At 73.6% G+C, this 55,800-nt stretch carries 56 protein-coding genes and 2 pseudogenes (1 of these 58 only partly in view); 21 read left to right on the forward strand and 37 right to left on the reverse strand.

Translation table 11 applies throughout. The features are described 5' to 3' along the window. Positions 1-50: 50 nt before the first annotated feature. From PH189_RS26405 to PH189_RS26415, 3 genes are read right to left on the reverse strand one after another with little or no spacing between them, the layout of a single operon-like run. A complete protein-coding gene (locus PH189_RS26405; RefSeq protein ID WP_274191838.1) occupies positions 51-1,535 on the reverse strand; it encodes an FGGY-family carbohydrate kinase in 1,485 nt (494 codons plus the stop codon). Continuing rightward, the gene (locus tag PH189_RS26410; RefSeq protein ID WP_274191839.1) at positions 1,532-2,617 is read right to left on the reverse strand and encodes a 2-hydroxyacid dehydrogenase; all 1,086 of its coding nucleotides are present in this window, start codon (positions 2,615-2,617) and stop codon (positions 1,532-1,534) included. The genes PH189_RS26405 and PH189_RS26410 overlap by 4 nt, the downstream gene beginning before the upstream one ends. Next, positions 2,614-3,294, reverse strand: coding sequence for an HAD family hydrolase (locus tag PH189_RS26415; RefSeq protein ID WP_274191901.1), 681 nt, complete (start codon positions 3,292-3,294; stop codon positions 2,614-2,616). Before PH189_RS26415 ends, PH189_RS26410 begins: the two co-directional genes overlap by 4 nt. A gap of 134 nt (positions 3,295-3,428) precedes the next feature. Here PH189_RS26415 and PH189_RS26420 point away from each other — a divergent pair, with 134 nt between their 5' ends. From PH189_RS26420 to PH189_RS26455, 8 genes are all read left to right on the forward strand, one after another. Continuing rightward, a complete protein-coding gene (locus PH189_RS26420; RefSeq protein WP_378014897.1) occupies positions 3,429-4,235 on the forward strand; it encodes a DeoR/GlpR family DNA-binding transcription regulator in 807 nt (268 codons plus the stop codon). A gap of 75 nt (positions 4,236-4,310) precedes the next feature. Further along, positions 4,311-5,813 carry an FGGY-family carbohydrate kinase gene (locus PH189_RS26425; RefSeq protein ID WP_274191841.1) on the forward strand — a complete coding sequence of 501 codons (1,503 nt, stop codon included), beginning with the start codon at positions 4,311-4,313 and terminating at the stop codon, positions 5,811-5,813. After that, positions 5,810-6,418, forward strand: coding sequence for a histidine phosphatase family protein (locus PH189_RS26430; RefSeq protein ID WP_274191842.1), 609 nt, complete (start codon positions 5,810-5,812; stop codon positions 6,416-6,418). Before PH189_RS26425 ends, PH189_RS26430 begins: the two co-directional genes overlap by 4 nt. Before the next feature lie 114 nt (positions 6,419-6,532). Next, positions 6,533-7,858, forward strand: a complete 1,326-nt coding sequence (locus PH189_RS26435) for an MFS transporter (protein WP_274191843.1) — start codon at positions 6,533-6,535, stop codon at positions 7,856-7,858. Positions 7,859-7,889: 31 nt separating this feature from the next. Further along, on the forward strand, positions 7,890-8,609 hold the full coding sequence (locus tag PH189_RS26440; protein WP_274191844.1) for a YoaK family protein: 720 nt from the start codon (positions 7,890-7,892) through the stop codon (positions 8,607-8,609). Between the two features lie 132 nt (positions 8,610-8,741). Next, positions 8,742-9,884 carry an MFS transporter gene (locus PH189_RS26445; protein WP_274191845.1) on the forward strand — a complete coding sequence of 381 codons (1,143 nt, stop codon included), beginning with the start codon at positions 8,742-8,744 and terminating at the stop codon, positions 9,882-9,884. Positions 9,885-9,985: 101 nt separating this feature from the next. Continuing rightward, positions 9,986-10,702, forward strand: coding sequence for a helix-turn-helix domain-containing protein (locus PH189_RS26450; protein WP_274191846.1), 717 nt, complete (start codon positions 9,986-9,988; stop codon positions 10,700-10,702). Between the two features lie 94 nt (positions 10,703-10,796). Next, a complete protein-coding gene (locus tag PH189_RS26455) occupies positions 10,797-11,441 on the forward strand; it encodes a hypothetical protein (RefSeq protein WP_274191847.1) in 645 nt (214 codons plus the stop codon). Positions 11,442-11,468: 27 nt separating this feature from the next. Here PH189_RS26455 and arr read toward each other — a convergent pair whose 3' ends face one another. From arr to PH189_RS26470, 3 genes are all read right to left on the reverse strand, one after another. Continuing rightward, entirely contained in the window at positions 11,469-11,915 is a 447-nt protein-coding gene (gene arr / locus PH189_RS26460) for an NAD(+)--rifampin ADP-ribosyltransferase (protein WP_274191848.1), read from the reverse strand. 110 nt (positions 11,916-12,025) lie between these two features. Then, entirely contained in the window at positions 12,026-13,015 is a 990-nt protein-coding gene (locus tag PH189_RS26465; protein WP_274191849.1) for a PDR/VanB family oxidoreductase, read from the reverse strand. After that, positions 13,012-14,223, reverse strand: a complete 1,212-nt coding sequence (locus PH189_RS26470; RefSeq protein ID WP_274191850.1) for an aromatic ring-hydroxylating dioxygenase subunit alpha — start codon at positions 14,221-14,223, stop codon at positions 13,012-13,014. Before PH189_RS26470 ends, PH189_RS26465 begins: the two co-directional genes overlap by 4 nt. 124 nt (positions 14,224-14,347) lie before the next feature. On the opposite strand from PH189_RS26470, the gene PH189_RS26475 reads away from it, so the two are divergent. The 3 genes from PH189_RS26475 (at position 14,348) to PH189_RS26485 (ending at position 17,816) form a co-directional block, all read left to right on the forward strand. After that, the gene (locus PH189_RS26475; RefSeq protein ID WP_274191851.1) at positions 14,348-15,526 is read left to right on the forward strand and encodes a cytochrome P450; all 1,179 of its coding nucleotides are present in this window, start codon (positions 14,348-14,350) and stop codon (positions 15,524-15,526) included. A 97-nt stretch (positions 15,527-15,623) separates the two neighbouring features. Continuing rightward, positions 15,624-16,463 carry an IclR family transcriptional regulator gene (locus PH189_RS26480; protein WP_378014896.1) on the forward strand — a complete coding sequence of 280 codons (840 nt, stop codon included), beginning with the start codon at positions 15,624-15,626 and terminating at the stop codon, positions 16,461-16,463. Positions 16,464-16,499: 36 nt separating this feature from the next. Further along, positions 16,500-17,816: an MFS transporter gene (locus PH189_RS26485; protein WP_274191852.1), complete on the forward strand. Its 1,317-nt coding sequence runs from the start codon at positions 16,500-16,502 to the stop codon at positions 17,814-17,816. Between the two features lies 1 nt (position 17,817). Here the strand turns inward: PH189_RS26485 and couO are convergent, their stop codons facing one another. Both couO and PH189_RS26495 read right to left on the reverse strand, forming a co-directional pair. Beyond that, positions 17,818-18,681 carry a 4-hydroxyphenyl-beta-ketoacyl-CoA hydrolase gene (gene couO, locus PH189_RS26490; protein ID WP_274191853.1) on the reverse strand — a complete coding sequence of 288 codons (864 nt, stop codon included), beginning with the start codon at positions 18,679-18,681 and terminating at the stop codon, positions 17,818-17,820. Between the two features lie 51 nt (positions 18,682-18,732). Next, the gene (locus PH189_RS26495) at positions 18,733-19,212 is read right to left on the reverse strand and encodes a MarR family winged helix-turn-helix transcriptional regulator (protein WP_274191854.1); all 480 of its coding nucleotides are present in this window, start codon (positions 19,210-19,212) and stop codon (positions 18,733-18,735) included. A 107-nt stretch (positions 19,213-19,319) separates the two neighbouring features. Here PH189_RS26495 and PH189_RS26500 point away from each other — a divergent pair, with 107 nt between their 5' ends. Continuing rightward, complete coding sequence (locus tag PH189_RS26500; RefSeq protein ID WP_274191855.1) at positions 19,320-20,636, forward strand: MFS transporter; 1,317 nt, start codon at positions 19,320-19,322, stop codon at positions 20,634-20,636. Between the two features lie 183 nt (positions 20,637-20,819). Here PH189_RS26500 and PH189_RS26505 read toward each other — a convergent pair whose 3' ends face one another. The 14 genes from PH189_RS26505 to PH189_RS26570 form a co-directional block, all read right to left on the reverse strand. Next, positions 20,820-21,662, reverse strand: coding sequence for an ABC transporter permease (locus PH189_RS26505; RefSeq protein ID WP_274191856.1), 843 nt, complete (start codon positions 21,660-21,662; stop codon positions 20,820-20,822). A gap of 3 nt (positions 21,663-21,665) precedes the next feature. Further along, positions 21,666-22,511 (reverse strand): ABC transporter ATP-binding protein, encoded by an 846-nt coding sequence (locus PH189_RS26510; RefSeq protein ID WP_274191857.1) that lies wholly within the window; start codon positions 22,509-22,511, stop codon positions 21,666-21,668. Between the two features lie 38 nt (positions 22,512-22,549). Then, positions 22,550-23,596: an ABC transporter substrate-binding protein gene (locus PH189_RS26515; protein WP_274191858.1), complete on the reverse strand. Its 1,047-nt coding sequence runs from the start codon at positions 23,594-23,596 to the stop codon at positions 22,550-22,552. Then, the gene (locus PH189_RS26520; RefSeq protein WP_274191859.1) at positions 23,593-24,705 is read right to left on the reverse strand and encodes an amidohydrolase family protein; all 1,113 of its coding nucleotides are present in this window, start codon (positions 24,703-24,705) and stop codon (positions 23,593-23,595) included. Before PH189_RS26520 ends, PH189_RS26515 begins: the two co-directional genes overlap by 4 nt. Continuing rightward, on the reverse strand, positions 24,702-25,835 hold the full coding sequence (locus tag PH189_RS26525) for an amidohydrolase family protein (RefSeq protein WP_274191860.1): 1,134 nt from the start codon (positions 25,833-25,835) through the stop codon (positions 24,702-24,704). The genes PH189_RS26520 and PH189_RS26525 overlap by 4 nt, the downstream gene beginning before the upstream one ends. Continuing rightward, complete coding sequence (locus PH189_RS26530) at positions 25,832-26,287, reverse strand: Rieske (2Fe-2S) protein (RefSeq protein WP_274191861.1); 456 nt, start codon at positions 26,285-26,287, stop codon at positions 25,832-25,834. Before PH189_RS26530 ends, PH189_RS26525 begins: the two co-directional genes overlap by 4 nt. Then, the gene (locus tag PH189_RS26535) at positions 26,284-26,730 is read right to left on the reverse strand and encodes an aconitase X swivel domain-containing protein (protein ID WP_274191862.1); all 447 of its coding nucleotides are present in this window, start codon (positions 26,728-26,730) and stop codon (positions 26,284-26,286) included. The genes PH189_RS26530 and PH189_RS26535 overlap by 4 nt, the downstream gene beginning before the upstream one ends. Beyond that, on the reverse strand, positions 26,727-28,007 hold the full coding sequence (locus tag PH189_RS26540; RefSeq protein ID WP_274191863.1) for an aconitase X catalytic domain-containing protein: 1,281 nt from the start codon (positions 28,005-28,007) through the stop codon (positions 26,727-26,729). Before PH189_RS26540 ends, PH189_RS26535 begins: the two co-directional genes overlap by 4 nt. 12 nt (positions 28,008-28,019) lie before the next feature. Then, a complete protein-coding gene (locus tag PH189_RS26545; protein ID WP_274191864.1) occupies positions 28,020-29,336 on the reverse strand; it encodes an FAD-dependent oxidoreductase in 1,317 nt (438 codons plus the stop codon). 92 nt (positions 29,337-29,428) lie between these two features. Continuing rightward, on the reverse strand, positions 29,429-30,382 hold the full coding sequence (locus PH189_RS26550; protein ID WP_274191865.1) for a LysR family transcriptional regulator: 954 nt from the start codon (positions 30,380-30,382) through the stop codon (positions 29,429-29,431). A gap of 209 nt (positions 30,383-30,591) precedes the next feature. Further along, on the reverse strand, positions 30,592-30,831 hold the full coding sequence (locus PH189_RS26555; RefSeq protein ID WP_274191866.1) for a hypothetical protein: 240 nt from the start codon (positions 30,829-30,831) through the stop codon (positions 30,592-30,594). Positions 30,832-31,022: 191 nt separating this feature from the next. Then, positions 31,023-31,376 (reverse strand): DoxX family protein, encoded by a 354-nt coding sequence (locus PH189_RS26560; RefSeq protein ID WP_274191867.1) that lies wholly within the window; start codon positions 31,374-31,376, stop codon positions 31,023-31,025. After that, entirely contained in the window at positions 31,373-32,257 is an 885-nt protein-coding gene (locus PH189_RS26565) for an alpha/beta hydrolase (RefSeq protein ID WP_274191868.1), read from the reverse strand. Before PH189_RS26565 ends, PH189_RS26560 begins: the two co-directional genes overlap by 4 nt. Then, positions 32,257-32,841 carry a TetR/AcrR family transcriptional regulator gene (locus PH189_RS26570; RefSeq protein ID WP_274191869.1) on the reverse strand — a complete coding sequence of 195 codons (585 nt, stop codon included), beginning with the start codon at positions 32,839-32,841 and terminating at the stop codon, positions 32,257-32,259. The genes PH189_RS26565 and PH189_RS26570 overlap by 1 nt, the downstream gene beginning before the upstream one ends. A gap of 92 nt (positions 32,842-32,933) precedes the next feature. On the opposite strand from PH189_RS26570, the pseudogene PH189_RS26575 reads away from it, so the two are divergent. Continuing rightward, positions 32,934-33,275, forward strand: a pseudogene (locus PH189_RS26575) (winged helix-turn-helix transcriptional regulator); the annotation flags it as partial. Positions 33,276-33,359: 84 nt separating this feature from the next. Here the strand turns inward: PH189_RS26575 and PH189_RS26580 are convergent. The 3 genes from PH189_RS26580 to PH189_RS26590 form a co-directional block, all read right to left on the reverse strand. After that, positions 33,360-34,301 (reverse strand): NADP-dependent oxidoreductase, encoded by a 942-nt coding sequence (locus PH189_RS26580; protein WP_274191870.1) that lies wholly within the window; start codon positions 34,299-34,301, stop codon positions 33,360-33,362. Between the two features lie 161 nt (positions 34,302-34,462). After that, the gene (locus PH189_RS26585; RefSeq protein WP_274191871.1) at positions 34,463-35,230 is read right to left on the reverse strand and encodes a dienelactone hydrolase family protein; all 768 of its coding nucleotides are present in this window, start codon (positions 35,228-35,230) and stop codon (positions 34,463-34,465) included. Between the two features lie 1,219 nt (positions 35,231-36,449). Beyond that, positions 36,450-36,959 carry a hypothetical protein gene (locus tag PH189_RS26590; RefSeq protein WP_274191872.1) on the reverse strand — a complete coding sequence of 170 codons (510 nt, stop codon included), beginning with the start codon at positions 36,957-36,959 and terminating at the stop codon, positions 36,450-36,452. A gap of 179 nt (positions 36,960-37,138) precedes the next feature. On the opposite strand from PH189_RS26590, the gene PH189_RS26595 reads away from it, so the two are divergent. Then, the gene (locus PH189_RS26595; RefSeq protein WP_274191873.1) at positions 37,139-38,959 is read left to right on the forward strand and encodes an alkyl/aryl-sulfatase; all 1,821 of its coding nucleotides are present in this window, start codon (positions 37,139-37,141) and stop codon (positions 38,957-38,959) included. Between the two features lie 35 nt (positions 38,960-38,994). Here the strand turns inward: PH189_RS26595 and PH189_RS26600 are convergent, their stop codons facing one another. The 5 genes from PH189_RS26600 to PH189_RS26620 are packed head-to-tail and all read right to left on the reverse strand — an operon-like array spanning position 38,995 to position 44,990. Then, entirely contained in the window at positions 38,995-40,332 is a 1,338-nt protein-coding gene (locus PH189_RS26600) for an NAD(P)/FAD-dependent oxidoreductase (RefSeq protein WP_274191874.1), read from the reverse strand. Between the two features lie 31 nt (positions 40,333-40,363). Then, the gene (locus PH189_RS26605; protein ID WP_274191875.1) at positions 40,364-41,467 is read right to left on the reverse strand and encodes a mandelate racemase/muconate lactonizing enzyme family protein; all 1,104 of its coding nucleotides are present in this window, start codon (positions 41,465-41,467) and stop codon (positions 40,364-40,366) included. Positions 41,468-41,470: 3 nt separating this feature from the next. Beyond that, a complete protein-coding gene (locus PH189_RS26610; RefSeq protein WP_274191876.1) occupies positions 41,471-42,406 on the reverse strand; it encodes a PDR/VanB family oxidoreductase in 936 nt (311 codons plus the stop codon). Positions 42,407-42,421: 15 nt separating this feature from the next. Further along, positions 42,422-43,612: an NAD(P)/FAD-dependent oxidoreductase gene (locus tag PH189_RS26615; protein ID WP_274191877.1), complete on the reverse strand. Its 1,191-nt coding sequence runs from the start codon at positions 43,610-43,612 to the stop codon at positions 42,422-42,424. A gap of 43 nt (positions 43,613-43,655) precedes the next feature. Next, complete coding sequence (locus tag PH189_RS26620; protein ID WP_274191878.1) at positions 43,656-44,990, reverse strand: aromatic ring-hydroxylating oxygenase subunit alpha; 1,335 nt, start codon at positions 44,988-44,990, stop codon at positions 43,656-43,658. 145 nt (positions 44,991-45,135) lie between these two features. Here PH189_RS26620 and PH189_RS26625 point away from each other — a divergent pair, with 145 nt between their 5' ends. Beyond that, entirely contained in the window at positions 45,136-46,065 is a 930-nt protein-coding gene (locus tag PH189_RS26625) for a LysR family transcriptional regulator (protein ID WP_274191879.1), read from the forward strand. Between the two features lie 78 nt (positions 46,066-46,143). After that, on the forward strand, positions 46,144-46,386 hold the full coding sequence (locus PH189_RS26630; RefSeq protein ID WP_274191880.1) for a VOC family protein: 243 nt from the start codon (positions 46,144-46,146) through the stop codon (positions 46,384-46,386). Positions 46,387-46,544: 158 nt separating this feature from the next. On the opposite strand, the gene PH189_RS26635 is transcribed toward PH189_RS26630, so the two are convergent. Then, the gene (locus PH189_RS26635) at positions 46,545-47,627 is read right to left on the reverse strand and encodes a hypothetical protein (RefSeq protein WP_274191881.1); all 1,083 of its coding nucleotides are present in this window, start codon (positions 47,625-47,627) and stop codon (positions 46,545-46,547) included. Between the two features lie 441 nt (positions 47,628-48,068). Here PH189_RS26635 and PH189_RS26640 point away from each other — a divergent pair, with 441 nt between their 5' ends. The 5 genes and pseudogenes from PH189_RS26640 to PH189_RS26655 all read left to right on the forward strand — a co-directional run bounded on the left by PH189_RS26640 (position 48,069) and on the right by PH189_RS26655 (position 51,979). Further along, the gene (locus tag PH189_RS26640; protein ID WP_274191882.1) at positions 48,069-48,302 is read left to right on the forward strand and encodes a hypothetical protein; all 234 of its coding nucleotides are present in this window, start codon (positions 48,069-48,071) and stop codon (positions 48,300-48,302) included. A gap of 381 nt (positions 48,303-48,683) precedes the next feature. Then, complete coding sequence (locus PH189_RS26645) at positions 48,684-49,322, forward strand: hypothetical protein (protein ID WP_274191883.1); 639 nt, start codon at positions 48,684-48,686, stop codon at positions 49,320-49,322. A gap of 4 nt (positions 49,323-49,326) precedes the next feature. Then, a pseudogene (locus PH189_RS30565) lies at positions 49,327-50,040 on the forward strand (TIM-barrel domain-containing protein); the annotation flags it as partial. Between the two features lie 67 nt (positions 50,041-50,107). Then, entirely contained in the window at positions 50,108-50,431 is a 324-nt protein-coding gene (locus tag PH189_RS26650; RefSeq protein WP_274191884.1) for a TIM-barrel domain-containing protein, read from the forward strand. Between the two features lie 63 nt (positions 50,432-50,494). Further along, positions 50,495-51,979: a serine hydrolase domain-containing protein gene (locus PH189_RS26655; RefSeq protein WP_274191885.1), complete on the forward strand. Its 1,485-nt coding sequence runs from the start codon at positions 50,495-50,497 to the stop codon at positions 51,977-51,979. A gap of 79 nt (positions 51,980-52,058) precedes the next feature. On the opposite strand, the gene PH189_RS26660 is transcribed toward PH189_RS26655, so the two are convergent. The 6 genes from PH189_RS26660 to PH189_RS26685 all read right to left on the reverse strand — a co-directional run. Then, positions 52,059-52,538: a universal stress protein gene (locus PH189_RS26660; RefSeq protein WP_274191886.1), complete on the reverse strand. Its 480-nt coding sequence runs from the start codon at positions 52,536-52,538 to the stop codon at positions 52,059-52,061. A gap of 474 nt (positions 52,539-53,012) precedes the next feature. After that, positions 53,013-53,393 (reverse strand): MerR family transcriptional regulator, encoded by a 381-nt coding sequence (locus PH189_RS26665; RefSeq protein ID WP_274191887.1) that lies wholly within the window; start codon positions 53,391-53,393, stop codon positions 53,013-53,015. Positions 53,394-53,432: 39 nt separating this feature from the next. Beyond that, on the reverse strand, positions 53,433-54,371 hold the full coding sequence (locus tag PH189_RS26670; RefSeq protein WP_274191888.1) for an NADP-dependent oxidoreductase: 939 nt from the start codon (positions 54,369-54,371) through the stop codon (positions 53,433-53,435). Between the two features lie 110 nt (positions 54,372-54,481). Further along, entirely contained in the window at positions 54,482-54,622 is a 141-nt protein-coding gene (locus tag PH189_RS26675; RefSeq protein ID WP_274191889.1) for a hypothetical protein, read from the reverse strand. Positions 54,623-54,791: 169 nt separating this feature from the next. Next, complete coding sequence (locus PH189_RS26680; protein ID WP_274191890.1) at positions 54,792-55,262, reverse strand: DUF7144 family membrane protein; 471 nt, start codon at positions 55,260-55,262, stop codon at positions 54,792-54,794. 191 nt (positions 55,263-55,453) lie between these two features. Further along, positions 55,454-55,800: the end of an AI-2E family transporter gene (locus PH189_RS26685; protein ID WP_274191891.1), read on the reverse strand. 751 nt of this gene lie beyond the right edge of the window; the window shows 347 of its 1,098 coding nt (coding positions 752-1,098); its start codon lies off the right edge, out of view; the stop codon is at positions 55,454-55,456.

The raw sequence follows: 55,800 nt of genomic DNA on the forward strand, positions 1-55,800 counted from the left end.
TCACCTTCCGCGCCACCCTGGCCTGGATCTCATGAACCACCAGACAGGCTCTAGGGACGGGCGAAGCCCTGCGCCTGGCGGGCCCAGAAGTCGCGGGCCGTGTCGACGTGCGCGCGGTAGCGCAGGTAGCCGTCCGCGTAGCAGCCCCGGGCGTCCCGCGAGGGCTCGACGGTGCGCGACGGCGCGGCCCACGCGGCGGGATCGAGGTCGTCGCCGAGGGCCCGCGCGGCGGTCACGGCCGCTCCCCGCGTCCCGAGACCGGGGTCGTCGGGCACCTCCAGAGGGCGGTCGAGGACGTCGGCGAAGATCTGCGCCCACGGCCCCGACTGCGACCCGCCGCCGCAGGCCACGAGCCGTCCCTGCGCGTCGGCCGACGAGGACGCGCGCTCGAAGCAGTGCTTCGCGGTGTACGCGATGCCCTCGCACACGGCGCGGACGACGTCGCCGCGCCCCGTCCCCAGCGTCACGCCCTCGATCTGCCCCCGGGCCCGGGTGTCGACGAACGGCGCCCGCTCCCCGGAGGCGGCCAGGAACGGCAGCGCCGAGACGCCCCCTGCGCCCGGCCCCGTGCCCGCGAGCAGGTCCTCGAGGGCGTCGATGCCGACGCCGAGGAAGTCGAGCAGCCAGTCGAGCCCCGCGGTGCCGACCATCGCCGGCATGGCCCGCAGCCAGAGCCCGTCCTGCGGGGTGCAGAGCCACATCCCGGCGGGGTCGGGGACCTCGTCCGGGTCGACGCGGTCGGTGAACACCTCGCAGGCCAGCGTCGTGCCGATGATCAGCAGACCGTCGCCCGGTGTAGAGAGCCCGGCCCCTACCGCTCCGGCGGGCAGGTCGAACGGGCCCCCGGTCACCGGGGTGCCCTCGGGCAGGCCGAGGAGCTCCGCGCCGCGACGGTCCAGGGTGAAGACGGTGCCCGAGGGCGCGGGTTCGGCGAGGAGCCCGCGCCGTTCGGTGAGCCCGCAGGCCGCGAGCGCGCCCTCGTCGTAGGTCCGGGAGACGACGTCGAGGAAGGGCAGCGACGCGTCCGACGCGTCGACGGTGATCTCCCCGGTGAGGCGCTGGACCAGGGCGTCGACGCAGTAGCCGGCGACAGCGGCCCGCTCCAGCGACTCCGGCTCGTCGCGTCCGAGGGCGGTGAGCAGCGGCGCGTGGCAGCCGGGGAACAGACCCACGCCGGTGCGGCGGTAGACCTCGGCGACGGTGCCGTCGTCCTGCCAGCCGCGGACCACGTCGGCCGCCCGGTCGTCCAGCCAGGAGATCGGCGGGCGCGTCGCGGCGCCGTCGGCGTCGCGCAGCCACAGCCCGTCGCCCTGCCCGGTGAGGGCCAGGGCCCGCACGGGCTCGCCGGCGTCGGCCACCACGCGGCGCACGACGTCGACGACCGAGGAGACGACGTCCTCGAGGTCCTGCTCGACACGGCCGTCGGCGAACTGCTCGAGCCGCGACGCCTGCTCGGCCGAGGCCAGCTTGCGGCCGGCGTCGTCGTACGCGTCGGCCTTCGTCATCGACGTCCCGACGTCCACTCCGACGATCACGACGCCACCCCCTCGGTGTGTGCGCGGGCGACCTCGTTCGCCGGGTGCCACAGCGGCTCCCCGCGCAGGAACCGTGCGACCTCGCCGGCGGCGATGGACGCCGCGCGATGGGCGGTCTGCTTCGTCGCCCCGGCGAGGTGCGGGGTGGCGACGACGTTCGGCGCGTGGTGCAGGGGCCAGTCGTCGGGCGGGGGTTCGACGTCGTAGACGTCGAGCGCGAGCCCGCCGAGGCGCCCGGAGCGCAGGGCCTCGGGGAGACGACCGGAATCCATGACACCGGAGTCCAGCAGGCCGCCGCGGGCGCTGTTGACCAGGACCGCGCCCTCGGGCAGCAGGTCGAGCTCGCGGGCGCCGATCATGCCGCGGGTCTCGTCGGAGAGCCGCGCGTGCAGGCTGACCACCGACGAGGAGCGCAACAGCTCGTCGAGTTCGGCGAGACGGACGCCGTCGGTACTGGCCGTGGCCTCGTCGGTGTAGGGGTCGGCGACGAGGACGGTCGCGCCGAAGGCGCGGAGCACCCGGGCGACGAGCCGGCCGATGGCGCCGTACCCGACGAGGCCCACGGTGGCGCCGTCGAGCTCGAGGCCGGCCTCGTCGTAGGCGTAGAGGTCGCCGCGCCAGGTCCCGTCCCGCAGCTCCCGGTCGGCCAGCGGGATGCGGCGCAGCGCCGCGAGCGTCATGCCCACCGCGTACTCGGCCGCAGCCGCCGCGTTGCGCCCGGGCGCCTGGGCGACGGCGACGCCGGCCCGGTCGGCCGCGGCGAGGTCGACGTTGACCGGCCCGCCGCGGGACACCGCGACCATCTGGAGATCCGGGGCCGCGTCGAACACCCGGGACGTGAACGGCGCCATCTGCGTCAGGCACACGCGCGCGCCGTCGAGGGCGGCGACGAGGTCGTCCTCGGTCCCCGACGCCTCCTCCACCCGGGCGCCCTCGGGCCCGACCGGGCCGAAGGGCTCGGTGGGCCAGCCGGCCGTGAGGTGGGCGATGTCGAGGTCACCGACGTCGGGTTCGCCCCGCAGGGCCTCGTCGAACAGGGCGGGGAGGACGAACCCGTCCCCCGCGGCGAGGACGCGCGTCATCGGGCGGCTCCGGTGGGGACGCCGTCGAGCAGGACGAGGATCTCGCGGTGGGCCGCGGGGACGCCGTCGGCGACCCGGGTGGCGAGCTCCATGGCGTCCGGCTTCGGCGGGTAGGTGGGGTTCGGGATCGCGATGACGGTCATGCCGGCGGCGTGGGCGGCACGGATGCCGTTGCTGGAGTCCTCGACGCCGACGCAGGCGGCCGGGTCGACACCGAGCCGTCCGGCGGCCTCGAGGTAGACGTCGGGGCTCGGCTTGCCGCGCGGGACCTCGGCGCTCGAGACGGTGGCCGTGAACGTGGTGTCGAGCCGGTGGCGCGCGAGGACGGCGTCGAGCAGGCGGCGGGCGGCCGAGGTGGCCAGGGCGATCGGCACGCGCCCGGCGACCTCGCGCACCATGACCACCGCGCCGTCGTAGGGCTCCATCCGCCCCTGCTCGAGCGCCTCGAGCATGTCGTCGACGACGGCCCGCTCGGCCGCGGCGGCGTCACCGGTACCGGCACGGCGGGCGAGGTGGTCCGCCCACTCCGGGGCGCTCATGCCCTGGACGTGGCCGGTGTCCTCGGCGGTCCAGGTGACCCCGGACCGGGCCGCGTAGCGGGTCCACATCTCCTCCCAGAGGTGCTCGCTCTCGAGGAGCACCCCGTCGAGGTCGAAGACCACGGCGGCCGGAGCGATCCCGTCCGCGGGGCCGGGCGCATGACCGGTCATCGTCTCTCCCCACATCGGCTCTGGGAAATTAACATCGGCGATGTGATCGAAGAAAGGGAAGACCGGGGACCGGGCGGACCGCTCCCGACGTGGGCTGCGGGATGCTGGGCCTCGTGAGCGGCCGACCGCCCGCGCCTCGCGCGGTGCACGCGAGGACCAGCCGCCAGCAGCGGATCGTCGATCACGTGCTGGCGGCGGGGTCGGCGAGCGCGGCCGAGCTGGTCGACCTCACCGGGGTCAGCCTCATGACCGTGCACCGCGACGTCGACGACCTCGCCCGCCGCGGGCTCGTGCGGAAGTACCGGGGCGGCGTGTCGGCCCAGCCGACCTCGGTGTTCGAGGCGCACTCGGAGTACCGGCGGACCGTGCACCGTGCCGAGAAGGCGAGGATCGCCGACGCCGCGCTCGCCCTGGTGGAGCCCGGTTCCTCGATCATGGTCGACGACTCGACGACGGCGTTGGCCCTGGTCGAGCGCCTGGAGGACGTCGGTCCCCTGACCGTGGTGACGAACTACCTGCCCGCCCTGGAGATCCTCAAGGCGCTCCCCGAGGTGCGCCTGATCGCCCTCGGGGGTGACTACTCACGCACCCACGACTCGTTCGGCGGGATCGCCGCCATGGAGTCGGTCACCCGGATGTCGGTGGACGCGGCGTTCGTGTCCACGTCGTCGATGACCGGGTCGATGACCTACCACCAGGAGCAGGACATCGTGCTGGTCAAGCGCGCGATGCTCGACGCCGCGGCACGCTCGGTGCTGCTCATGGACTCGAGCAAGATTCGGCGCCGTGCCCTGCACCAGCTCCGGCCGCTCGACGCGTTCGACGCCCTCGTGGTGGACGACGGGGTCAGCGAGGAGCTGGTGGTGGAGATGCGCGAGCACGTGGAGGTGACGGTCGCAGCACGCTGAACGGCCCATCCTCCTTGTGAAGTTCACACCGAACTTGGTACATCTGACCGTGGCCGTCGAGCGTGGAGGTCCCTGATGGTCCGCTGCGATCGCACGTGGCTCGGGATCGACCTCGGCACCCAGAGCGTCCGGGCCGTGGCCGTCGACGACGCCGGTGCGCTGCGGGCGGGGGCCTCGCGCCCGCTCGAGAGCCGACGCACCGTCGGGGCCGACGGGTCCGCCCGCCACGAGCAGGACCCGGGCGCCTGGTGCCGGGCCGTCGACGACGTGCTCGCCGAGGTGGTCGCGGCGGTCGATCCCGGTTCCGTGGGCGGGCTCGCCGTGGACGGCACGTCGGGGACAGTGGTGCTCGTCGACGACGACGGCACCCCGCGCTCGGCCGGCGTGATGTACGACGACGCCCGCGGGAGCGCCCACGTCGAGCGGGTCCGCGAGGCGGGCGCCGCGGTCTGGGAGCGGCTGGGCTACCGCGTCGGCGCCACGTGGGCGCTGCCCACCGTGCTCGCGCTGCGCGACGAGCAGCCCGGCGGCAGGGTGCGCCACCAGACCGATGTGATCACCGCCCACCTCGTCGGCCGCGACGTCCCCACCGACACGAGCACCGCGCTCAAGACCGGCTACGACGTGCTCGACGGACGGTGGCCGGCCGCGGTGCTCGCCGACCTGGGGCTCGACGTCGACGCGCTGCCCGACGTGGTCCGGCCCGGGCAGGCCCTCGGCGGCGTCGGCGCGGACGTCGCGGCGGCCACCGGGCTGCGCCCCGGCACGCCCGTGCTCGCCGGCATGACCGACGGCTGCGCCGCCCAGCTCGGGGCCGGCGCCGTGCGTCCCGGCGACTGGAACGCGGTCCTGGGCACCACGCTGGTCCTCAAGGGCGTCACCGAGCACCTGCTGCACGACCCCACCGGCACCGTCTACTGCCACCGCGGACCCCAGGCGGGCCGGTGGCTGCCCGGCGGGGCGTCGAGCACCGGCGCCGCGATCCTGGCCGAGCTCGTCGACCCGGCGCTCTTCGAGGAGCACACCGACGCCCTGCTCGCCGACCCGCCCGTCGACCTGCCCGTCGTCTATCCCCTCTCGGGCACCGGGGAGCGCTTCCCGTTCGCCGCGCCGGACGCCCGCGGCTTCTGGCTCGACGGTGACCGTCGCCGCCCGCTCGGCGAGCTGGCCGGCGCCGTCGGGGAGCGCAGCGCGTTCGCCGCGCTCGCCGAGGGCGTCGCGTTCGTCGAGCGCCTCTGCGTCGACCACCTCGCGGCCCTCGGCGCCGACACCGGCGGCCGCCGCACGATCACCGGGGGTGCGACCCGCAACCGGTGGTGGAACCAGCGGCGCGCCGACGTCCTGTCCACGGCGCTGGAGCGCCCCGACCGGGCCGAACCCGCGGTCGGGATGGCGCTGCTCGCCCGCGCGGCGGTCGACGCCGACGGCGGCGAGCCCGATCTCGTGGCCGCCGCGGCCGCGATGGTGCACACCGCCGAGGTCGTCGAGCCCCGGGCTGACCCCGCGCTCGGCGAGCGCTACGCCGCTTTCCGCGCCGCGCTCCGGGAGCGCGGCTGGATCACGGAGGACACCGCATGACCGAGCTGGTCCTCGTCCGCCACGGCGAGACGGTCTGGCACGTCGACAACCGGTACGCGGGCCGGTCGGACGTCGAGCTCACCGAGCGGGGCCACGACCAGGCGGCGCAGCTCGCCCGCTGGGCGGCCGACGCAGGGCTCGACGCCGTCCTCACCTCGCCGCTGCGGCGTGCCCGCGAGACCGCCGTCCCGGCCGCGGAGGCGGCCGGGACAACCTGCCGCGTCGACCCGCGCCTCGTCGAGGTCGACTTCGGCACCGGCGACGGGCTCACCCGCGACGAGATGCGCAAGGCGTTCCCCGACGCCCTCGAGGCCTTCGTCGCGCGGCCGGCGAGCCACCCCCTCCCCCACGGCGAGGCCGGCGAGGCCGCCGTCGCGCGCGCCCTGCCGGTGCTCCGCGAGGCCGCCGAGCAGCACCCGGGCGGTCGGGTCCTCGTCGTCGCCCACCAGTCGTTGCTGCGTCTGCTCCTCTGCGAGCTGCTCGAGATCCCGCTCGACCGCTACCGCACCGTCTTCCCGCGGCTCGAGAGCGCCGCCCGCACCGTCGTGCGCCTCGGCGACGAGGGCCCGCCGGCGCTGCTCGCGCTCAACGTGCGGTGCGACTGACGATGTCGCGCTCGGTCCGCGACCACTCACACCTGGTGATCCTGGGCCCCACTTTCGTATGATGCGCGTCACACGGAAAACGGACACCCTCCTCGCGGAAGGCCGGTTTCACCGATGCAGCCTGCTCCGAGCACACGTCCCGCCCCGACCGCGAAGGAGACCCGCCGTGTCGCGGGGGCGACCCTGATCGGCACGTCCATCGAGTGGTTCGACTTCTTCGTCTACGGCGCGGCGGCCGCGCTGGTGTTCGGCAAGCTCTTCTTCCCCACCGCGAACCCCCTCACGGGCACCCTGCTCGCGCTGTCGACCTTCGGCGTCGGGTTCATCGCCCGCCCGTTCGGCGGCGTGATCTTCGCGCACTTCGGGGACCGGATCGGCCGCAAGTCGATGCTGGTCCTCTCGGTGGTGATGATGGGCGGCGGGACGTTCGCCGTCGGGCTGCTGCCGACCTACGAGGCGATCGGCCTCGCCGCGCCGATCATCCTCGTGCTGCTGCGGATCGTGCAGGGCATCGGCCTCGGCGGCGAGTGGGGCGCGGCGGCGGTGATGGCGGTCGAGTACGCCCCGCCGAACCGCCGCGGGTTCTTCGGGAGCTTCCCGCAGACCGGGGTGCCGGCCGGCATGCTCCTCGCGAACCTCTCGCTGCTGATCGTCTCGGCCGTCCTGTCCGACGAGGCCTTCCTGTCCTGGGGCTGGCGAATCCCGTTCCTGGCGTCGATCGTGCTCGTCGTCGTCGGCATCGTGATCCGGCTCAAGGTGGCCGAGTCCCCGGTCTTCGAGCAGGCCCGGTCGGCCGGGAAGATCGAGCGCCAGCCGGTGATCGCCGTGCTGCGCCGCCAGCCGCTGAACGTCCTGCGCGCCGCGGGCCTGCGCTTCGCCGAGAACAGCACGTTCTACATCCACACCACGTTCGTCCTGACCTACGGCACCATCGTGCTCGGGCTGGCGCGCAGCGATCTCCTGCTCGCGGTCATCGTCTCGTCCGCGCTGGGGCTCGTCAGCATCCCGTTCTACGGCTGGGCCTGTGACAGGTACGGGCGACGGCCGGTGGTGCTCTGGGGCTCGGTGGTGCTGCTCGCCATGAGCTGGCCGTACTTCTGGGCGCTGGACACCCGCTCGCTGTTCCTCATCGTGGTGGCGACGGTGATCGCGGTGAACATCGGCAACTCGGCGGTCTACGCGCCGCAGCCGGCCTACTTCTCCGAGCTGTTCGAGCCGGAGGTGCGCTACAGCGGGGCGTCGATCGGGGCCCAGGGCGCGAGCGTGTTCGCCGGCGGGCTGGCTCCGGTGATCGCCACCGCGCTGCTCGACGCGACCGGTGGCTGGGGCTGGATCGCGGTCTACATGTCCGCGATGGTGCTGATCACCATCGTCACGGCGCTGCTCTCGCCGGACCCGTACCTCGCGGCGCTCAAGAGGGGCGAGCCGGTCCGGGTGTGACCCGACCGTCCGTCGGCGCCAGGATCGTCGGATGACCGTCGGCCCGGCACTGCGCGGTGCGTTCATCGACGACCGGGACGGGCCGTTGCCCGCGATGCTCCTGGCCCTGACCGTGCTGGCCGGCGTGGTCGACGCCGTCAGCATCCTCGCCCTCGACCGCGTCTTCGTGTCGTCGATGACCGGCAACCTCGTCTTCATCGGGATCGGGCTCGCCGGCGTGGAGGGGTTCTCGGTGGTGTCGCCGCTGGTGTCACTGGGCTCGTTCGTCGTGGGGGTGCTGGCCGGAGCGTGGATCTGCCGGCGCTCGGGCGGGCACCGCGGACGGGCCGTGCGCAACGTGACGGTCTACAAGGCCGTCCTCGCCCTCCCGGTCACGGTCCTGGTGCTGGCCGTCGGCGACGTGCTCCCGGCCGGGGTCCGCACCCTGGTCATCGTGCTGCTCGCCGCCTCGATGGGCGGTCAGCTCGCCCTGATCCGCTACCTCAAGGTCCCCGACCTGCTCACCGTGGTGCTCACCCTCACGATGACGGGGGTGCTCACCGAGCGCGGCGCCGGCCGCGGCGACCCGAAGGTGATCCGCCGCGGACTCGCGCTGGTGGCCTTCACCGTCGGCGTTCTCGCCGGTGCGCTCCTCGTCCGGCTCGTCTCCGTGGGCGCCGCGCTGACCCTCGGGCTCGCGATCATCCTCGGCGTCGGGCTGACGATCCACCTGCTGTCCCGCCGCGAGGGGGCGTGGGCGACGCCGAGATAGCCCAGCGGGACCGCATCCCGCGGCCTACCCTCGGTGTCCGTGATCCCCGCCGCCGTCCGCCCCGCGACGGCCTGAGCCCTGGTGCTCCGCCGCGCGCGCATCCGACCCGCCACGTCCTTCACGACGGCATCGGTGTCGCTGGTCGCGATCTGCGCCGCGGCGGGGGTCCCCGCGCCGCTCTACGTCGTCTACCAGCAGACCTACGGGCTCTCGACGATCGCGCTCACCGGCGCGTTCGCGGTGTACATCCTCCCGCTGCTCGTCGCGCTGCTGTGCTGCGGCAGCCTCTCCGACCACCTGGGACGGCGGCGCGTCGCCGTCCCGGCGCTCCTCGTGGGGGCGGCCGCGTGCCTGGTCCTCTCGACCGTGGACGCGGCGGCACCCCTGATCATCGGACGCGCGGCCCAGGGCCTGTCGATCGGCCTCGCCCTCAGCGCGCTCGGGGCGTTCGTCGTCGACCTCGCGCCCCCGTCGCGCCCCGGGCTGGCCGGGGCGATCACCAGCGGCGCGCCGCCCGGCGGCATCGCGATCGGCTCGCTCGCCTCGGGGGCCGCGGTGCAGCTCGCACCGGAGACCGCCCCCACCGTGTCCTTCCTGGTCACGGCGGGCCTGCTCACGGCGGGCGCCCTGGCGGTGGCGGTGCTGCCCGAGACGATCACGCGCCGTCCCGGGGCCCTGCAGTCCCTGCGACCGGTGGTCCGTGTGCCGCCGAGCGCCCGGCCGCTGTTCCCCGCGGTGTGCCTGCTGATCTCGGCGACCTACGTCCTCGGCGGCTTCACCCAGGCGTTGGCGCCGTCGCTGTCGGTCTCGGTCCTGGGCCGCCACGACCTGTTCAGCGGCGCGCTGGCCGTGGCCGTCTACCACCTCGCCGGTCCCGTGGCGGGGCTCGCGGCGAACCGCCTGCCCCCGTCGCGCGCCCTGACCGGTGGCGCGGCCGCGCTGGTGGTCGGGATCGGGAGCTACATCGCGGCCATCGCCGTCGGGAGCTTCGCCGTGTACCTCGCGGGCGCGGTGGTCGCGGGCGCCGGCTTCGGCGTCGCGTTCGCCGGCGCGATGCGGGTCCTGCTCGACCGCAGCCCGGAGGGCGCGCACGCCGGCACCCTCGCCGCGGTCTACCTGTTCTGCTACCTCGCGGCCGCGGTCTCGAGCCTGCTGGCCGGGGTGGCCGTCGAGATCTGGGGCCTCGCCCCGGTGGCGACGGTCCTCTGCGGCCTGGTCATCGCGATGGTCGCGGGCGGGGCGCTGGGGTCCGCGCTCCGGCTGCGGACCGCGTGACACCCGGACGAGGCTCCCCGTGACGGCATACTCCTCGCAGGCACGGAGGGTCGGAGGCCGATCGACCGCGCCGGTCGCCGCACCCCGACCCGAGGAGCCCCATGAGCCGCCGCGACGTCCCGGACGGCCCGACGGTGCACGGGACGACGCAGGACCCGGCGGGCACCGCCACGGGTGACCAGGCTGTCGATCACGGCCCGGCGGCCCGCGAGGTCGATCGCCCGGCGTCGCAGGAGGGACGGCTCGAGCGGGCGATCGGCGCGGAGGTCCGCGCCCGGCGCCGCGCCTCCGGGGCGACGCTGGCCGAGATGGCGGTGCGCACGGGCATCTCGAAGCCGATGCTCTCGAAGATCGAGCACGCGCAGATCTCGTGCAGCCTCACGACCCTCGCCCGGCTCGCCGACGCCCTCGACATCCCCGTCACCGCCTTCTTCCGGGGCGCCGACGTCGACCGCGAGGCGGTGCACACGCCGGCCGGCGCGGGCGCGCGGATCGTCGCCCGGGGCACCCGCGTCGGTCACGACTACACGCTGCTCGGCGGGCTGCGCGGGCAGCACAAGCGCATGGAGGCGCACCTCGTCACGCTCACCGAGCGCAGCGAGGTGTTCCCCCTCTTCCAGCACCCCGGCACCGAGCTGCTCTACATGCTCGAGGGCCACATGGTCTACAGCCACGGCGGCGCGAGCTACGACCTGCGTCGCGGCGACGCGCTCCAGCTCGACGGCGAGGGCGTCCACGGTCCGACCGAGCTGATCGAGCTCCCGATCCGCTTCCTGTCCGTCGTCGCCCACCCGGACACGAGCCCGCACGGCGGCTGACGGTTGTGGCCTCCGCCACGAGGTCTGGAGTGTGCCGCGGCGGCACGGTCGATGGTCAGGTGGACACCGACCGCACCCGACGGGGACGACCACCATGTTCACCACGTACCGGCGACGCCGGCAGCTCTCGAAGGTCAAGCCCGGCGACGGCAGCGCGCTCCAGGACTTCCGCCTCTGGCAGATCCTGAGCCGTTCGCTGTTCGCCCTCGATCTCCTGGATGACTCCGGGCACCGCCACGTCTTCGAGGTCGACGTCCGGCACTCGGCCGACAGCACCACCGCGAGGAGCCCGGTCTCCCTCTACCGCGACGGCGTGCAGGTCGCTCGCGCGAACCTCCCCGCGACCTTCGCGGTGCCCGGCGGCGTCATCGAGGTCGCCACCAGCCAGTACGGGCTCAAGCGCATGCACCACGTCACCGAGGACGGCGCCGAGCACGTGCTGCGTCCCCACCCGAGGACCCAGGAGGGCCTGCGAGCCCGGTTCGGCGAGCGGTTCCCCCGCACCAGCACCGTGCTCGGTGCCGTGGCCGTCGTCGTCGTCCTGGCCGCGGGTGCCGTCGCGCTCCTGCGGGGCATCGACACGGTGACCCACAGCCCGGTGATCGCCCAGCACCTCGGCACGTTCACCTCGCCGATCCGCCTCTCCACCGGCGGGACCATCGCCGTGGGGCTCGCCGGGGCCCTCGCCGCCACCGAGCGCGCCCTGACGTTCCGGAGCCGGTGGCTCATCCGCCGCTGAACACCCGGGCTCCTGTCTCCGGCGCGATCAGTCGACGATGACGTCGGCTCCGCGACGTCGCAGGTCAGTGAGGATGTCCTTCATCGCCTGCCGCTGCTCGGCGGTGTGCCCCGTCCAGCCCTCGAGCTCGCCGACGACGCGGACGGGCTCGCGGGTCCGGTACGACCGGGTCGGATTGCCCGGCAGCTTCGTGTCGGTCACGTTCGGGTCGTCCTCGATCTCACCGGTGGGCTCGACGAGGTAGATGCGCCCGGGCCCGTCGCCGGGCGCCAGCTCGGCGCCCCAGGCTGCGGCGTCGAGCGTCGCGGTCACGTAGACGTGGTTCATGATCCGCCCCGCCTCGTAGTTCGACTCGCGGCCGGGGACCAGCAGGTCGCCGACCGCGAGGTCCGCCCTGGTCCCGTGCAGCAGGACGCCCTGCTCGTGGACCTCGAACGGGATCGGCCCGCTCCTCGTGTCCTGCTCGCCCGCCATGACCGCTCCCCTCCGCCGCTCCGCCTGCGGGCGGGGATTCTCCGGCGCCGGTGAGGGCTTGCCGCAAGCCCCGTCCCGCGCTATACGTTGATCACGGCGGGAACGGCACGTCAGGGGCGGAAGCCGGTGTCGATGGTGAGGAGCCCGCCGACCGCGCGGGAGACGCACGCGCAGAGCCTGGTCGACTCGTCCTGCTCCGCCGCGTCGAGGAAGACGTCGCGGTGGTCGACGACGGGGGCCTTGCCGACCACGCCGAGCACGCCGACCGTGCACAGCCCGCACTCGCCGCGCAGGCAGTCCCACACCATCTCCACCCCGGCGTCGTGCAGCGCCGCGAGCAGCGTGCGGTCGCGCGGGACGTGCACGGTCAGACCATGGTCGCGGACCTCGACGTCGAACGCCTCGGTCGGGTGCCGTCCGGCGGTCCCGAAGGTCTCGGTCCGCAGCCGGCGCGCCGGGCGGCCCTGCTCGGCCCAGCACGCCCGCACCGCGTCGGTCAGCCGCGGCGGGCCGCAGACGTACACCTCGCCGTCGGGGTGCAGGCCTGAGATCTCGGCGGCGAGGTCGAGCCGTTCGCCGTTCTCGCCCGCCGCGGTGACCACGGCGTCGCCGAGGACCCCGCGCAGGTGGTCGACGAACGGCATCCCTGCGCGCCGACGCCCGGCGTAGGCCAGGCGCACCGGAGCCCCGGTCCGATCCTGCTGGCGGGCCAGGACCTCGGCCATGCCCACGAGCGGGGTGATGCCGATGCCGCCGGCGACGAGCAGGTAGCCGGGCCGCCGCGGGTCGAGCTCGAAGTGGCTGGTGGGGTGGCGCAGCTCGAGGCGGTCGCCCGCCGCGAGCCCGTGCACCCGGCGCGAGCCGCCGCGGCTGTCCGGCAGCAGCTTCACCGCGATCCGGTACGCGCCGTCCTCGGGCGCCGCGCCGACCACCGAGTACGACCGCACCACGGGCAGCCCGTCGATCTCCAGCGCGAGGTCCAGGTGGCTGCCCGGCGGGTAGGCGCGGGCGCCGTCGTCGGGGACGAGCTCGACCTGGCGCACCTCGTCGGCCACGGCCCGCACGGCGCGGACCCGGGCGCCGACGAAGGTGCTGCTCACGACCCGCTCCGGGCGCGCTCGGCCTCCGCCCGCGCCCGCGCGACCTCGCGCTCCGCGCCGTCGCCGGGGTCGGCGCGGTGGTGCTCGGCGATGTCGCGCTCGGCCCGCGCGCCTGCCTCGGCGTAGGAGTCGTCCTCGGCGGCGAGCATCAGGTCGATCATCCGGCGGGCCCACATCGCGCCGCCGTCGATGTTGAGGTTGTAGAACTCCTTGTCCGGGTGGGCGTCGATGGCCCGCTGCTGGGCGGCGAGCACCTCCTCGTCCTCGGCGAACACGCCCGAGACGCCGTCGCGCAGCAGCGTGGTGATCCGTTGGTCGCCCAGGGCGTAGTTGCGGGCAAAGGCCCAGAAGTAGTGCGTCGAGGTGGGCGACTCCGGGGTCATCGTGTTGAGCACGAACCCGTTCACGCCCTGGGAGCGGTCGCCCTCGGGTGCGCCCGTGCCGGTGGGGGCGACGCCGACGTCGATGGCGATGGTCCCGGGCGGGGTGAAGTGGATGATCTGCCAGCGGTCGACGTGGCCCGGGGTCGCGCCCCGCCACTCGAGCTGCCGCGCCCAGAACGGCGGCGCCTCCACGTCGATCATCCAGCGGGTGACGGTCACGGTGCCCTTGCCGTGGGTCACCTCGAACGGCGACTCGGCCACCGACCGGTGGCCGATGCTGCCGCCGTGCACGAACGTCTCGTGGGTGAGGTCCATGAGGTTGTCGACGATCAGCTTGTAGTTGCAGTCGACATGGATGAGCCGGCCGTCGCCGGCCCACGCGGGATCGTCGTTCCAGTGCAGGTCGGGGATCGTCGCCGGGTCGGCGTCGGCGGGGTCGCCGGTCCACACCCAGACGAAGCGGTGCCGCTCCGCCACCGGGTAGGAGCGCACGCGCGCCGACGGGTTCACCGTCGTCTGCGAGGGCATGAACGTGCAGCGGCCGTCGGCGTCGTAGCGCAGCCCGTGGTAGCCGCACATCACCTCGTCGCCGAGGAGCTTGCCCTCGGACAGCGGCAGCAGGCGGTGCCAGCACGCGTTCTCCAGCGCGCGGGCCTCGCCCGACGGCGTCCGGAACAGCACGAGCGACGCGCCGGCCACGGTGCGCGGGAGCAGGTGGGCGCCCACCTCGACGTCGTAGGCGGCGGCGTACCAGGTGGCGCGGGGCCACTCGCGGCGGGCGAAGGTCTCGGGCGCGGCGCGCAGCGGGCTGGGGGTGGCGGTCACGACGGCTCCTCGGTGGTGGCGGTCGTGGAGAGCGTGCGGACGCGGCGCGGCCACCCGCCACGACCCCTCCCGGCATCCGGGAGATCGATGTCTCCACCGCACCGCGCGGTGGTGTCATGACGCCGTGGTGGAGCTCGACGTGGACCCGTTCGCCCTCGGCGTGCTCGCCGACCCGCTGCCGGTCGACGCCGCGATCCGCGAGGCGGCGCCGTTCGTGTGGCTGCCGGCACACGGCGTGTGGGCCACCGGTCGGCACGAGGAGGTGGCGGCCGCGTTCCGCGACCCGGCGACGTGGTCGTCGGCCGCGGGCACCGGGCTCAACGACATCCGGCGCGGCGAGACGTGGCGGCCGCCGAGCGTCCTGCTCGACGCCGACCCGCCCGCCCACACCCGCGCCCGGCGCGTGATGAACCGCGTGCTGCAGCCGCGGGCCCTCGCCGGGCTGGCCGAGCGCTTCGCGGCCGCGGCCGAGCAGGTCGTCGGCGATGCCCTGGCCGAGGGCGAGGTCGACGCCGCGGTCGCCGTGGCCGAGCGGTTCCCGATGACGGTCCTGCCCGACGCGGTCGGCATGGCACCCGAGGGCCGCGAGTACCTGCTGCCCTATGCCGACCTCAACTTCCAGTCGATGGGTCCGCCGGGGGTGCTGCGGGACGAGGCCGAACGTCGCGGCGAGGGCGCCCGCGAGTACGTGGCCTGGCAGATGCGCCGCGAGGCCCTGGCCCCGGACGGGATCGGGGCGGCCATCCACGCCTACGTCGACTCCGGCGACATCACCGCCGACGAGGCCGCGCTGCTGGTGCGCTCCTTCCTCTCCGCCGGGATCGACACCACGATCCTGGCCTTCGCGTCGGTGATCCACGAGCTGGCGCGGCGGCCTGCGCAGTGGGCGGCCCTGCACGACGACCCCGGCCTCGCGCGGGCGGCGTTCGAGGAGGGGTTGCGGTTCCACACGCCCAGCCCGGTGATCGGCCGCACCGCCACCCGTGAGGTCCCGATCGAGAACGGTGTCGTCTCCCCCGACACCAAGGTCCTGCTCATGCTCGGCGCCGCCAACCGGGACCCGCGGCGCTGGGACGACCCCGACTCGTTCGACCTCCACCGACGGGCCGCCGGCCACACCGCCTTCGGTGCCGGCGTGCACAACTGCGTCGGCCAGGTGATCGCGCGGATGGAGGCCGAGGCCCTGCTCGGGACCCTCGCCCGTCGGGTCGCGCGGCTCGAGCCGGCGGGCGGGTCCACACCGCGTCTGTCGAACTGGCTGCGCGGCTTCGCGTCGGTGCCGGTCCGATTCGTGCCGGCCTGAGCCGCATCCACCCTTCCGGCATACGGAAACGTGTGTTGGGCCGATCACAGAGCGTCCCCCAGACTCCGACGCGCCCTCGAGCACACCCGGAGTTGACATGGACGTCACCGACCCGGCGCCGCCCGCCACCGCGCTGGCCCCCGCGAACCTGGCGGCCGCCCGGAGCGCGAGCACCGGCCCCGTGGTCGCCCGCGCGCTCGGGCTCCTCGCCGCGTTCTCCGACGACCGCCCGACGATGACGCTCAGCGAGCTCGCCCGCCGCGCCGAGGTGCCCCTGTCCACCGCGCACCGGCTCGTCGCGGAGCTCGAGGCCTGGGGCGCGGTCGAGCGCAACGGCGCCGGGCGCTACCAGATCGGTCTGCGGCTCTGGGAGGTCGGCGCGCTCGCGCCGCGCGGACCTGGGCTGCGCGAGCGCGCCCTGCCCTACCTCGAGGACCTCTGCCAGGTGACCCGCGAGAACGTCCAGCTGGCGGTCCGCGAGGACGACGAGGTCGTCTACGTCGAACGGCTCGCCGGCACCCGCGCGGTCGGGGTGCTCACCCGGGTCGGCGGCCGGTTCGCGCTCACCGCGACCGGCGTGGGGCTGGTGCTGCTCGCGCACGCCCCGGCCGACGTCGTCGAGCGGGTGCTCGCCGGGCCGTTCCCGCGCCACACACCGTGGACGCTCTCCGACCCGACGCGTATCCGTGAGGCGCTCGCCGCGGTCCGCGAGCGCGGCTACGCCGTCAGCGACCGTCAGGTCACCGCGGACGCCGTCTCCGTCGCCGCACCGATCCGGGACGCCTCCGGCGAGGTCGTCGCCGCCCTGTCGGTGGTCGCGCACCGGGGCACGCCGCCGGTGTCGGTGCTCGCACCGCTGGTGCGCACCAGCGCGAGCGGCGTCTCGCACGCCCTCGCCGCCCGACCGGGTCGCCGGCCCGTGCGCACGCCCGCCTGATCCCCCGCCCGCTCCCGACGCCCGAGGAGGGCCCCCGTGACCACCACCCCGTCCGACGCCGCACCACCCTCGGGGCGCGAGGTCCGCAAGGTCGCCTTCGCGAGCCTCGTGGGCACGTCCATCGAGTGGTACGACTTCTACATCTACGGCCTCGCCGCCGTCACGGTCTTCGCGCCGCAGTTCTTCCCCAACGTCTCGTCGCTCACCGGCACGCTCGCGGCGTTCGCGACGTTCGCCGTCGGGTTCCTCGCCCGCCCCATCGGCGGCGTGATCTTCGGCCACCTCGGCGACCGCATCGGTCGCAAGGCCACGCTCGTCACGACGCTGGTGACGATGGGTGTGGCCACCACGCTCATCGGTGTCCTGCCCACCTACGCGACGATCGGCGCGCTCGCCCCGATCCTGCTCGTGGTGCTGCGCCTCGTGCAGGGCTTCGCGGTGGGCGGCGAGTGGGGCGGGGCGGTGCTCATCTCGGTGGAGCACGCGCCCGAGTCCAAGCGCGGCTTCTACGGCAGCTTCCCCCAGCTCGGGGTGCCGATCGGCCTCATCGCCTCGAACGCGATGTTCCTCGTGCTGGCCGCCACGATGTCCACCGAGGCCTTCGGCTCCTGGGGCTGGCGCATCCCGTTCCTGCTCAGCGCGCTGCTCGTCGGCGTCGGGCTCTACGTGCGGCTGCGCATCGAGGAGAGCTCGGAGTTCGTCGCGGTCAAGAAGTCCGGGTCGATGGCCCTGCCGCTGGCGTCGGTGCTGCGCCACCACTTCCCGCAGGTGCTCTGCGGGATCGCGATGTTCACCGGGATCACCGGCATCGGCTACATGGCCGCCACGTACTCCATCCAGTACGGCACCAGCTCGCTCGGGCTGCCGCGGGCCGCGCTCATCGGCATCGTCCTGGTCGTCGCCGTGCTCGAGGTGCCGATCATCCTGTGGTTCTCGGCGGCGTCCGACCGGTGGGGGCACGGCCGCACGATCCTCTTCGGGGCCCTGGCCACCGCCGTCGTCGCCGCCGCGTTCCTGCCGCTGCTCGCGAGCGGGTCGTTGATCCTCATCGCCGTCGCGGTGGCCGGCGCGCGCTGGGCGTCCGCCCCGATGTGGGGACCGTCCGGGGCCCTGGCCGCGGAGTGCTACCCCGTCGCGATCCGCTACAGCGGCGCCTCGGTCGGCTACCAGCTCGGGTCGATCGTCGGAGGCGCGCTCGCCCCGATCATCGTCACGCTGCTGCTGGCCTCGCCCCTGGGCATCGTCGGGGCGTCGGGCTACCTCGTGATCATCACCCTGCTGACCGGGGTCGGAGCGGTCGCCGCGTCCCGGCTGATCGCCCGCGCTCCCGCCGCCGAGAGGGCCGGCGTCTGAGCTACAGGCCGAGCATGCGCGTCGCGTTCTCCTTGAGGATCAGCGGCCGCACCTCGTCCTTGATCTCGAGCTTCGCGAAGTCGGACTGCCACCGGTCGGGGGTGAGGACGGGGAAGTCGGAGCCGAACAGCACCTTGCGCTTCAGCAGCGAGTTGGCCGCCTTCACCAGCTGCGGGGGGAAGTACTTCGGCGACCAGCCGGAGAGGTCGATGTAGACGTTGGGCTTGTGCGTGGCGATCGAGATGGCCTCGTCCTGCCACGGCACCGAGGGGTGCGCGAGCACGATCGTCAGGTACGGGAAGTCGGCGGCGACGTCGTCGATCAGCATCGGGTCGGAGTAGCGCAGCTTGATGCCCCGCCCCCCGGGCAGGCCCGCGCCGATCCCGGTCTGCCCGGTGTGGAAGAGCGCGGGCACGCCGAGCTCCTGGATCGCGTCGTAGAGCGGGTAGAAGCGCACGTCGTTCGGCTCGAACGCCTGCAGGCTGGGGTGGAACTTGAAGCCGCGCACCCCGTGCTCGTCGACGAGGCGCCGGGCCCGGGCCACCGCGGCCTTGCCGGCGTGGGGGTCCACCGAGCCGAACGGGATGAGCACGTCGGGGTGCTCGGCGGCCTGGTCGGCGATCTCCTCGCTGGACAGCGGCGGGTGCCCGGTGCCGGCGGGCGCGTCGACGGTGAACACGACCGCGGCGGTGCGCCGGGCGCGGTAGTGCTCGGCGATGTCGGCCACGGTCGGCGTGCGGTCCTGGTCGGCCCGGAAGTACTTCGCCGACGCGTCGAGCAGCTCCTGGTCGACGGAGAAGCAGCCGTGGCTGTCCTGCTCGACGTGGACGTGCACGTCGATGGCGTCCAGCTGGTCGAGGTCCATCAGGGTGTCCTCACGGGAGGTCGGTGCCGGCCGAGGTGGCCGGCAGGGCGGTCAGGACGTGGTCGCGGCGGGCGGGATGCGGGGCTCGGCGAGCGCGTCGAGGCACCGCTCGAGCGCCCGCGCGAAGGACGTGGCCTCGTCGTCACCGAGCGCGGCGATCATCCGCCCCTCGACGTCGTCCACCGCCCGGTGGCACGCGAACAGGGCCTCCTCACCCCGCTCGGTGAGCCAGGCCCGCAGGATCCGGCGGTTCTCCCCGTCGACGCGACGTTCGATGAGTCCGTCACGCTCCATCGCCGTCACGAGCAGGTGCATCGCCTGGGGGGTCACGTAGTGGCGACGCGCGAGCTGCGCCGACGACAGCCCGCCCCGGCGCTCGAGCAGCGACAGCGCCGTGTACTGCTGCAGCGTCATCCCGAGCGGCCCCAGGACCTCCTCCATCCGCGACCGCTCGGCCATCTCCAGGCGCTTGACCAGGTACGTCAGGCGCTGGCCGCCGGCGACGGTCGTCCGGGTCGCGGGTTCGGTCACGCCGGGCAGCATATCAACAGACTTGATATAGGGCGTGGCCTTGACCACTTTCGGGGGCGCTCTCTAACGTCAAGTTCCTTGATATGTCGCAGACAAGGGGCACCGCCATGACTCAGACCCACCGGTCGGGGCCACAGCTCCGCCGAGCCGTGCTGTCGAGCTACCTCGGCAGCGTCATCGAGTACTACGACTTCCTGCTCTACGCGACGGCCTCGGCGCTCGTGTTCAACAAGGTCTTCTTCTCGAACCTCGACCCGCTGGTGGGCACCGTCGCGAGCTTCGGCACCCTCGCCACCGGCTACTTCGCCCGTCCGCTGGGCGGCATCGTGTTCGGCCACTTCGGCGACCGGATCGGCCGCAAGAAGATGCTCGTGCTGAGCATGACCATCATGGGCCTGGGCAGCACCCTGATCGGCCTCCTGCCCACCTATGCGCAGATCGGGGTGTGGGCCCCGATCCTGCTGGTGCTCCTGCGCGTCCTGCAGGGCATCGCGATCGGGGGCGAGTGGGGCGGCGCGGTCCTGATGTCCGCCGAGCACGCCACCTCGCGGCGAGGCCTCTGGGCCAGCTTCACCAACGCGGGCGCGCCCAGCGGTCTGGTCCTCTCCAGCCTCGTGCTGGCGGCCTCGGCCTCCTTCACCGGCGAGGCCGCGTTCCTCGCCTGGGGCTGGCGCATCCCGTTCCTGCTGAGCGTCGTCCTGCTCGCCGTCGGCCTGTTCGTCCGCGCCCGCGTCGCCGAGACCCCCGTGTTCGAGGACGCCGCGCGGGAGAAGCCGGCGTCGCCGCCCCTGATGGAGGTCCTGCGGCACCACCCGCGCAACCTCCTGCTCTCCATCGGTGTCGGCTTCGCCGCGTTCGCCGTCCAGGGCACGCTCACGACGTTCGTCATCTCCTACGCCGTGCAGGCCGGCTTCCCCCGCCCCACCGTGCTCAACGCGCTCACCCTCAGCTCGGTCGTCGCGATCTTCGGGATCGTCGGCTTCTCGGCCCTGTCCGACCGCGTCGGCCGCCGGCCGGTGGTGCTGGCCGGTGCCGCCGCGACGGGGCTGTTCGCGTTCCTGCTCTTCCCGATGATCGACAGCGGGGCGGTGCTGCTGCTGACGCTCGCGGTGGTCATCGGCCAGGGCGTCCTGCACCCCGCGATGTACGGGCCCCTCGCCGCGCTCTACGCCGAGCTCTTCTCCACCCGGTCCCGCTACACCGGCGCGTCCCTCGGTTACCAGATCGCCGGGATCGGCGCGGGGATCGCGCCCGTCGTCTTCGCCTCGGTGCTCGCCGGGGGCGGCGGTTCCGTCACCGTCGCGATCATCCTCGCCGCGTGCTGCCTGCTCACGATCGTCTGCACGGTCGCGTTGCGGGAGACGTCGTCCGACGACCTCGCCGACGACCCGGGCGTCACCGCGGGCGCGACCGTGAACCGCTGAGCGCTGCTCGACGAGCGCGCGCAACGCCCGCTCGAGGAGGTTCGCGCGACCCGTGTCCACGGGGCACGGTCGGCGGCACGGTGGCGCCGCTCCCTCCGAGCCCGCCACGTCGATCTCTCGACAGTGCCGTCGGAGTGATCGGGACACCGACGAGCCGCCCGGACTCTCACGACATCGTCGGTCCTAGACGCCCGTGCGCACGGAATCGTGCCACGGGATCACGAGCTTCTTCACCGTCGTGACCGCGACGTAGAGCAGGGACCCGACCACGGCGAGCAGCACGATCACCGCGAACAGCCGCGGCGCGTCGAGGGCGTTGAGGCTCGACACGACGAGGTAGCCGAGGCCCTCGCTGCCGCCGAGGTACTCCCCCACGATCGCGCCGATCACCGAGAAGACGATGGCGACCTCGGCCCCGGCGAACACGTAGGGCAGCGTCGTCGGGAGCTCCATGTTGCGGAACGTCGCCCAGCGTCCGGCGCCGAGCCCGCGCATGACGTCCCGGTGACCGCTGTCGACCGAGCGCACGCCCAACATCACGTTGAGCATGATCGGGAAGAACGCGAGCAGGGCAGCCATGACGATCTTCGAGGTCGGCCCGAAGCCGAACCAGATGACGAAGATCGGCACGAAGGCGACCTTCGGCACGACCTGCAGGGCGACCAGCGCGGGCTGCACCGCCCGCTGCAGCCAGGCGACACGGCCGAGCACCGCCCCCACGGCCACCCCCACCAGCAGGGCGATGCCGAAACCGGCGATCACCTCCAGCAGCGTGACGCCGATGTGGCCCCAGATGTCGTCGCCCGCGAGCAGGTCGCCCAGCGCGCCCGCGACGGCGGCCGGCGAGGGGAGGATGAACTCCGAGACCCCGACGACGGAGACCGTGAACTGCCAGAAGCCGAGGAGGGCGAGCAGCATGATCGGCCCCGAGACCCAGGGCAGCCGCCGCATCCAGGGCGCCTCCGTCTCGGCCGTCGGCTCGGCTGCGGACACGGCGCCGTCGGTCCTGCTCTCGATGGTCGTCACGGCTCAGTCCTCCTGGTCCAGTTCGCGGCGCAACGCGACGACGAGCTCGCCGAACCCGGCGGTCGCCTCGACCTCGGCGGCCCGGGGGCGGGGCAGGTCCACCGGGGTGATCGAACGGATGCGGCCGGGTCGCGGTGTCAGCAGCACGACGCGGTCCGCGAGGAACACGGCCTCCGAGATGGAGTGCGTCACGAACACCACGGTCGCCCCGGACACGGCGTGGATCTGTTGCAGCTCGAGGTTCATCCGGTCCCGGGTCATCGCGTCGAGCGCCCCGAACGGCTCGTCCATGAGCAGCACCGACGGGTCACAGGCCAGGGCCCGGGCGATCGCCGCGCGCTGGCGCATGCCGCCCGAGAGCTCGCGGGGATAGGAGTCCTCGAAGCCGGTGAGTCCGACCGTCGCGCACAACTCGATCGCGCGGGCCCTGCGGTCCCCGCGGGACACCCCGCGCAGCTTGAGCGGCAGGGCGACATTGTCGACGACGGTGAACCAGGGGAACAGGTTCGCCTCCTGGAAGACCAGGCCGAACTCGGCGAACACGGCGTCGTCGCGGCGTCCGCCCACCCACGCGGAGCGCCCGCCGGCCTCGACCGTGCCCCTGGTGGGGGCGAGCAGCCCCGAGAGCACCCGCAGCAGGGTCGTCTTCCCACAGCCCGAGCGCCCGACCAGGGAGACGAACTCCCCGGCGCCGATGTCGAGGTCGATGCCCGAGAGGGCGTGCACCTCCCCGCGGCGGGTCGGGTAGACCTTGTCGACGCCCGCGACGCGCAGGCCGACGGCGCGCCCCGGATCGGGGGGTGCCACCGGAGCGGGCTCCGACCGCCGGACCACGGTCTCCTGGGTCATGGTTGCTCCTGTCCTCGCGGTGCTCATGGGGCCGGCCCTCAGGAGGTCCCGGCCGGCGGGATCCCCGTGTCCAGCCACTGCGCCGGGTCCAGGCCCGGGGGCAGCTGGCCGATGCCCGTGATCTCGTCGTAGGTCTGCCGCCAGCGCTGCGGGGAGATCCCTACCGGGGTCTCGCCCGCGGTGTAGGAGTCGACGTAGCCCGCGAGCGCCAGTCGTGCCGTCTCCGGGTCGCCCAGCGCCGGCACCCGGTACTTCGACGAGATCGCGGCCATCGTGGCCCGGAAACCGTTCGCCTCGTCGGCCGCGATGAACCGGACGGCGTCGTCGATGGCGGCCATGTAGCGCCGCAGCTTGTCGCGCTCCGCCGGGTCCTGCGCGGTCGCCCGCGAAGTGGCGTAGACCTGCGCGCCCGCCGTGATCGCGTCGTTGGGATCGAAGATCACGGCCTGAGGCCGGGTGCGCTGCAGCTGCACCGAGGTGTCCAGCGAGACGATGTAGGCGTCGATGCGCCCGGCGGTCAGCAGGTCGAACACCCCGGGGGCGAGCCCGACGACCTGGCGGCGGACCTCGGCGGGCGGCACCCCCGCCGAGCCGGCGACGAGGTCGAGGGTGATGGAGCTGGTGCCGCCCTCCGACGGGGTGCCGACGAGCTTGCCGCGGAACTGCCCCGCCTGGGTGATCGGGTCGTCGGCCGCGGAGACCATGCGGATGGTGCCGCGGTGGATGACCTCGCCGAAGGCGACCAGCGGGGCGTTCCTGTTGCCGGCCGCGATCATCGTCTCGATGTCGCCGATGCGGGTCACCTCGGCCGATCCGGCGAGCACGGTCTGGATGGCGGGTGCCGAGCCCTGGGTGGTCTCGAAGGTCACGTCGAGTCCCCGCGCGGCGAAGAACCCCTGCGTGTCCGCGATCAGCTCCGCGGAGTAGGACAGCGACTCCAGCGGCAGGATGTTGAGGAACGTCATGCGCTGGCGGCCGTCGTCGGTGGTGTCGCCGCCGCCGCAGGCGGTGACCACCGCGCAGGCGGCGAGCACCACGGCGAGCAGCCGCAGCAGCCGTCCTCGTCGGACTCGGATGGGGGTCATCGGGGAGCCTCCTCGCGACGGTGCGGGGTCGTGGACGAGCGGGTCCGGGGCGGTCGGGCCGGCGAACCCCGGTCGAGCAGGAAGGTCCTCGCGGTCCCGCCGAGGACGGCGGCCCGGTCGGCCGGGCCGAGGGCGGCCAGCAGGCGCTCCGTGCCGTCGCCGTGGACGTGGGGGTGATCGCCCGCGTAGAGGACGAGCGAGGCCGGGTCGAGGATCTCGAGGGCCTCGACGAGCTCGTCGGGGTCGGCCGGCAGGTGGGCCGGGGTCGAGGTGAGGCGGACCTGCTCGCGCAGGTACTCCGAGGGCGGGCGGGTCACCCAGGGGACCTCGCGCCAGATGCCCTTCCACTCCTTGTCCAGGCGCCAGAGCAGCGGTGGCAGCCAGGAGAAGCCACACTCGGCGACGACGACGCGCAGCGCCGGGAGCCGGCCCAGCACCCCCTCGACGACGAGGCTGGTCAGCTGCCCCTGCGCGATCTGCCCCTGGGCCAGGTAGTCCTGCAGGTAGGTGTGGGTGAACCCGGTGGTGGTCGCGGCGGAGCCGGCCCGGCCCCAGGCGTGCAGCCCGACGACGAGGTCGTGCTCGGCGATCGCCTCGAACACCGGCAGGAACCGTCGGTGCCCGTAGCGGTGGTCGTGCCCGCGTACGGGCAGCATGACCTGCACGAACCGGGGGTCGCCGGCCCGGCGATCGATCTCCTCGACGGCGGCCTCCGGATCGCCGGACGGGACGGCGATGCTGCCGCGCAGCCGGGGGTCGTGGTCGAGGAACGTCGCGGTGACCCAGTCGTTGAGGGCCCGGCACAGCGCCGCGTCGTAGTAGGGGTTGCGGCTGACGTCGAACGCGGAGGTCGCACTCAGGACCGCCACGTCGACGGGCGTCCCGCCGGGGGCGGGTGCGTCGAGCACCTGAGTACGCAGGGTCTCCACGTCCGCCGGCGCCGGGACCGTCGCGGCGCCCGGCGGGTAGGCGCCGGCCTGGGTCGGGTCCAGGCGCAGGGCGGCGCCCTCGACGTAGTCGCGCCAGTAGGCGGGCAGGTACGGGACGAGGTCGGCCAGGGACGCCGGGGCGACGTGGGTGTCGGCGTCGACCGCTCCCCCGGCGCTCACGGGGTGTCCCCGGGCAGCTCGACGCCGTAGAGCGCGGCCGCGTTGCGGGCCATGATCGGGCGCCGGACGTCGGCGGGGAGCACCCGCAGGGCGGTCACCGGGTCGTCGAAGTCCCAGTGCGGGTAGTCCGAGGCGAACAGGATCCGGTCGGTGAGGCCTGCGTGGCGCAGCGTCGTCGCGAGGTGCGCGAGGTTCTCCGGCTCGTCGATCGGCTGGGTGGTGAACCAGCAGCGCTCGCGGACGATCTCCGACGGCGGGCGGTGCAGCGCCGGCACGTCGTCGCGGAACACGGACCACCCCGCGTCGAGGCCCCACAGCAGCGACGGCAGCCAGGTGATCCCGCCCTCGACGAGCACCAGCCGCAGGTCCGGGAGCTCGTCGAACACCCCGCCGGCGACCAGCGAGGTCAGCGCCATGGCCATCGCGTTGCCGTACCAGCCGTGCTGCTCGAGGTAGAACGACGGCCAGCCGTCGCCGCGGTGACCCTCGGTCCCGCCGAGGTGCATCCCGATCGGCAGCCCGGCCGCGGCGGCCGCGGCGTAGATCGGCCGGTACTTGGCGTCGGCGACGGGAAGGTGCGTGCCGCTGGGGAAGAGCACCTGGACGAAGCGGGGGTCGCCGGACCGCCGCTCGATCTCGGCGACGGCGTGCTCGGGCGACTCGTGGGGGATGCAGATGCTGGCGCGCAGGCGGGGCTCGGGGTCGAGGAAGTCCGCGACCTGGATGTCGTTGAGCGCGCGACACAGGGCGGCGGCGTACGCGGGCTCCTCGGCGCCCCAGGTGTGCCCCTGCAACGGGATCAGCACGCCGGCGACCAGGTCGTAGGGGTCGAGCAGCTGCTCGCGCAGCAGCCCCAGGTCGCTGCCGGGCGGGCCCGACGGCGGGTGGGCGTCGGCGCGCATGCCGCCGTTGCGCACCCGCGGGTAGATCGCGGGGGGCGGGGCCCCGCGCACCCCGAAGCGCTCGTAGCGCCGCCGCCAGGGCGCGGGCAGCTCGACGGCCAGCCGCGCCGGGACCACCGCGGGATGGATGTCCGCGTCGACGACGGGGGTGCGGGGGCGGCGGCCCGCGGGTCGGGGCGTTCCACTGGTCGTCCGGGCGGCGGCTTCGGACGCGGAGACGGTGGTCATGCGGTCTCCTCCGGGTCGGTGGGGCGACGTGCGGCGGTGTCGACGACGACCACGCGGTCCTCGACGGTCACCGCGTAGGTGTCGGCGACGTAGGGCCCGGCGACGCGCCCGGTGGCCGGGTCGACGGCGACGACCTCAGTGGCGTAGCTGCGCACCGGGGCCTCGCCGGGACCGAAGTAGGACCGGCCGGTGGTGACGTCGTACTCCCAGCCGTGCCAGGGACAGGCGACGAACACCCGGTCGGGGTCGAGCGCGACCTCGCCGGGCGCGCCGGCCACGGCGAGCGGCGCGGCGCGGCCCCGGCACAGCGGCCCGCCCTGGTGCGGGCAGTGGTCGGCGAGCGCGTGGTACTCGTCGCCCACCCGGAAGATCCCGATCGAGCGCCGGCCCACCTGCACCACCCGGTGCTCGCCCGGCGCGAGCTCGTCGGCGCCCATCACCGCGACCTTCATCGCTCCCCCTCGCGCTCCAGGAGCTCGACGACCCCCGCGGTCGCGTCGAGCCGGACCCGGTCACCGGTGCGCAGCACGGCGACCGGGTCGTCGTCGAGGTCGGCGAGAGCAGGCACGCGGGTGACGACGGCGCCGAGGGCGGCCTTCGTCGTGGTGACCGCGAAGACCATCCCGATCGGCGCGGTCCCGAGCAGCCGCGTGGTCTGGAAGAAGCCCGACCAGCCGGAGGAACCCTTGGCGCCGGGGAAGACGAGGATCCGGCCGGTGAAGCAGACCCCGGCCAGCGGGTGACGCGCCTCGGTGATCGTCCCGGTGGCCGGGTCGATGCCGCCCCAGCCCGAGATCGTCTCCGGCGAGACGAGCACCTCGCCGGTGACCACGCCGGGCACGACGGCCCGGCCGCGCAGCACCACCCGGGCCGGGGCCGGTCGCAGGCCCGTCACGAGAGCTCTCCGCGCCAGCGGCCGGTGACCGCGGCGTCGACGCACTCGGCCGTGGTGCCGAACCAGGCCTGGATGCCGAGGATGGCGGGCAGGTAGTGCGCCTGCTTGGCCGAGTCGGTGGCGAACACCCGGGTGCCGACGGGCGCGGCGCGCGACATGGCCGGGCAGGAGTCGGTGAGCACCCGCCCGCCGGCGGCCTCGATGACGGCGGTGTGGCCGGAGCGCTCGGCGACCACCGCGAGCGCCCGCGGCGCCATGATCCAGAGCTGGGTGCCGTCGGCCAGGCGACGGCCGTCGAGGGCGCGGGCGACGTCGTGGATCTGCTCGAGCGACGCGTGCGGGCAGCCGAGCAGCACGAAGTCGACGTCGGTGTCGCTGCCCTGGTCGTTGAGCCGGTCGTAGGCGGCCCGCTTCTCGGCCTCGCCGAACACGACCGGCTCGGGCACCCGGCGCTCGCCGAACGCCGCGGCCACCGTCGGGGCCTCGGGGGTGACGCCGACGATATGGTACATCTCGACCCCGCCCGACGAGGCCGCGGCGGCGCCGAAGTGCTTGAGGTCGGTGAGATCGGGCAGCGCGTGGTCGCCGACGATCACCGGGCGGGCCTCCTGCACGACGTCGCCGACGGCGTAGCCGAGCAGCCCCCAGTCCCGGAACTCCGAGACCGGCGTGTCCACCCGCACCAGGTGCGTGCCGAGTCGGTGGGCGTCGTGGTGGTTGCCCCAGCACGGGATGCGCCCGGTGAGGCTCGCGGCGCCGGTGGAGGCGCCGCCCTCGCAGTTGGTGCGGGCCCCGAGCACGCTGTTGGCGTAGACGACGGCCGAGGACTCCATCCACGCGCAGTGCTCGCCGCGCACCGGGAGATTGCCCACCTGGTACGGCGTGCAGGTCGCGAGCACCGACACCCCGCGGGCGCCGACGAAGGCCTCGCCATCGGTCTGGAGCTCCACGAACTCCGGCGGGTAGGGCACCGTGCCCACCGAGTCCGGCCCGAAGCCCTGCTGCAGCTGACAGGTCGGCACGGCCATCGGCGGGATCGGCAGCGTCTCGTCCGCGTCGAGGTTGATGATCGAGAACGCGCGGTCCCAGCCGCCCTCGGCGACCAGCCGTGCCTTGACCGGCGAGGGCTGGGTGGTGGTGCCGGCGACGTTGCGGACGGTGCAGAGACGCTCGGCGTCGAGGGCCTGCCCGTAGCGCACCAGGAGGTCCATCGCGGCCGCCACCGCGGGGCCCTCCGCGCCGTCGCGCATGCGCTGCTCGTCGTCGGTGAGGATCATCGCCAGGCCCGTTCAGTCATCGAGGTTCTCCCGGATGCGGTCGCCGAGCTCCGCGGCCCGGCCCGCGTGCACCGCGTGCACGCTGCCGTCGGAGCCCGCCATGTCGAGGGCGTGCGCGGCGGCGTGGCCCATCGCGGCGCAGGGCCCCATCACGCGCACGCTCGACAGCGCGGCCGCGTCGCCGTCCACGCAGCGACCGGCGACGAGCAGGTTCGCGACCCCGGGCGGCGCCATCGAGCGCAGCGGCACGTAGTGCAGGTGGTCGCCGCCGAAGGTCTCCCAGACATAGCCGTCCGGGGTGTCGTGCAGCTCGATGGGCCAGGCCGTGCGGGCGACGGCGTCCGGGAAGCGGGTCCCCGCCCGGACCTCGTCGACGGTGAGCTGGTGGACGGCCTGCACCCAGCGGGTCTGGCGGCGGCCGGGCAGCCCGTAGGAGCGCACGACGGCCTTGCCGAAGACCTCGGGGAACTCGGCCCGCAGGAACTCGACGACCCGGTCGGCCTGGGCCTTGCCCTCCAGCTGGGCCTCGGACGCGGCGATCGGGTCGAGGGGCGCCTCGATGTGGGTCATGTTCAGCACGGCGGTGCCGCGGCCGGGGAAGAAGAACGCGAGCCCGTCGTGGCGGCGCAGCCCGTACTCGGCGGCCTTCGCGCCGACCCGGGCGGAGAGGTCCGCGGGGTCGGGCGGCTCCGACTCGTCGAGGTGCTCGACGACGAGCTGCTGGCTGCCGTAGATCTCCCGGTCGGGCAGGCGGCAGGGCAGCCCCGCCGCCCAGCACAGGGCGGCGTCGCCGCTCGCGTCGACGAAGCCGTGGGCGCGCACGTCGACGGGCCCGTAACGGGTGGCGAAGCGGGCGCCGACGACGCGGTCGCCCTCGCGATCGACCCCGGCGAGCGACGCCCCGGTGAGCACCTTGATCCCGTGCGCCCGGACGGTGTCCTCCACCCACCGGCCCAGGCGGACCTCGTCGTAGCCGACGGTCGTCGTGTGGCCGACGCGGTAGAACAGGTCCCCGCTCGCGCCGAGGTCGGCGAAGATGTCCTCGAGGAGCCCGTAGGTCAGCCGGCGGTGCTGCGGCGCGTTGCCGAAGACACCGCAGAACAGGCCGATCAGCGAGTTCACCATCTGACCGCCGAGCACCGGCAGCGAGTCGACGAGGACGACCTCACGGCCGAGCTTCGCCGACTCCACCGCCGCCGACAGTCCGGCGATCCCGGCTCCGACGACACAGACGTCGGCACGCACCCGGTGATCGGCCGGATCGGCGGGATGGGCCGGCCCCTCTCGCACCACTGTGCGGACCGGGAGGTCGGTGAGCGGGTGCGGCATGTCACGCACGTTAAGCAGTGCTCTGGACCACACGGAAATAGACAACCGGCCTGCGCAGGCATCAACCGCGTCGATACCCGCAGGTCAGGGACTCACAGCTCCGCCGACAGCTCCACGAGCAAGGACCGCAGCCAGCGGTGCGCAGGGTCGTTGTCGAGGTCGGCGTGCCACCAGAACCGCTCGCAGATCGTGCCCGCGCCGTCCTCGCCGTCGCCGCCGGGGCACTCGCGGACGACCAGCCCGAGGCCGGCGGCGACGTCGCGGGCGAGCCGTTCCTGCACCAGCGCGACCCGGTCGGTGCCGGCGACGAGGTGGGGTACGGCGAGGTAGCTCTCCACCCGCACGCGGGTGTCAGGTTCGACGCCGAGCCGGGTGAACTGGCGGGTGATGGGCGCCGCGGCGGAGAACCCACGCTCCGGGGCGAAGGGCACGACCCACGGCATCACGGCCAGCCGGGCCGGGGTCAGCTCCTGGTGCGCGGCGGGGTTCGCGGCGTCCAGCAGGAGCACCCAGCGGTCGGTGAAGAGGTCGACCGAGCGCAGGTCCGGGCGGTCGAAGCGCGCGGCGGGCGGCGCGATCATGCCGTCGATCAGCCTGATCGTCTCGCCGATGTCGGCGGAGAACGACTCGCGCACCAGCCGCAGGCGCAGCTCCACCCCGGGCGCGCGCCGGGCGAGCGCCGCGGACAGCGCGGTCCCGAGGACGGCGACGGTGTAGTCGGCGATGAGCAGGCTGAAGCCCCGGCGCGAGGCCCGGGGATCGAAGTGGTGCCCGGTCCCGAACAGGCGCTCCGCCGCCGCGCAGACCCCCTCGACCTGATCGGCGAGCTGGACCGCGAGCGGCGTGAGGACGTAGCCGCCCGCGTGCCGCGTGAGCAGCTCGTCGTCGAAGTGGCGACGGAGCCGGGACAGCGCGGCGCTGGCCGCCGGCTGGGAGACCCCGATGCGGGCGGCGGCCCGCGTGACGTTCCGTTCGCGCAGCAGCTCCCGCAACGACACCAGCAGGTTGAGGTCGAGGTTGGCCAGGTGGGTCGACGGTGCCCGCACGGCGTGGAGCCTGACCGGCGACGGCAGCCGGCGTCCAGGTCCGGCGTCCAGGGCCGGCGGTCAGGGTCGCCGGGCCCGGACGGCGAGAGACCCGGCCCGCGCCGCGTTGATCACCGGGCGACGGGCCCGTGATCGCTCCGGGTGCTCCGGCGACCTCGTGTACCGGGGTCGTGGGAGCACCGGGGGCGATCATGCCCCGGCCGGCGCGGTCAGAGCACGGCCACCAGGGCCACGAGCCCGACGGCGACCATCAGCGTGAGGCGGACGACCCACGTCAGCAGGGCCGCCGAGGACTCGAGGCGCGTGGCGACGAGGATCGGGTCCTGCGTGCCCGCCGGCGCCGGCGCCGGCTGCGGCGCGACCCGCGGCTCGCCGGTCCGCAGACGCGGCAGGGCGATCTCGGTGGCCGTGTCCATGTCCCGGTGGGTGTCGGGCACGTGCGCGATCATGGTGGCTCTCCCCGCGGAGTCGTCGATCTCGTCACCCGGCAGTTCGAGGCCCCGGGGCCGGACGTTATCGGATCTCCGACCGTGTCCGCCGTTCGTGTCGCGACACGCTGCCGATCGAAATGACGGAGCCGCACGTCGTCGGCGGGCGGCTCGACACGGACCGGGGCCCGCCGGCCGGAGGCGCCGGGGACTCACGGACCGAACGACACGACGGTGACCGCGACGCAGGCGACCAGCATGCCGCTCGCGTTGAGGAACAGGTTGCGGCCGAGGTCCCGCGCCCGGAGGTGCATCGTGATCACGACGACGAAGTAGGCGATCAGACAGACGCACACGAGGAGGCCGAGCCAGGGCATGACGAACCCGGCGAGCAGCCCGAGCGCCGCCGCGGTCTTCAACGGCGTGAGCACCGGCCACCAGCGGCGGGGGAAGCCGACGTCGGTGAGGCAGCGGGCGACGAACGCCACCGGACGCCGGCAGAGTACGGCGTCGCCGAACTGGATCAGGGCGAGGACCACGACGGGCCACGCAGGGTCAGGGGTCATCGTGACCCCCCAGCAGGAAGTCGACCTCGTCGGCCAGCAACCGAACACGCAGCGCGGGGTCGGCGTAGAAGTCGAAGTGAGTGTTCGAAGGAGCGGCTGCGTCCCCGCACTGCGCGGCGTGCGAGCTCGCGGGCCGACGCGGGCGGGACCTCGGTGTCGCGTTCGGCGACGCAGACCAGCAGCGGAGCGCCGAGTCGGGCGGCGTCCTCGGCGGGCCGGTAGCGCATCATCGAGAAGAGGCCGCGGGCGGCGACCCGGTTCGTCCAGGTCGGCGAGGAGACCTCAACCCGGCGGAGGTGGCTCTGCGCCTCGGGCGTGGCCACGACCGCGGCCCGTCCGGGGCGAGCGATCAACGGGATCGTGCGTGGCCGCACGCCGAGCAGCCCGCGCACCACGTCGTCGACGATCGCGGCCACGAGCCGGGCGGTGTCGGCGCGGCTCCGCCCGGTCACACGTCGGGGGAAGCCGTTGAACGGGACCTCGGCGACCACCCGCTCGACCGTCCCGGCGGCGGCGACCGAGATCGCGAGGGCGCCGCCGAGCGAGATGCCCCAGAGCGAGACCCGGTGGGGGTCGACGTCGTCGCGCGCGCGGACGTGCTCGAGCGCCGCGCGGAGGTCCTCCTGCTCGGCCGCCACGTCGACGACCTGGCGTGGGGTCCCCCCGCTCGCGCCGAACCCGCGGTAGTCGAGCGCAGCGGCGACGATCCCGGCTCGCGCGAAGCCCCGGGCGATCTCCACCAGGCGGTCGGCGGTGCCCCCGAAGCCAGGGGCGAGCACGACCGCGGGCCCCGGTCGGCCGCGCGGCTGCGGCAGCGCTACCCGCAGCGAGCACGAGGCGTCGCGGACGGGAACACCGTCGCGCTCCTCGACGACGTCCATCACGCGCTCCCCTCCAGGGGTCCGGTGAGCTGGCGCTGCACGGTGGGACCGACCAGGTCGACGAGCTGCTCGGGCGGGGCGTCGACGAGCTCGGCGAGCCCCAGTACGGAGCGGCAGAGCAGCAGGCCCAGCAGCTGGGTGGTCACGAGGGCGGCCCGGATGCCGCGCTCGGCGGGGACGTCGACCACCACCGCCAGCGCGTCGGTGACCTGGCTGGCGAAGACCTCGCGAGCCCGCGCGGCGATCCGCTGGTCGTGCACCGCGGCCCGGAGCAGGTGCAGCATCGCGAGCCCCTCCTCGTCCGGCGCCCACCGCAGGAGGAATTGGCGCACGAGCAGCGCCCCCACCTCGTCGCGGTCGCAGGCGGCGAGGTCCGGGATGCGGAGGTCGACGTCGGTGACCGCGGCGAAGAGGCCGTCCTTGGATCCGAAGTAGCGCATGACGAGCGCCGGGTCGATGCCGGCGTCGGCCGCGACGGCCCGCACCGTGGTGGCGTCGTAGCCGTCCGTGGCGAAGCGCCGGGTCGCCGCTGCGTGGATGCGCGCCCGCGTGTCCGGCGCCGAGCGGCGATGTCGCTCTGCCACGTCGTCTCCCTTGTCGCGGGGATGGCCCGGGGATAGTGTATGTCAACAGCGTTGACTTGCGCTCGCACCGAGCTCGGGAAGAGGTGTGGTGGATGTCCGCCCGCGATGCGACCCAGCGGCGACGACGGGCGGCGGAGGTCTACCTCGCCGAGCTCGCCGAGTGCCCCGGTCACCAGGTCCTGGCCCTCCTCGGCGGTCGGTGGACCACGCTCGTGGTGGAGGCCCTCGCCGACGGGCCGGTGCGTCACGGCGCGCTCGAGCGCCGTCTCGCGGGGATCACGCGCAAGGTGCTCGCCGAGACCCTGCGGCGGCTGCGCCGGGACGGTCTGGTCGAACGCCGCAGCATCCTCGCCGCCCCGGTGAGCGTCGACTACCGGCTGACGCCCCTCGGACGGCGGTTCCTCGCCCTGCAACAGGAGGTGCTGGTCTGGGCGGAGCGGCACGCCGGCGAGGTCGCGGCGGCGCGTGCGGCCTGGGACGCGAGGGGCGACGCGGACGGCGGGACGCCCCCGGAACGGTCATGGGCACAGGACCACCCGCCCGTCGAGCCCGCCCGCCTCGAGCAGCCGGTGGGCGTCGGCGGCCCTCGCGAGGGGCAGGACCTCGGTCACGCGGGGCGTCAGGCGGCCGAGATCCGCGATCCGGCTCAGACCCGCGAGCGCGCGGCCGTCGGCCGCCACCTCGTGGACCACGACGCGCGTGCCGCGGATCGGGGGCGGTGAGAACGGGCGGACCAGCGTGACGAACGTGCCGCCCGAGCGGAGTGCCTCGTGGGCGCCGATCCCGGTCAGGGCGGTGTCGACGACGGCGTCGACACCGCCGCGCCACCGCCTCCTGACCTCGACACCGAGCCGCCCGGGCTCGTCGGGCACCACGATCACGTCCTGCGCGCCGAGCGCGCGCGCACGCGCCTCCTGACCGGCCCGCACGGCCGCGACGGCGCTGATGCCGCGGTCCCGGGCGAGCTCGAGGACGAACCCGCCGACCGCGCCCGCGGCTCCGGTGACCAGCACGGTGTCCCCGGTCCGCGCGCGGGCGCCCTCGAGGGCGCCGGAGGCGGTCAGGCCGCACAGCGGCAGGGCCGCCCGCTCCTCCCACGACCAGTCGCGGGGTGCCGGCGCGAGGGCCGACTCGTCGACGGTGACCGTCTCCGCCTGCGCGCCGGGCTGCACGAGGACGTCCCGGAGCCCGATCACCGCCTCCCCCACCGCCACCGTCTCGACCGCCGGCCCCACCGCGTCGACCTCGCCGGCCAGATCCCAGCCCAGTCCCAGCCGTGGCGCGGAGCTCACGAGGCCCGCCGCGCCGAGGCGGCCGGAGCGCGTGGACAGGTCGATGGGGTTCACCGCCGAGGCGGCCACGCGGACCCGGACGTCGTGCGCACCGAGCTCCGGTTCGGGCAGGTCGGCGATCTCGAGGACCTCGGGCCCGCCGTGGGCCTTGACGACGAGGGAGAGCATGCGTTCCACGCTAGGCAGCGACCGGCCGCGACGGCAGAGCGCACGTCGAGGTGCCGTGGTCACGTGGAGGTGACCTCCGATCGCGAGGCCACGAGGGTCAGACGCGAGGTGAGGCTGCGCCGCTCCCGCGGCGGTCGAACGGTCGGGTTCGACGCCGAGGCCTACTCGGTCGACAGCTCGCCGACGGTCTCGTCGAGCAGGTCGAGCACCGCCCGCCACGCCCGGACGGTGTGGGCGGGGTGGTACGCCACCCCGGGCACGGTCGCCGTCGGGTGGGTGGTGCCCCCGGTCGGAGAACCGTCGGGGTGGGTCGGCGCGGCCCAGAACGCGTGCTGGGCCCCGCCGTAGACGTGCACGCGCCAGTCGACTTCGGCGTCCTGCAGTGCCGCGCCGAATGCCAGGACCTGATCAGGCGTGCACAGCGGGTCCTCCGAGCCGGTGGCGAGCAGAAAGGTGGCCCCGACCGCGGTCCAGTCCTCGGCGCGGGCGGGCGGCAGGCCGGGATGGACGACGGCGACACCGCGGAACGGCACCCCCGCACGGGCGAGCTCGAGGACGACGGATCCGCCCGCGCCGTAACCGAGGGCGGCGAGGCGGCCCGGGTCGGCGTCGGGCTCGGCGAGCAGGACGTCGAGGGCCGCCCGGCCGATGGCCCGCATCCGGTCGAGGTCGCCGATCAGCGGCAGGACCCGGGCCAGCATCTCCTCCGGAGCGCCGCCGAACCACCGACCGCCGTGGTAGTCCATCGCCAGGGCCAGGTAACCCCGCTCGGCGAGGTGGTCGGCGCGGCGGCGCTGGAAGTCGTCGAGACCGATCCCGTCGTGGCCGATCAGCACCGCCGGCCACGGTCCCGCACCCTCGGGCCGTGCCATGTGCCCGACCATCACCAGACCGTCGGCGTCGTACATGACCTCGCGCGTGGCGACCATGCGCCGACGCTAGCCAGCGTGCCGCGCTCGGCGGCGAGGGTTCGCTCTCGGCCGAACACGCCGGCGCAGCTCACGGCGGATCGAGAGCCGGGAAGCGGTGCGCTCAGCGCGGCGGTGCCCGCGGGCCGGACCCGGACTTCATCCCGGGGGGAGGGACGGCGTCCGGGCCCGGCGCTGTTGATGGTGGCACCTCGGGCACGCCGTGGGCGACACCCGCGCCTCGGGCTCTCTCAGCGGGGCACCGAGGGTGAAGCCGAGCCCGTCGTCGCCGAGCGAGGCCACGAGCCTCGCATCGACTCGCGAGCACTCGTCTTCTTGCTGTGCAGCAGCGCCGCCTCGATGCCGCGACGGACATGCTCAGGCGCCTCGACGTCCATGACGATGCGGTGGAACGGACGCCCCGAGAGATAGACGACCACGACATGGGCGCCCTGACGAACGCCCCAGAGCTGTCGGCGTTCACCGACTCCCCAGGAGCCCGCACGGAGCCTCCGGGGCCACCAGGAGCCGGGGCACGGAAACCGGGGGCTCGAGGCGACGGCGTCGCCCCGCGTCATCACCCGCGTCCCGATGATCCGCTCGAAGGGCACGTCGAGTCCCCGCGAGCCCGCGGCGAGCCGATCGGTCCCGGTGAACCGGACGCGGAGCCCGGTCGGTCGGACGACGAGGTCAATGGCCATCGGCCCTCAGCTCTGGACGAGAGCAGGCGAGCGCCCGCCCTAGCGGCGCCACCCCCAGGGGCTGGAGGGCGACCAGGATCGTCACCCTGTCGCCGGCGGACACCCCGGAGTTACCGGTGTGGAGCCCCCGCGGCCCGAGTTGGTTCCCGCGCCGGTGTCCCTGTCGTCAACCGGAGGTACCAGCACGTCCGACTGTCGGGCCTCGAGAGTGCATCGGAGGTGTCTCCTCCTGACCTCGAGCGACGTCCGGTGTCTCAGGGCTCGGCGAGCAACGGCAGTACGTGCCCTCGGAAGAACGCGGCGTCGGCCGGGTTCGACAGCGTCCCCGCGCCCGCTTCCCGCGGCACCCACCGGGCCTCCGGGTTGGCCGGATCGCGAGGCTGCAGAGTGGCCTCGGGGCTTCGACGTGACCCTTGGGCAACGACCACGTCCGCGCCCGTTGACGGACGACCACCACCCGGCCGTGGGGATCGACGATCACTCCACCCGCGGCGTGGCTCCGAAGCACGGTGGGAGTGTGCCCGGTCGAGCCTCCGGGCTCAGTGCAGCGCAGCCTTGAGCGCGACGATGGTGGAACCGACGAGGATCGACGCGACGGTCCAGGCCACCCGGACGACCGGTCGACGGTGCGTGGCGCGCCCGGCCAGGGCGCTGCAGACTGCGAGCGCCGCGACCCCGACCCACAGCGTGATGTCGATGCGGGTGGAGAGGTCGATGCGCAGCAGGGCCAGCACCAGCAGGACGACGCCGGCCACGAGCCCCGGAACGGCAGCCCAGGCGCTCCTCTGCAGGGCGGCGCGCAGCTCGTGCGCCAACCGCGCCGCGACGCCCGTGTACGCGCGGCCCACCACCTCGGTGTACGCCTCGGCCAGGAAGATCACGATGCCCGTGCCCGCCACGGTCAACGCCGTCACCCACGGCCCCGGCTCGTGGTCGCCGAGGTAGGCGAGCACCGACACGGCGATCACGGTGCCGTAGATCGCGGCACGGACCCGGGTGGCGGCGTGCTCGTCCGACCTCGCCGGCGTCGTGGCGGTGCGTTCGACCATGACGGAAGGGTAGGGCGGCCGGCGTCGGATAGGGGTCCCCCGCGGGGGATGAGCGGGGGACGCACCGTCGGGCGTGCCACTCATCCCGCGCGGGTGAACCGGATCGCGGCCCGGGTTCCTAGCGTCGTCGGCAGTCGGCCCGCCCCGAGCACCGTCACCTGCCTCAGGAGCTCTGCATCATGCTGATGAAGGACGAGTCGCGCGGCGGCGACGTCTCGGACCGGCGGGATCTCGCCGACGCCGACCGCGGCCTCATCGGGACCCTCGAGCCGATGGTCATCACGGCCGCGGACGGCCGCGTCGTGTGGGACATGGACCAGTGGTCCTTCCTCGACGCCGAGTGTCCGGACACCGTCGAGCCCAGCCTCTGGCGGCAGGCTCAGCTCACCGCGAAGCACGGGCTCTACGAGGTCAGCGAGGGCATCTACCAGGTCCGCGGCTTCGACATGTCCAACATGACCCTCATCGAGGGCGACCGCGGCGTCATCGTGATCGACCCCCTGATCTCGGCCGAGACGGCGGCCGCCGCGCTGGCGCTCTACCGACGGCACCGCGGCGACCGGCCCGTGTCCGCGGTGATCTACACCCACGCCCACCTCGACCACTTCGGCGGCGTGCTCGGGGTGGTCGACGCCGCCACCGACGTCCCGATCATCGCCCCCGAGCACTTCCTCGAGCACGCGGTGTCGGAGAACGTCTACGCCGGGGTCGCGATGCTGCGCCGCAGCTACTACTACGCCGCGGTCCACCTCGCGAAGAGCCCGACCGGCACCGTGGGCATCGGCCTCGGCGCGGGCGGGTCGACCGGGACCCCCGGACTGATCGCTCCCACCCTCGAGATCACGCACACCGGCCAGGAGGAGACGGTCGACGGCGTGCGGATGGTCTTCCAGATGACCCCGGGCACCGAGTGCCCCGCCGAGATGAACCTCGCGTTCCCCGACAGGCGGGCGCTGTGCATGGCGGAGAACGCCACCCACAACCTCCACAACCTGCTGACGCTGCGAGGTGCGCAGGTGCGCGACCCCCGCATCTGGTCGCGCTACCTGGCCGAGGCGATCGACCTCTTCGCCCGCGACAGCGACGTCGTGTTCGCCTCGCACCACTGGCCGACCTGGGGGACCGAGGACATCGTCGGCTACCTGACCCAGCAACGGGACCTCTACGCCTACCTGCACGACCAGACCCTGCGGCTGATCAACAAGGGCTACGTCGCCGCGGAGATCGCCGAGATGATCGAGATGCCACCGGCCCTGGAGAAGGCCTGGCACACCCACGGCTACTACGGGTCGGTCAACCACAACGTCAAGGCGATCTACCAGCGCTATCTCGGGTGGTACGACGCGAACCCGGCCCACCTCTGGCAGCACCCGCCCGAGGCGGCGGGGAAGCGCTACGTCGCGGCGCTGGGCGGCCAGGAAGCCACCGTCGCCGCCGCCCGCGGGTTCGGCGCCGACGGCGACCTGCGCTTCGCCGCCGAGCTCGCCAGCCATGCCGTCTTCGCCGATCCGGACGACCGGGCGGCGCGGGAGGTGCTGGCCGAGGTCCTGGAGCAGCTCGGCTACGGGGCCGAGAACGCCACGTGGCGCAACGCCTACCTCACGGGCGCTCGCGAGCTCCGCGCGACGTCGATCGAGCACACAGAGCTCGACTCGTCAGGGATGGCGCCGGCCCTGACCGTCACCCAGCTGTTCGACTCCGTGGCCATCCGCGTCGTCGGGGAGAAGGCCTGGGAGGAGGGGTTCGCGATCGCCTGGACCCTGAGCGACACCGGCGAGCACTTCCACATGGAGTTGAGCAACGGCGCGCTCATCCACCACCCCACGGCCGGGACGCGGGACGCGGACCTGACCGTGACGCTGACGCGGCCGCAGCTGCTCGCCCTGCTCTCCTCCGGCGCCACCGACGGCGTCGAGCTGGCCGGGGACGCGGGCGTCCTCGCACGCCTGAACGCGTTGACCGACGCGCCGGACCCCGACTTCGCCGTCGTCACGCCCTAGTCCGGACGTCGGGACGCCCGCTCAGCTCCAGGGGGTCAGCTCCAGGGGAAGGGCGAGTGGCTGGTGGGATGCAGTTCGCCACGCTCGTAGCGGGCGAGGCGGAAGGGCTCGAGCAGCTCCTGGGGCTCGCCGAGCAGCTCGCGGGCCACGAGGGCGCCGACACCGATCATCTTGTAGCCGTGGTTGGAGTCCGCGATGACGTAGGCGTTCTCCCGGAACGTGTCGAACACCGGGAAGCTGTCCGGGGTGAAGGCCCCGATCCCGCCCGAGGGCTCCTTGCGGTAGATGTCGCGACGGCCTTCGAAGCGCTTGTGGCAGGCGGCCAGCGCGGAGGTCCACATGCGGACGAAGTCCTCGCCGACGACGAACTCCGGGCTCGCCGTCCCGTACGGGTCGACGGCGACGGAGTCGGCCGGACGCCCGATCGGCTCGGGTGAGGCGCCACCCTGCACGCCGCCGAAGTGGAAGTCGGGCTTGTAGTAGATGCCCCAGATCCGGTCGGTGATCAGCGTGCCGTCGACGTCGTCGTAGAGCGGCGCGTCGGAGTCGACGTGGATCACCGGGGGGAACTCGCCCCGGTTGTCCATGAACTCCTGGGGGTCGACGTCGAGAATCCCCTCCTGCAGCGCCCAGTAGGTCCACATGGGCGCGTCGGGGACGACACGTCCGTCGGGTGTGCGGACCGTGACCGTACTCGGCAGGTCGAGCATCGCCCACAGGTCCCGGACCCACGGGCCGGCGGCGGCGACCACGTGCTCGCACGCGATCACGCCGGCGTCGGTCTCGACCGCAGCGACCCGGCCGCCCTCGAGCCGCATGCCGGTGACGGTCACGCCGGTCGCGATGCGCACCCCGGCGTCGCGCACCTTCTCCGCCAGGCCCCGCAGGGACGCCACGTTGTTGGCGTAGCCCCCGCGCTTCTCGTGGAGGATCACCGAGACGCCGGGCGCCTGCCAGTCGGAGAACATCTCGTGCATGTACTCGTGGCAGGCGTCGACGCCCTCGACGAGCACGGACTCGTAGCCGATCGCCTGCTGCTCGGCGTGGATCTGCACCACGTCGTCGCGCATGGCGTCGGGAGCGGCCTGGATGTAGCCGACCCCGTGGTACGAGAACGCCTCCGGGTCGGACTCCCACACGTCCACCGAGTGCGCCATGAGCCGGCGCATCGCGGGCTGGAAGTAGTTGTTGCGGATCACCCCGCACGCCACGCCCGAGGCGCCCGCGCCGATGCCGGTCTTGTCGACGACCAGGACGTCGCCGCCGTCACCGAGGCCGCGCTCCGCCAGCTCCGTGGCGAGGTGCCACGCGGTCGACAGTCCGTGGATCCCGGCGCCGACGATCACGTACCGGGCGTTCGAGGGGACGTTCATCGTTCTCTCCCGTGGTGGAGCGGTTGTGGTGTCACGCGAAGGAGGCGACGGGCGCGCCGAAGACGCCCTCGTCGGGGACGACGCCGAGCCCTGGACCGGTCGGCACCGAGATGCGTCCCTTCTCGACCCGCACCGGGTTCGTCGAGTCGTCGTGGCCGTCCATGAACGGCTCGGCCAGCCAGACGCCCTCGAGCAGGCGCGGGTGGACCGTGGCCCCGAGGTGCGCGCAGGCGGCCGCGATGATGTCGCCGCCCCAGGAGTCGTCGCAGGTGTGGGGCAGGGAGCGTGCCTCGCAGAGATCCCGCACGGTGGCCATCGCGCCGAGACCGCCGAGGCGCGTGACCTTCAGGCCGAACCCGTCGCACACCCCGAGCGAGATCGCCCGGAGCACGTGGCCCACCGACTCCGTGTTCTCGTCGAGGTAGACCGCGTGGTGCAGCTGCCCGCGGATCGCCGCGATCTCCTCCATGGTGTTGCAGGGCTGCTCGAGCACGAGGGGGATGTCGGCGCACTCCCGGCTGAGCCGGAGGGCGTCCCGGGAGGTCAGCGCTCGGTTGGCGTCGACGGCCAGGCGTGTTAAGCCCGTCGCCTCCCACACCTTCCGGACCGTCTCGATGTCGACGTCGACCGGCCGTCCGCCGATCTTGACCTGGAGGCGGGGATAGCCCTCGGCGATCTTCTCCGCGGCGGTGCGGGCGACATCGTCCGGCTCGCCGACGGTCAGCGAGTAGTAGGCGTCCACCCGGTCGCTCGTCGCGCCGCCGAGGAGGTCGCACACCCGCAGGCCGTGCGCCTTCCCGAGGAGGTCGTGCACCGCGATGTCGATCGCCGCCTTCGCGTAGGCGTGGCCGTTCAGTAGCCCGTGCAGCGCCCGCTGGATCGCCAGCGGACCCGTCGCGGGACGTCCGATCAGCCCGGGCGCCATCTGCTGCAGCGCCGCGCGTGCTCCCAGGGCGTGGGACGGCGCGTAGGTGGGGCCCACCGGGCACGTCTCCCCCCAGCCGGAGACGCCCGTGTCCGACACGATCTCCACGATCGTCGAGTCCATCGCCGTGTACGCGCCCTCGGACATGCGGTAGACCGCGCCGCTCAGCGGACGATCCTTCTGGTACACGTGGACCTCGGCGATGCGCATGGCTCAGAGATCCAGCTCCAGGCGCGGGCAGCCGCGCTCCGCCCGGGAGACGCAGATGAACAGCGTGTTCTGGTCCGCCTTCTCCTCGTCTGTGAGCAGCGAGTCGCAGTGCTCGGCCCGACCGGACAGCAGCGGCGTCTCGCAGGTGCCGCAGGTGCCCTCCCGGCACGACCAGAGGGCAGGGATCCCGACTTCCTCGGCGACGGTCAGGATGCTGCGGTCCGGGGGCACGGTGGCGGTGATGCCGCTGGTCAGGAACGCGACCTCGAAGCCCTCGCTGCCGGTGCCCTCGACCGCCTTCGGAACGAAGCGCTCGACGCGCAGGCTCCCCGGGCGCCAACCGGTCAGGAGGGACTCGACGGCGTCGAGCATCGGGGCCGGTCCGCAGGCGTAGACGAGCGTGTCGGGGCGAGGAACGGCGAGGAGCCCCACCAGGTCGAGGAGGCCGACCTCGTCCTGCGGCGCGAGCACGACGCGGTCGCCGTACGCGACGAGCTCCTCGCGGAAGGCCATCGAGCTGCGGGCTCGTCCGCCGTAGAGGAGCGTCCAGTCGGCGCCCGCCGCCTCGGCGGCGGCGACCATCGGCAGGATCGGGGTGATCCCGATGCCGCCGGCCACGAACACGTAGTGCGGCGCGGGTTCCAGCGCGAAGTGGTTGCGCGGCTCGCCGACCTCGACGATGTCACCGTCGTGGAGCTTGTCGAACACGTGCTCCGAGCCCCCGCGGCTCTCCGGTTCGCGGAGCACGCCGAGGCGCCACCGCTGCCGGTCGCCCGGGTCGGAGCACAGGGAGTACTGACGGACGAGGTCGTCGGCGAGGGTCACGTCGACGTGCGCACCCGGCGCCCAGGCCGGGAGCTCGCCGCCGTCGGCCCGCCCGAGGGTGAGGGAGACGACGCCGTCGGCCTCGTCGCGGCGCTCATGGATCATGAGGTCCATCGCGGGTCTCCGTCCTCAGCGCATCTGGCCGGCGCCGACGTAGGGGTGGGGGCTCCGGAGCAGGTCGCCCTCGGCGAAGCGGGAGAGCCGGAAGTCCCGGGCGGGGATGTCGGCGTCGGAGCTCGTGCCGTCGGTGACGAGGTCGGCGACGAGCCGCCCGACGGCCGGCGAGATCTTGTAGCCGTGCCCCGAGAAGCCGGCGGCGACGACGAGCCCGGCCAGCGGAGCCCTCGAGATGACGGGGTTGAAGTCGGGCGTGACGTCGTAGCACCCGGCGTAGCTCCCGGCGATCGCCGGATCGGCCAGACCGGGCAGGCGGTCACCGACCTTCTCGACGGTCAGGTCGACGAACGACGTGCTCGCCTGGTTCGAGTACCGGTCGGGGTCGGCCGGCTCGAGGACCGACAGGTCGGAGTTGCCGAAGAGCAGCGTGCCGGCTCCTTCGGGGCGGATGTACTGCAGCGAGACCAGGTCGGAGAACACCGGGACGGGGCCGAGCTCCTGGCCCGGGTCGACGAGCACGATCTGCTCGCGGTGCGGGGTGATCGGCAGCTCGATGCCGTGCGCGGCGAGCAGCCCGACCGACCACGGGCCCGCGGCGAGCACCACGTGCCCGGTCGCGATGGCGGTGCCGTCGGCGAGATCGACGCCGGTGACGCGGTCGCCGGACGTGCGGATCCCGGTGGCGGTGATCCCCTGCCGCAAGCGCGCCCCGGCGCGGCGCGCGGCGCCCGCGAAGGCCTGCGCGGTCTGGTAGGCGTCGCCGTATCCGCCGCGCTCCTCCCACGCGAACGCCGCGAAGGGCTCGAGGTCGGCGACGGGCCAGAGCTTGCGCACGTCGGTGTGGTCGATGTCCTCGGTGCGGACGCCGACGGCGCGCTGGTCGGCGACCGAGGCGTGCAGGGCGTCGACGTTCTCGGGTCCGACCCCCACCACGTAACCGGTCCGGTGGAAGCCGACGTCCGCCCCGAGGACGTCCTCGGCGTTCTCGAACGTCTCCAGGCTGCGGGTGGCCATCGCCGCGAGCGATGAGACCCCGTAGTGGCAGCGCACGACGCCCGACGACTTGCCCGTGCCGCCGGAGCCCACGGTGTCGCGTTCGACGATGGTGATGTCGGTGATGCCGCGCCGGGTCAGGGCCCAGGCGGCGGCGCAGCCCTCGAGGCCGCCACCGATGATGACGACGTCGGCCACGTCCGCAGTCACGATGGTTCTCCCTGCTGTGTGGCGTGGTGTGCCGGGCGGTCGGTCACGGGTCGGGGAACATGCGCGTCGTCGTCTGGCCGGGCTCGAGGGCGTCGCCGCCGGGGACACGCTCGATGCCGACGATCTTGTCGATGACCATGTTCTGGAATCGGTGCAGCGGCTCCTCGAAGCGGAAGCACATCCGCCCGCCGCGGTAGGCCGGGTTCTCGAGGCCCTCCTGGACGCGCTCGACGATCTCGAGGTCCTGGCGGTTGACGAGGTCCCAGAACTTCGCGAGCTGCTCGATCCCGTCCTCGGCGGTGTCGTCCCCACCCGCCGCGTCGAGGGACTCGGGGTGCGCCAGCAGGACGGCGGTCTCGACGGTGCGGTTCGCCGCGACGGGGCGGTTGAACAGCACGAACGCGTGGTTGGGCAGCACGACCAGCGCGGTGCCGGGGAACAGCCACACGAACCGCCCGCTGTCGGCGTCCTCCGGCCCCAACGTGCTCAGGGCCTCGAGCCCGTCCCAGCCGCCGGCCTCGGTGTTGCGCGACACCGGCGTGGTGCACATGCCCGTGTACAGGCCGGGGCCCTGCCACCGGTAGTGGTCGGAGAACTTGGAGACCTGGTTGAGCTCGGGGTGGACCCAGGGCAGGTGGTAGTACTCCATGAAGTTCTCGCCGATGAGCTTGTAGTTCGCCGCGACGTCGTAGGTGCTGGTCCGCTGCGTGACCCATTCGTCGAGCCGGTACCCGGCGAAACGCTCGGGCAGGTCACCGAGCTGGGTGGACAACGGGGCCGGGTCGGGCGAGAGGTTGACGAAGATGAACAGGCCCCACGAGTCGACGGCGACGTCGAGCAGGCCGTAGTCGGCGCGGTCGAAGCCCTTCGCCACCGACGTTTCGAAGATCGGCTCCTGGCCCGCGGGGACGTCGGAGTCCTCGAACAGCGGCGTCCCGAGGCACGTTCCGTCGGTGTCGTAGGTCCAGTTGTGGTACGGGCAGCGGATGCGCCCGCGCTTGCCGACCTCGCGGGCGTCGCCGTCGAGGAGCTTCGTCGCGCGGTGGCGGCAGAGGTTGTGGAAGGCGCGCAGGGCGCCGTGCCGGTTGCGGGTGACGAAGATCGACCGGCCGGCGACCTCGACGACGATGCAGGCGCCGGGCTTCGCGACGTCGCTGGTGATGCCGACCGCGACCCAGCTGGTGGCGAACAGCCGCTGCTGCTCGAGCGCGAAGAACTCCGGCGACGTGTAGGCGTCGGGCAGCAGCGTCGACGCGAGCTCGACGGGCAGGCGGGTGGGCCCGTAGGTGCCCTCGTGGGTGAACAGCGCCGGATCGACGGGGCGCGCCGGCAGCGCGGCGTACGGATCGACGGCTGCGCTCGTGGTGTCGCTCGTCATGGCTGTCGGGCTCCTCTCGGGCGTGCTCGGGCCGTGGTGGAGCACCGGTGAGGCCGTCGGGGCCCGGGGTGCTCCTGCAGTGTCGGCGTCGAAATTCGTCCGCGTCCATCGAAACGTCGAACCTATGATCTTGTACGTTGAGTACATGATTGATCGGCGGTTGCGGGTGCTCCAGGCGATCGCGCGACACGGCACCGTCACCGCCGCCGCGGAGGTCTGCCGGCTCACGCCCTCGGCGGTGTCGCACCAGATGCAGGCCCTCGCGCGCGAGCTCGACATCGCGCTCCTCGAGCCGATCGGACGCAACGTGCGGCTCACCCCCGCCGCCCACACGCTGCTCGCCCACGGCGAGACCCTCACCGCCGCGTGGGAGCAGGCGCGCGCCGATCTCGCCGCGCACCGCGCGGGCGCCGTCGGCGGGACGCTGCGCTTCGCGGCGTTCTCCTCGGCCGCCGCGGTCGTCGTCCCCCGCGCACTCGAGCACCTGCGGACCGAGCACCCTGCGCTGCGCGTGTTCCTGCGCGAGAGCGAGCCCGGGCGGTCGTTCGACCTGCTGGCCGCCGACGAGGCCGACCTCGCCGTCATCGTGGCGACGCCGAGCATCCCGCCGGCCTCCGATGCCGCCTTCGAGCAGCACTCGCTGTTCGACGAACCCCTCGACATCCTCGTCGGCCCCGACCACCCCCTGGTCGGCCGCCGCGGCGTCGTCGCCCTCCGCGATCTCGCCGGCGACCCGTGGATCTGCGGCAACGTCGGCCGCGCCTACCACCAGCTCGTCACGCTCGCCTGCACCGCGGCCGGCTTCGCGCCCGACATCGCCCACTACGCCGACGAGTGGGACACCGGCGCCGCGCTCGTCGCCCGCGGCTTCGGCGTCGCCCTGGTCCCGCGCCTCGCCGACCTCCCCGCGCACCACGACACCCGGCGCATCCCGATCACCACCGATCCGGTGCCGACCCGACGCGTCATCGCCGCCGTTCGTGCCGGGTCACAGGACCAGCCGACGATCGCCGCCGGGCTCGACGCCCTGCGGCACGTGACGGAGACGGGGCTGCCGGCGCTGGGACGGTCGTGACCGGGACTGACGGGCGCGGATCCCGCTGACGGGATCAGTGCCGACCGAGCTCATCGGTCCGTTCGTAGGCTGCTCGGCATGCGCATGCTCCATCTCCGAGTCAGCGTCACCGATCTGGAGCGCTCGCTGGCCTTCGACACCGCCCTCGGCTACGCCGAGCTCGGCCGCGTCCCCGACACCCCGTTCGGCAGCCTCACCATGCTCGCGCTGCCTGACGACCCGTACGTCAGCCTCGAGCTCGTCCACGACCCCACCCGGCCCGTGACCAGGACCGACATCGCCTGGAACTCCGGCTCGCCGTGCGCGATCCATCTGGCGTAGGCCCGCGCGACCTGCTCTGCTTCGAGCACCAACCCACTCCGGCACGGGGTGACCGCCGTGGTCACCTGTGCGGCCGAGGCAGCGCGAGCTCATCGTCGTCACCTCGCTCTGCCCTGGCTCGAATCCGGAGCGACCCTCGGCACCTCCGGATGCACCGTCTATGAGCTCCTCGACGCAGGCCCTTCCGCCTCGGGCTCGGGGTCGGGGTCGGGGTCGGGGTCGGGGTCGGACGCGAGTGGCGCCTTCTCCTCCCCCACCGACTCCGGGTCCGGCGCCCCGGACGACGAACGGTCGAAGGTCAGCATCGTCGGCTCGGAGGGTATGGACCGGACCGGATCGGGTGAGGAGGAACCCTGCGACGTCGGGACGTTCTCCGTCGGGACGTTCTCCGTCGGGACGTTCTCCGTCGGGACGTCGTCGTCCTCGACGGACGTGCCCTGATCCGGCGCAGCGGCGAACCCCAGGGAGTCCGGATCGGCCGTCTCGGCGGCGGAGGCGGCCGTGACCCCGTCCGGCGTGCCCGGTCGGAAGGCGTCATCCGGCACCGCGCCGGTCGCAGGTGCGTCCGGCGTCGGTTGCTCGCCTGCCACACCTACGGCTCCGGAGCCCCCGGCCGCCGAGGAGGTGGCCGCGACCGACGACTCGCGCACCGTCGTCGTCGTCGCCGCCGCGACGGTGGCGGCGTCCTCGAACGTCCTTGGTGTCGTCGCCCGCTTCGCGCCCTCCGACGGCGGACCACCGGCGAACGCGGCCGAGGTGTCCTGGTCGAGGGCGAGTCGCAGGACCGTGGCCTCCACCGGGTCGCCGAGGGCGCTGCGACCGGCATCCAGTGCTCGCAGCATCTCCTGTGCCGCCCGTAGCTGCTGCCAGGCCGTCGCCATCGCGGCCTCCCGGGCGGACCCGGAACGGATCGCGGTCATCGCGGATCGCAGCGCGTCGCGATGCTCGGTCAGCGTGCTCTGACGCCCGAGCAGGGCGACGACGGCACGGGGCGGTGGCCCGTCGCGGCGGGCGACCGACGAGGTGTCCCACCGCCGCCGGACCTCGTCGGTCCGGTCGAGCTCGGTCTCGATCGCGGTCAGGACGGACGTGGCCTCGCGCGTCCAGGCCGAGCTCCCGGCCGACTCGGAGGTGGCGTCGTCCGCCGGCCCGGGGGACGCCTCCGGCGGGCCGGCTGATCTCGTGGTGACCACAGCGCCCCCCGCGACGGCGCAGACCGCGAGGGCGCCGACGGCCACCACGCGGCGCGACGGCGTGCCGAGCAGACCCCGATCAGGGCGACCGGTTCTGCCGCGGGCAGCCCGGTCGACGCTGTCCGGCAGGTAACCGCGCCACCCCGGCATCTCGTGCCGACCATGGTGAACAGGCATGCCGTCAGACCTCCCCCGGATCGCGCAGCGGGGCCACCCTCCCCCGTCCCGGCGCGCCGAGATAGCCCCGCACGGCGAATCGGTCGACCTTTCTCGCCAGATCACAGATCCATTACGGCAGTTGCGGGAACGATCGCTCGGCGATTGGCGTCAGAGCAGGCTCAGATGTGCTCCGAGGGCTGAATGAATTGTTCCCGCGTCGTCCTCGACCGGTCACACCCCGGACCCGACGCCCGGCCCCTCGGTGTCGAGATGCGGCCGGCTCGTTCGTCGAGGAGGTGAGGCGGCACGACGACCCGGAGGGAGCCGACCATGACCACGACGACCTGCCACCCGCTCAGCCATCGGGAACGCGCCATCCTGCGCGCGGTCGCGGCCGGCCGTTGTCGGCTTTCCCCCGAGATCGGAGCACCCCTGCTCGTCGACGGCGTCTACTGCAGCGACCAGCTCGTCGGCCTCCGTCTGGCAACCGCCGGCCTCATCCGTGACGGCCGGAGAACGCCGACGATCACCGAGACCGGGAGAGCCGCCTTGGCAGCCGCCTGACCACGCCGACGGCCGGCGAGGCGTCACCTGGTCTCGATCTTTCGTGGGGTCTTTCCGCCCGGCAGGCCGTACTGTCCGAGAGATCGGCGGTTGATGCCACAGCTGGCCACCAGCACGAACTCTTGTGTTCGTGTCCTGCCCGCGCTGCTGGACGCCCGCTCTGACGAGTCCCTCGGTGTCCTGCGACACGGGTCCCGCTTGGACCGAGACCCCGTCCGAGGTGCCGCCCATGTCGACGTGTTCCCTGCGCAGGGCCGACCGCCGCGCCGAGCCCCGCCCTGGGTGGCGCCGTGGCGTGCGAGGCATCGAACGCCCCGTCGTGAGTAGCCGACGATTCTGACCCGGTCCGATCGGCGCAGGCGGACCGCCCACCGGGTCAGGGTGACGGTGCTCCTGGCGGTGCTGCTGTGCCTGGTCGCCGCCACGGGGGGCAGTGGGACGGCCGTGGGGCCACCACCGCCGTGGGGCCCCGTGGACCCGACCCTCGTCGGAGTCCTGACGCCCCTCCACGGCACGCGAACGATCACCGGATGCTCGCCCGAGCCCGGCCTCTGTTCGGTGCACCTGCGGGCCCCGGACGGGCCCACGGCCGGAACCGCCGTACGCCTTGCCACCCAGCCCGGTGAGCGCTTCTTCGGCATGGGCGAACGCTTCGGATCGCTCGACCTCAACGGGCAGGTCCTGTCGAACCGGGCGCACGACGGGATGGGCCACGAGACCGGAACCAGTTACTCGCCGACGCCGTTCCTGCTCTCCAGCCGCGGCTACGGCCTGCAGGTCGGCACCAGCGCCGACCTGACCGTGGACCTCACCACCCCCGGCGAGATCACCATCGACATCGCCGAGCGCGGCACCGTGATCGACGTGCTGACCGGGCCCGGCCCCGCCGCCGTCCTGGCCCGCCGCGCGGAGCTGACCGGGCTGCCGCCGGTGCCCCCCGACTGGGGCCTCGGGGTGTGGAAGAGCCTGATCGGGGGGGCCGGCCGAGGTCCTGGCGGACACCGACCGCCTCCTGGCTGACGGTGTGCCCCTCGACGCCGTCTGGATCTATGACCTCACCGACCCGATCTCCGGTCTCGGGTGGCCCTGGCCGATCTACCGGCCCGTTCCGATCGGGCGTTATCCGGACCCCACCGCGCTGATCGCCGAGCTGCATCGCCGCGGGCTCCGGGTCCTGGGGTACCTCAGCCCCTTCCTCGTGCCCGGAAGTCCGAGCTTCGGAGAGGCCGCCGCCCGGGGCTACCTGGTGCGCAACCAGGACGGCTCGGTGTTCACCGAACCCTGGATGTACGCCGACCACAGGGCCTACCTGGACTTCACCAACCCCGCGGCGACCGAGTGGTGGCAGGACCGTCTGCGCTACGCGATCGGCGTGCTCGGCTTCGACGGCGCCATGCAGGACTATGGAGACCAGGCGCCGATGGCTGCCCGCTACGCGGACGGCACCCCCGGCAGCCTGATGCGCAACGCCTACCCGGTGCTCTACGCCGCGGCCGCCCGGCAGGCCGTCCAGTCCGTGAAGCCGGACGAGACCGTGCTGTTCGCACGCTCCGGCTACACCGGGTCCCAGGCCGCGGTCACCGGCCGCTTCACCGGAGACCAGACGCGCGACTGGGACCCGCGAACCGGCCTGCCCTCCGTCCTCGCCGGGATGCTCAACGGAAGCATCTCCGGATGGCCCTACTGGGGCCCCGACATCGGCGGCTTCATGACCGGCGACGAGCACCACGGCGAGCGCGACCGTGAGCTCTGGAACCGCTGGGTCCAGCTCGGAGCGCTCTCCCCGACCATGCGCGACATGCTCGGTGCCCAGGCCGACCCCGTCGAGGCGCAGTCCGACCCGGCGACCCCTCTGGCTCGAGGACCCCTCCGACACCACCACGTGGACGATCGAGAACCAGTACCTGCTCGGCCCCGACGTCCTCGTCGCCCCCGTGCTGACCGCCGGAACCACCCGCACCTCGGTCTACCTACCTGCCGGACGCTGGCGGGACTACTGGACAGGTCACGAACACCCGGGCCGCACCTGGATCACCGTCGACGCCCCCACCCACCACATCCCGCTCCTCACCCGAGCCGGATCACGCATCACCCTGCCGCCACCCGCCGACCTCGGCCTCCCGGGCTGAACCCGCGCCGGAGGCCCGGTCGTGCGCGTGGTCAGAGCCGGATCCCGCGGTCATCCTGTCGGGATGCGTCACGCGGTCCGCAGGCTGACGGCCACGGCGTGCTGCGTTGCGGTCGTGATCCTCGCGTCGGCCGTGACCGTCGACGCGGCCCCGTCCCGGGCGGCGCCCGATCCGGCGGTCCTCGACCGCGTCCTCGCCGACGCGTGGGCCGCGACCGGTCTGCCCGGGATGGCCGCCGCGGTCACCCACGGGCCCGACGTCGTCCACCTCGCGGGCTTCGGGACGGACGGGCGCGGCGGACCGGTCACGCCGGGCACGCGGTTCCGGATCGCCTCGTTGTCCAAGTCGTTCACCGCCACCGCGGTCCTGCAGCTCGCGGCCGCCCACCGCATCGATCTCGACGCACCCGTGCGGCGCTACCTGCCCGGCTTCGCCACGGGCGATCCCGGCGCCTCGACCCGCATCTCCGTGCGCCACCTGCTGAACCAGACAAGCGGGATCGCCGACACCGGCTTCCCCGCGATCACGGCCGACGACCAGGACCTCGAGCAGCGGGTGACGAGCCTGCGTACCGCGCGACCCGAGAGTGAGCCCGGGACCGAGTTCCACTACTCGGACCTCAACTACCAGGTGCTCGCGCGCGTGGTCGAGGTCGTGGCGGGCGAGCCGTGGGCGCAGTACCTCTCCCGGCAGGTGTTCGCGCCCCTGGGAATGACGCGGACCTTCGCGACGGCGACCGCCTCCGAGGCCGGGCCGCAGGCGCCCGACCTCGCCGACGGCCACGTGCTGGTGTTCGACGGACCCGTCGCCCGGGCCGAGCTCGACGGGACGGTCGCGGGCTCGACCGGGGTCGTGTCGACCGCGGAGGACATGGCGCGATGGCTGGTCGCGCAGTCGACCGCCGGTGGCGGGCTCCTGCCACCCGAGGGGCTCGCCCTCCTGCAGTCCCCGCCGCCGGGCGTCGCCGGCGGGTACGGCATGGGCTGGCAGGTCGTCACGCGAGAGGAGGGGCCGCGTCGGATCGAGCACACCGGGGTGCTCTCGACCTTCTCGGCCGTGCAGGTCCTGCTGCCCGAGAGCGGGTACGCCTTCGCCCTCCTCTTCAACGGCAACAGCGCCCTGGCCGACACGGCCGGTGTCACCTCCGCGCTGGCAACACTGCTGAGCGGGAACGGTGAGGCGGGGACGCCCCGCAGCACCGCCCTCGTGTCCGCCGTGCTCGGTGGCGCGTGCGTCCTCGTGCTCGGGGCTCGGACGTGGGCCTTCGTCCGCCTCGGGCGGTGGCGGCGGCGACGGGCCGGTCGGCCGTGGTGGGCGATCGTGCCCGGCATCGCCTGGCTGGTTCTCCCCGCCGTCCTGCTCGCCGGGCTCGTCCCGCTCGTCAGTGCCACGACGGGCCGGGTCTTCACGTTCTGGCAGCTGAGCCTCGCGATGCCCGACGTCGTGGTCCTGCTCGGGGTCGCGGCGCTCACCGGGGTCGCGCTCGCCGTCGCGCGAGTCGCCGTCCTGGTGGCGGACCGCCGGTCCGGAGCGCGGACAACTCGCTGACGTCAGGAGGCGACCCGTGCTCGATCGGCCCCCCGCGGTCGCGCATCGACGTCGACCGCCCGAGCTCCGGACTGTTCTTCTAGGCAGTGGTCGGCTCGGGGACGATCGTGACCGGGCACGTCGCGTGCAGGACGCAGCCCAGACCCACCGACCCGAGCACGAGGCTGCCGAACCCCCGGCGTCCGCGGTGCCCCACGACGAGCTCGTCGGCGCCGCGGGCGACGTCCACCAGCTCCTCCGCCGGCCGGCCAGGCCGCGCCTCGACGGTGACCTCGGGCAGCGTGAACTCGGTGGCCATCGCCGGGGTCACCTCATCGACCACGCCCTGGGCGAGCTCGAGTCCCCTCTGGTGCAGGGTCTCGGCGTCCGGGATCGACAGGTCCCCCATCGCGCCCCAGCTCATCGCCGCCCACATCTCCGGCGGCTCGTAGACGGCCACCACCTGCACCCGGGCGTGACGGCGGACCGCCGACCGGATCGCCTCCTTCAGGGCGTACCGCGACCCCGCCGACCCGTCGACACCGCAGACGACCACATCCTGCGCCGCGTCCTCCGTCATGACCGCTCCCCTCCTCGCTGCACGCCGTGTGGCCCCGACCCTGAAGCACCGCCCTGCGTTACGGCAGTGCCGAACGGCTCCGGCCCGGTGGCCCGCCCCGGGCCGAAGGTCCCGCGTCGCCGGGCGCCGGGCACCGCCGGTCCGGGGTGGTTCGGCCCTGCCCCCGCGCCGCTCATCGGGACGACCCTCAGGACGTGCGCAAGGAGACGACCGGCTCTGGATCGCGGTGGCCCCGGCCGTCGTGCGCAGCGCGCAGCTCCGCGAGTCGGCGACCACGGCGTGATCAGGACAAGGAGTCGGTGTCGTCGGCGAGGTCGTGGGCGCGGGCGATCCTGGCAGCGACCACTGAGGTGCGGCTGAGCTCCCCCGACGTGTCGCACGTTCGTTCCGCCGGCGCCGCTGGCGTGTGACGGCGAGCCAGGTCGAGCTCGGCGGTTGGTCCGACCGAGCACCGGGCGGTGCTGCCGACGAGGGTCAGGCGGGTCGGCGACGACCGTCGGTTTCCGCCTGGTGCTGCTCGTTGCATGCGATCAGGTCGTCGAGCGCCCGGCGCGCAGCAGCAAGCGCGGCCATCGTCGCGGTGATGCGGTCGCGTTCACGGCGCATGACCGCGTGAGCCTCCTCGACAGACCGGGCGGACGGCGTATCGACGCACGGCATCACCTCGGCGATCGTGCGGCTCGAGAGTCCCGCGCCGAACAGGGCCCGCAGCAGCTCCACCCGCTGCAGGTCGTCCGAACCGTAGGTGCGCTGACCGCCTTCGGTGCGCACACTCGCCAGGAGGCCCTGCTGCTCGTAGTAGCGCAGCATCCGAACACTGGTGCCCGTGCGTCGTGCCAGCTCACCGATGCGCATCCGACCGCCCGCCCTCTCCCGCCGCTGCCCGGCCGGTGTTCACGGGGAAGGTATCTCGCTCAGCTCGAGGACGGTCTTGCCGATGGAGTGGGCGCTCTCGACATCGGCGAGGGCCTTGGCCGCGTGCTCCAGGGGATGGACGGCGGTGATGTGGGGGTCCAGGACGCCCTGGAGCATCAGCTCGGCCACTCTTTCCAGCGTCGGGCGGTCGGTGTGACGGTCCACCGCGGCCCCGCCGATCTCTGTCACCGAGACGTCGCCGATGGAGATCACCCGTGACGGCTCGAGAGCCAGGGGCGCCACGGCACGCAGGGAGACACCACCGACCGTGTCGACAATGCCGTCGAAGCCGTCGGGGACCAGAGCCCGCAGGCTGCCCTCGACCTGACCCTCCGTGTAGTCGACGAACGCCGCGCCCGTCGAGGCGGCGATGTCCCGCTTCGACGTGCTCGCGGTTCCGACGACGTCGAGGCCGCGGGCGCGGGCGAGCTGAGCCGTGGCCACGCCGACGCCGCCGCCGATGCCGTTGACGAGCAGCCGCGCACCCGAGGGGAGGCCCAGCTGGTCGAGCGCGTCGAGCGCGGTGGTTCCCGCCACCGGGATCGTCGCCGCCCAGGCATCGGACAGCCCGGCCGGGGTGCGGGCCGTGGCCGACCCGAGCAGCACCGTGCGGTGGGCGTACGTGCCGGCACCGGTCAGCGCGAACCCGAACACCCGATCGCCGACGACGAGGCCCGCCACGTCGGCACCGATGGCGGTGACGATCCCTGCGGCCTCCATCCCGAGAACCTGGGGGAAGGGCAAGCCCCCGTTGAGCCCCGGGATCGCCCCGGCCCGCAGCATGTAGTCGATCGGGTTGACCCCGGCCGCGGTGACGGCGACCGCCACCTCGTGCGGTGCCGGTCGAGGATCAGGTCGGTCGAAGAACTCCTGAACCTCCGGCCCACCGAACGCCCGGTACCCGAATGCGAGACCCACAGCGACTCCCATCGTCGTCGACCGGTCCCCGGGGACCTGGTGGCCTCGGCGAACCGATGGCGACGTTAGGACCTGACATCGATGTCAGAGTCCACCGTCTGTGAGAGCACTCACGGCACCGCGACGCCTAGGGGCAGGACGTGGTGCAGCGTCACGAGGACGACCACGGTCAGGGTCGCCCGCATGGCGACGGCGACTACCCGCCCTCGTGGCGGCGGGGTGGCGAGATCGGCGACCATCGACCTGCTCATCGCCGAGTCCCGACGATGGCCACCAGGAATGCGCGGTGAGGCGGCACATCGGCGGCGCCGCCCACACCGCGCCCGCCGCGCCTTCCCGACCAGCGTGGCCGCGTCGGCCGTGCTGGGGCTCGAGGACGTCACGATGATCGGGAAGGCAGGCCCGCCACGGGTGCCGTCCTCACCAATCGGTCCGCTGACCCCAGGTGGCGACCAGGGCGTAGAGCACGACCACGTCGAGCACGATCGCGAGGATCCCCCAGAGCGGATAGGCCGGCAGCCACGCGAACTGCACCAGCATGTTGATCGTCACGAACACGATCCCGGCGACGCGCGCCCAGCTCGAGGCGGTGCCCAGCAGGCCGAACCCGGTCGCCAGCACCAGGGCGCCGAGGATGATGTGCACCCAGCCCCACCCGGTGAGGCTGAAGGTCAGCACCGCCCCGCCGGCCGTGACGTAGTAGTTCGGCGTCAACAGGGCGACGAAGCCCTCGATCACGCCGAACCCGCCGATCACCACCATGATCACGCCGGCGAACCGCACCCAGCCCATTCCCGTGTCGGCGTCCTCCACCGGCGCCGCCTCGTACGACGATCGCGGCGGTGGGCTGGACTGACGATTCGTCGCTGTCGGTGTGCGCTGTTCGGTCATGTCTTCCTCCAGGTGAACTGCCCTGTGGCCCCGGCCCTCGACCGCGGTCCACACCACTGACGGTCGACCCGCCTCGGCATGCGCATGCAGGGCCGGAAGGCCCGAGAGACGTGGCTCAACAGCCTGGGCCCGTGACACGGCTCCCGTATCGGCACCCGGCCCCGGGACCGCTCGACAGCCCGCCCGGATCGCTACGGGGCCGGGGCGGTCGCCACATCGGCCTCGGGACGGTGCCCGTTGCCGGCATGCTTCCGCCGGTCCTTCTTGTCCGTCTTCTCCTTGGGGGTCGAGGGCTCGGCGCCCAACAGGGCCTCGACCCACCCCGCGCGGGGGTCGGAGTCCACGAGGACGGCCTTGACCAGCAGCGTCATCGGGATCGCCAGCAGCGCGCCCAGCGGCCCGAGGATCCACGCCCAGAACAGCAGCGCCAGGAACGTCACCGTGGCCGAGAGGCCCACCGAGTCTCCGATGAATCGCGGCTGGACCAGCGACTGGATCACCAGGTTGAGCACGCAGTAGACGACCACCACCGCGAGGG

Origin of the sequence: Actinomycetospora chibensis (assembly GCF_028737215.1) — a bacterium.
Classification (GTDB): domain Bacteria; phylum Actinomycetota; class Actinomycetes; order Mycobacteriales; family Pseudonocardiaceae; genus Actinomycetospora; species Actinomycetospora chibensis.

Coding starts and splice junctions, on each gene's coding strand:
- PH189_RS26410 (WP_274191839.1), bottom strand. CDS start 2,617: ATGACGCGCGTCCTCGCCGCGGGGGACGGGTTCGTCCTCCCCGCCCTG.
- PH189_RS26420 (WP_378014897.1), top strand. CDS start 3,429: ATGCTGGGCCTCGTGAGCGGCCGACCGCCCGCGCCTCGCGCGGTGCAC.
- PH189_RS26425 (WP_274191841.1), top strand. CDS start 4,311: ATGGTCCGCTGCGATCGCACGTGGCTCGGGATCGACCTCGGCACCCAG.
- PH189_RS26430 (WP_274191842.1), top strand. CDS start 5,810: ATGACCGAGCTGGTCCTCGTCCGCCACGGCGAGACGGTCTGGCACGTC.
- PH189_RS26435 (WP_274191843.1), top strand. CDS start 6,533: ATGCAGCCTGCTCCGAGCACACGTCCCGCCCCGACCGCGAAGGAGACC.
- PH189_RS26440 (WP_274191844.1), top strand. CDS start 7,890: ATGACCGTCGGCCCGGCACTGCGCGGTGCGTTCATCGACGACCGGGAC.
- PH189_RS26450 (WP_274191846.1), top strand. CDS start 9,986: ATGAGCCGCCGCGACGTCCCGGACGGCCCGACGGTGCACGGGACGACG.
- PH189_RS26455 (WP_274191847.1), top strand. CDS start 10,797: ATGTTCACCACGTACCGGCGACGCCGGCAGCTCTCGAAGGTCAAGCCC.
- arr (WP_274191848.1), bottom strand. CDS start 11,915: ATGGCGGGCGAGCAGGACACGAGGAGCGGGCCGATCCCGTTCGAGGTC.
- PH189_RS26480 (WP_378014896.1), top strand. CDS start 15,624: ATGGACGTCACCGACCCGGCGCCGCCCGCCACCGCGCTGGCCCCCGCG.
- couO (WP_274191853.1), bottom strand. CDS start 18,681: ATGGACCTCGACCAGCTGGACGCCATCGACGTGCACGTCCACGTCGAG.
- PH189_RS26500 (WP_274191855.1), top strand. CDS start 19,320: ATGACTCAGACCCACCGGTCGGGGCCACAGCTCCGCCGAGCCGTGCTG.
- PH189_RS26510 (WP_274191857.1), bottom strand. CDS start 22,511: ATGACCCAGGAGACCGTGGTCCGGCGGTCGGAGCCCGCTCCGGTGGCA.
- PH189_RS26515 (WP_274191858.1), bottom strand. CDS start 23,596: ATGACCCCCATCCGAGTCCGACGAGGACGGCTGCTGCGGCTGCTCGCC.
- PH189_RS26525 (WP_274191860.1), bottom strand. CDS start 25,835: ATGACCACCGTCTCCGCGTCCGAAGCCGCCGCCCGGACGACCAGTGGA.
- PH189_RS26530 (WP_274191861.1), bottom strand. CDS start 26,287: ATGAAGGTCGCGGTGATGGGCGCCGACGAGCTCGCGCCGGGCGAGCAC.
- PH189_RS26540 (WP_274191863.1), bottom strand. CDS start 28,007: ATGATCCTCACCGACGACGAGCAGCGCATGCGCGACGGCGCGGAGGGC.
- PH189_RS26545 (WP_274191864.1), bottom strand. CDS start 29,336: ATGCCGCACCCGCTCACCGACCTCCCGGTCCGCACAGTGGTGCGAGAG.
- PH189_RS26555 (WP_274191866.1), bottom strand. CDS start 30,831: ATGATCGCGCACGTGCCCGACACCCACCGGGACATGGACACGGCCACC.
- PH189_RS26560 (WP_274191867.1), bottom strand. CDS start 31,376: ATGACCCCTGACCCTGCGTGGCCCGTCGTGGTCCTCGCCCTGATCCAG.
- PH189_RS26565 (WP_274191868.1), bottom strand. CDS start 32,257: ATGGACGTCGTCGAGGAGCGCGACGGTGTTCCCGTCCGCGACGCCTCG.
- PH189_RS26580 (WP_274191870.1), bottom strand. CDS start 34,301: ATGCTCTCCCTCGTCGTCAAGGCCCACGGCGGGCCCGAGGTCCTCGAG.
- PH189_RS26585 (WP_274191871.1), bottom strand. CDS start 35,230: ATGGTCGCCACGCGCGAGGTCATGTACGACGCCGACGGTCTGGTGATG.
- PH189_RS26590 (WP_274191872.1), bottom strand. CDS start 36,959: ATGGTCGAACGCACCGCCACGACGCCGGCGAGGTCGGACGAGCACGCC.
- PH189_RS26595 (WP_274191873.1), top strand. CDS start 37,139: ATGCTGATGAAGGACGAGTCGCGCGGCGGCGACGTCTCGGACCGGCGG.
- PH189_RS26600 (WP_274191874.1), bottom strand. CDS start 40,332: ATGAACGTCCCCTCGAACGCCCGGTACGTGATCGTCGGCGCCGGGATC.
- PH189_RS26605 (WP_274191875.1), bottom strand. CDS start 41,467: ATGCGCATCGCCGAGGTCCACGTGTACCAGAAGGATCGTCCGCTGAGC.
- PH189_RS26610 (WP_274191876.1), bottom strand. CDS start 42,406: ATGGACCTCATGATCCATGAGCGCCGCGACGAGGCCGACGGCGTCGTC.
- PH189_RS26620 (WP_274191878.1), bottom strand. CDS start 44,990: ATGACGAGCGACACCACGAGCGCAGCCGTCGATCCGTACGCCGCGCTG.
- PH189_RS26625 (WP_274191879.1), top strand. CDS start 45,136: ATGATTGATCGGCGGTTGCGGGTGCTCCAGGCGATCGCGCGACACGGC.
- PH189_RS26630 (WP_274191880.1), top strand. CDS start 46,144: ATGCGCATGCTCCATCTCCGAGTCAGCGTCACCGATCTGGAGCGCTCG.
- PH189_RS26640 (WP_274191882.1), top strand. CDS start 48,069: ATGACCACGACGACCTGCCACCCGCTCAGCCATCGGGAACGCGCCATC.
- PH189_RS26655 (WP_274191885.1), top strand. CDS start 50,495: ATGCGTCACGCGGTCCGCAGGCTGACGGCCACGGCGTGCTGCGTTGCG.
- PH189_RS26660 (WP_274191886.1), bottom strand. CDS start 52,538: ATGACGGAGGACGCGGCGCAGGATGTGGTCGTCTGCGGTGTCGACGGG.
- PH189_RS26665 (WP_274191887.1), bottom strand. CDS start 53,393: ATGCGCATCGGTGAGCTGGCACGACGCACGGGCACCAGTGTTCGGATG.
- PH189_RS26675 (WP_274191889.1), bottom strand. CDS start 54,622: ATGAGCAGGTCGATGGTCGCCGATCTCGCCACCCCGCCGCCACGAGGG.
- PH189_RS26680 (WP_274191890.1), bottom strand. CDS start 55,262: ATGACCGAACAGCGCACACCGACAGCGACGAATCGTCAGTCCAGCCCA.